Annotated in this window: 49 protein-coding genes, 6 tRNA genes, 3 rRNA genes and 1 pseudogene (2 of these 59 running past the window's edge); 34 read left to right on the top strand and 25 right to left on the bottom strand. The window is 59.9% G+C overall.

All coding sequences use genetic code 11. From position 1 onward, the window contains the following. The 3 genes from ACHPFG_RS10655 to ACHPFG_RS10645 all read left to right on the top strand — a co-directional run. Positions 1-1299, top strand: the 3' portion of a protein-coding gene (locus tag ACHPFG_RS10655; protein WP_431702330.1) for an O-antigen ligase family protein. Its footprint begins 129 nt before the window's first position; the window shows 1299 of its 1428 coding nt (coding positions 130-1428); its start codon lies beyond the left edge, outside the window; the stop codon is at positions 1297-1299. Beyond that, positions 1299-2708, top strand: a complete 1410-nt coding sequence (locus ACHPFG_RS10650) for a lipid II flippase MurJ (RefSeq protein ID WP_431702329.1) — start codon at positions 1299-1301, stop codon at positions 2706-2708. The genes ACHPFG_RS10655 and ACHPFG_RS10650 overlap by 1 nt, the downstream gene beginning before the upstream one ends. A 90-nt stretch (positions 2709-2798) precedes the next feature. Then, positions 2799-3812: an acyltransferase family protein gene (locus ACHPFG_RS10645; RefSeq protein ID WP_431702328.1), complete on the top strand. Its 1014-nt coding sequence runs from the start codon at positions 2799-2801 to the stop codon at positions 3810-3812. Positions 3813-3848: 36 nt separating this feature from the next. On the opposite strand, the gene ACHPFG_RS10640 is transcribed toward ACHPFG_RS10645, so the two are convergent. From ACHPFG_RS10640 to ACHPFG_RS10630, 3 genes are all read right to left on the bottom strand, one after another. Beyond that, the gene (locus ACHPFG_RS10640) at positions 3849-4424 is read right to left on the bottom strand and encodes a DUF4174 domain-containing protein (protein ID WP_065926894.1); all 576 of its coding nucleotides are present in this window, start codon (positions 4422-4424) and stop codon (positions 3849-3851) included. A 164-nt stretch (positions 4425-4588) separates the two neighbouring features. Further along, positions 4589-5221: a glutathione S-transferase N-terminal domain-containing protein gene (locus tag ACHPFG_RS10635; RefSeq protein WP_431702327.1), complete on the bottom strand. Its 633-nt coding sequence runs from the start codon at positions 5219-5221 to the stop codon at positions 4589-4591. A gap of 31 nt (positions 5222-5252) precedes the next feature. Continuing rightward, positions 5253-7610, bottom strand: coding sequence for a DNA polymerase II (locus ACHPFG_RS10630; protein ID WP_431702326.1), 2358 nt, complete (start codon positions 7608-7610; stop codon positions 5253-5255). 43 nt (positions 7611-7653) lie between these two features. On the opposite strand from ACHPFG_RS10630, the pseudogene ACHPFG_RS10625 reads away from it, so the two are divergent. Further along, positions 7654-7980, top strand: a pseudogene (locus ACHPFG_RS10625) (TonB-dependent siderophore receptor); the annotation flags it as partial. 43 nt (positions 7981-8023) lie between these two features. Here ACHPFG_RS10625 and ACHPFG_RS10620 read toward each other — a convergent pair. Then, on the bottom strand, positions 8024-8491 hold the full coding sequence (locus ACHPFG_RS10620; RefSeq protein WP_131700062.1) for an SRPBCC family protein: 468 nt from the start codon (positions 8489-8491) through the stop codon (positions 8024-8026). 99 nt (positions 8492-8590) lie between these two features. Here ACHPFG_RS10620 and ACHPFG_RS10615 point away from each other — a divergent pair, with 99 nt between their 5' ends. Further along, entirely contained in the window at positions 8591-8992 is a 402-nt protein-coding gene (locus ACHPFG_RS10615; protein WP_431702325.1) for a GFA family protein, read from the top strand. 1 nt (position 8993) lies between these two features. Here the strand turns inward: ACHPFG_RS10615 and mrdA are convergent, their stop codons facing one another. From mrdA to ACHPFG_RS10585, 6 genes are all read right to left on the bottom strand, one after another. Next, entirely contained in the window at positions 8994-10886 is a 1893-nt protein-coding gene (gene mrdA / locus ACHPFG_RS10610) for a penicillin-binding protein 2 (RefSeq protein ID WP_431702324.1), read from the bottom strand. Between the two features lie 270 nt (positions 10887-11156). Further along, positions 11157-11272 (bottom strand): 5S ribosomal RNA (gene rrf / locus ACHPFG_RS10605). 157 nt (positions 11273-11429) lie between these two features. Continuing rightward, a 23S ribosomal RNA gene (locus ACHPFG_RS10600) occupies positions 11430-14321 on the bottom strand. 249 nt (positions 14322-14570) lie between these two features. Continuing rightward, positions 14571-14646 (bottom strand) — tRNA-Ala (locus tag ACHPFG_RS10595). Between the two features lie 30 nt (positions 14647-14676). Next, positions 14677-14753 (bottom strand) — tRNA-Ile (locus ACHPFG_RS10590). A gap of 83 nt (positions 14754-14836) precedes the next feature. Then, positions 14837-16373 (bottom strand): 16S ribosomal RNA (locus tag ACHPFG_RS10585). The 16S, 23S and 5S rRNA genes sit together here with 2 tRNA genes alongside, the layout of an rRNA operon. Positions 16374-17069: 696 nt before the next feature. On the opposite strand from ACHPFG_RS10585, the gene rhtA reads away from it, so the two are divergent. After that, positions 17070-17957 (top strand): threonine/homoserine exporter RhtA, encoded by an 888-nt coding sequence (gene rhtA, locus ACHPFG_RS10580; RefSeq protein ID WP_145338808.1) that lies wholly within the window; start codon positions 17070-17072, stop codon positions 17955-17957. A gap of 164 nt (positions 17958-18121) precedes the next feature. Then, positions 18122-18403: a hypothetical protein gene (locus tag ACHPFG_RS10575; RefSeq protein WP_048730152.1), complete on the top strand. Its 282-nt coding sequence runs from the start codon at positions 18122-18124 to the stop codon at positions 18401-18403. Between the two features lie 101 nt (positions 18404-18504). Here the strand turns inward: ACHPFG_RS10575 and ACHPFG_RS10570 are convergent, their stop codons facing one another. The 3 genes from ACHPFG_RS10570 to ACHPFG_RS10560 all read right to left on the bottom strand — a co-directional run bounded on the left by ACHPFG_RS10570 (position 18505) and on the right by ACHPFG_RS10560 (position 22016). Next, positions 18505-20313: an aminopeptidase P family protein gene (locus tag ACHPFG_RS10570; protein ID WP_431702323.1), complete on the bottom strand. Its 1809-nt coding sequence runs from the start codon at positions 20311-20313 to the stop codon at positions 18505-18507. A gap of 39 nt (positions 20314-20352) precedes the next feature. Further along, positions 20353-21513, bottom strand: a complete 1161-nt coding sequence (locus tag ACHPFG_RS10565) for a cysteine desulfurase family protein (protein ID WP_431702322.1) — start codon at positions 21511-21513, stop codon at positions 20353-20355. A gap of 233 nt (positions 21514-21746) precedes the next feature. After that, a complete protein-coding gene (locus ACHPFG_RS10560) occupies positions 21747-22016 on the bottom strand; it encodes a hypothetical protein (protein ID WP_131699206.1) in 270 nt (89 codons plus the stop codon). Positions 22017-22413: 397 nt separating this feature from the next. Between ACHPFG_RS10560 and msuE the strand changes: the two genes are divergently transcribed. The 4 genes from msuE to ACHPFG_RS10540 are packed head-to-tail and all read left to right on the top strand — an operon-like array spanning position 22414 to position 26486. Further along, positions 22414-22977 carry an FMN reductase gene (gene msuE / locus ACHPFG_RS10555; RefSeq protein WP_145338805.1) on the top strand — a complete coding sequence of 188 codons (564 nt, stop codon included), beginning with the start codon at positions 22414-22416 and terminating at the stop codon, positions 22975-22977. Between the two features lie 9 nt (positions 22978-22986). After that, positions 22987-24126: an FMNH2-dependent alkanesulfonate monooxygenase gene (ssuD, locus tag ACHPFG_RS10550; protein WP_339542818.1), complete on the top strand. Its 1140-nt coding sequence runs from the start codon at positions 22987-22989 to the stop codon at positions 24124-24126. Between the two features lie 55 nt (positions 24127-24181). Next, a complete protein-coding gene (locus ACHPFG_RS10545) occupies positions 24182-25369 on the top strand; it encodes an acyl-CoA dehydrogenase family protein (protein WP_431702321.1) in 1188 nt (395 codons plus the stop codon). A gap of 13 nt (positions 25370-25382) precedes the next feature. Beyond that, on the top strand, positions 25383-26486 hold the full coding sequence (locus ACHPFG_RS10540) for a sigma-54 interaction domain-containing protein (RefSeq protein WP_431702320.1): 1104 nt from the start codon (positions 25383-25385) through the stop codon (positions 26484-26486). On the opposite strand, the gene ACHPFG_RS10535 is transcribed toward ACHPFG_RS10540, so the two are convergent. Further along, positions 26475-26840, bottom strand: coding sequence for an antibiotic biosynthesis monooxygenase (locus ACHPFG_RS10535; protein ID WP_431702319.1), 366 nt, complete (start codon positions 26838-26840; stop codon positions 26475-26477). The two genes, ACHPFG_RS10540 and ACHPFG_RS10535, sit on opposite strands and share 12 nt — an antisense overlap. A gap of 99 nt (positions 26841-26939) precedes the next feature. Here ACHPFG_RS10535 and soxR point away from each other — a divergent pair, with 99 nt between their 5' ends. From soxR to ACHPFG_RS10485, 10 genes are all read left to right on the top strand, one after another. Beyond that, positions 26940-27380 (top strand): redox-sensitive transcriptional activator SoxR, encoded by a 441-nt coding sequence (soxR, locus tag ACHPFG_RS10530; RefSeq protein WP_131699201.1) that lies wholly within the window; start codon positions 26940-26942, stop codon positions 27378-27380. A gap of 91 nt (positions 27381-27471) precedes the next feature. Next, entirely contained in the window at positions 27472-27930 is a 459-nt protein-coding gene (locus ACHPFG_RS10525) for a VOC family protein (protein ID WP_339542816.1), read from the top strand. A gap of 221 nt (positions 27931-28151) precedes the next feature. Continuing rightward, positions 28152-29354, top strand: coding sequence for a PepSY-associated TM helix domain-containing protein (locus tag ACHPFG_RS10520; RefSeq protein WP_167656916.1), 1203 nt, complete (start codon positions 28152-28154; stop codon positions 29352-29354). Next, positions 29351-29890, top strand: a complete 540-nt coding sequence (locus tag ACHPFG_RS10515; RefSeq protein ID WP_431702318.1) for a thiamine pyrophosphate-binding protein — start codon at positions 29351-29353, stop codon at positions 29888-29890. Before ACHPFG_RS10520 ends, ACHPFG_RS10515 begins: the two co-directional genes overlap by 4 nt. Then, a complete protein-coding gene (locus ACHPFG_RS10510) occupies positions 29887-30210 on the top strand; it encodes a hypothetical protein (protein WP_131699197.1) in 324 nt (107 codons plus the stop codon). The genes ACHPFG_RS10515 and ACHPFG_RS10510 overlap by 4 nt, the downstream gene beginning before the upstream one ends. Beyond that, positions 30207-30767 (top strand): DUF6162 family protein, encoded by a 561-nt coding sequence (locus ACHPFG_RS10505; protein ID WP_431702317.1) that lies wholly within the window; start codon positions 30207-30209, stop codon positions 30765-30767. The genes ACHPFG_RS10510 and ACHPFG_RS10505 overlap by 4 nt, the downstream gene beginning before the upstream one ends. Positions 30768-30786: 19 nt before the next feature. Next, positions 30787-31707: a metal ABC transporter substrate-binding protein gene (locus ACHPFG_RS10500; RefSeq protein ID WP_065924535.1), complete on the top strand. Its 921-nt coding sequence runs from the start codon at positions 30787-30789 to the stop codon at positions 31705-31707. Further along, complete coding sequence (locus tag ACHPFG_RS10495; protein WP_131699195.1) at positions 31704-32450, top strand: metal ABC transporter ATP-binding protein; 747 nt, start codon at positions 31704-31706, stop codon at positions 32448-32450. Before ACHPFG_RS10500 ends, ACHPFG_RS10495 begins: the two co-directional genes overlap by 4 nt. Continuing rightward, on the top strand, positions 32447-33346 hold the full coding sequence (locus ACHPFG_RS10490) for a metal ABC transporter permease (RefSeq protein WP_053128716.1): 900 nt from the start codon (positions 32447-32449) through the stop codon (positions 33344-33346). The genes ACHPFG_RS10495 and ACHPFG_RS10490 overlap by 4 nt, the downstream gene beginning before the upstream one ends. Next, positions 33346-34269 (top strand): metal ABC transporter substrate-binding protein, encoded by a 924-nt coding sequence (locus ACHPFG_RS10485; protein ID WP_431702316.1) that lies wholly within the window; start codon positions 33346-33348, stop codon positions 34267-34269. The genes ACHPFG_RS10490 and ACHPFG_RS10485 overlap by 1 nt, the downstream gene beginning before the upstream one ends. Before the next feature lie 16 nt (positions 34270-34285). Here the strand turns inward: ACHPFG_RS10485 and ACHPFG_RS10480 are convergent, their stop codons facing one another. Next, positions 34286-34999, bottom strand: coding sequence for a UTRA domain-containing protein (locus tag ACHPFG_RS10480; protein WP_259242441.1), 714 nt, complete (start codon positions 34997-34999; stop codon positions 34286-34288). 347 nt (positions 35000-35346) lie between these two features. Here ACHPFG_RS10480 and ACHPFG_RS10475 point away from each other — a divergent pair, with 347 nt between their 5' ends. From ACHPFG_RS10475 to ACHPFG_RS10450, 6 genes are all read left to right on the top strand, one after another. Beyond that, the gene (locus tag ACHPFG_RS10475) at positions 35347-36423 is read left to right on the top strand and encodes an ABC transporter substrate-binding protein (protein WP_431702315.1); all 1077 of its coding nucleotides are present in this window, start codon (positions 35347-35349) and stop codon (positions 36421-36423) included. Between the two features lie 189 nt (positions 36424-36612). Then, the gene (locus tag ACHPFG_RS10470; RefSeq protein ID WP_431702314.1) at positions 36613-37419 is read left to right on the top strand and encodes an alkaline phosphatase family protein; all 807 of its coding nucleotides are present in this window, start codon (positions 36613-36615) and stop codon (positions 37417-37419) included. A gap of 5 nt (positions 37420-37424) precedes the next feature. Next, complete coding sequence (locus ACHPFG_RS10465) at positions 37425-38261, top strand: ABC transporter permease (protein WP_431703460.1); 837 nt, start codon at positions 37425-37427, stop codon at positions 38259-38261. After that, positions 38248-39048, top strand: a complete 801-nt coding sequence (locus ACHPFG_RS10460) for an ABC transporter permease (protein WP_131699188.1) — start codon at positions 38248-38250, stop codon at positions 39046-39048. Before ACHPFG_RS10465 ends, ACHPFG_RS10460 begins: the two co-directional genes overlap by 14 nt. Continuing rightward, entirely contained in the window at positions 39045-40034 is a 990-nt protein-coding gene (locus tag ACHPFG_RS10455) for an ABC transporter ATP-binding protein (protein ID WP_431702313.1), read from the top strand. The genes ACHPFG_RS10460 and ACHPFG_RS10455 overlap by 4 nt, the downstream gene beginning before the upstream one ends. A gap of 30 nt (positions 40035-40064) precedes the next feature. After that, positions 40065-40718: an HAD family hydrolase gene (locus ACHPFG_RS10450; protein WP_431702312.1), complete on the top strand. Its 654-nt coding sequence runs from the start codon at positions 40065-40067 to the stop codon at positions 40716-40718. An 81-nt stretch (positions 40719-40799) separates the two neighbouring features. On the opposite strand, the gene ACHPFG_RS10445 is transcribed toward ACHPFG_RS10450, so the two are convergent. After that, a complete protein-coding gene (locus tag ACHPFG_RS10445; protein WP_431702311.1) occupies positions 40800-41762 on the bottom strand; it encodes a zinc-binding dehydrogenase in 963 nt (320 codons plus the stop codon). Positions 41763-41900: 138 nt separating this feature from the next. On the opposite strand from ACHPFG_RS10445, the gene ACHPFG_RS10440 reads away from it, so the two are divergent. Together ACHPFG_RS10440 and ACHPFG_RS10435 are read left to right on the top strand one after the other, a co-directional pair. Continuing rightward, positions 41901-43982, top strand: coding sequence for a carboxy terminal-processing peptidase (locus ACHPFG_RS10440; protein WP_431702310.1), 2082 nt, complete (start codon positions 41901-41903; stop codon positions 43980-43982). Positions 43983-44100: 118 nt separating this feature from the next. Beyond that, positions 44101-45870 (top strand): bifunctional diguanylate cyclase/phosphodiesterase, encoded by a 1770-nt coding sequence (locus ACHPFG_RS10435; RefSeq protein WP_431702309.1) that lies wholly within the window; start codon positions 44101-44103, stop codon positions 45868-45870. Here the strand turns inward: ACHPFG_RS10435 and ACHPFG_RS10430 are convergent. The 4 genes from ACHPFG_RS10430 to ACHPFG_RS10415 form a co-directional block, all read right to left on the bottom strand. Further along, positions 45867-46238, bottom strand: coding sequence for a hypothetical protein (locus ACHPFG_RS10430; RefSeq protein ID WP_005786715.1), 372 nt, complete (start codon positions 46236-46238; stop codon positions 45867-45869). The two genes, ACHPFG_RS10435 and ACHPFG_RS10430, sit on opposite strands and share 4 nt — an antisense overlap. Next, positions 46235-46573, bottom strand: a complete 339-nt coding sequence (locus ACHPFG_RS10425; RefSeq protein ID WP_431702308.1) for a helix-turn-helix domain-containing protein — start codon at positions 46571-46573, stop codon at positions 46235-46237. Before ACHPFG_RS10425 ends, ACHPFG_RS10430 begins: the two co-directional genes overlap by 4 nt. Positions 46574-46666: 93 nt before the next feature. After that, complete coding sequence (locus tag ACHPFG_RS10420) at positions 46667-47125, bottom strand: YkvA family protein (protein ID WP_431702307.1); 459 nt, start codon at positions 47123-47125, stop codon at positions 46667-46669. Between the two features lie 312 nt (positions 47126-47437). After that, a complete protein-coding gene (locus tag ACHPFG_RS10415) occupies positions 47438-48169 on the bottom strand; it encodes an FKBP-type peptidyl-prolyl cis-trans isomerase (RefSeq protein ID WP_431702306.1) in 732 nt (243 codons plus the stop codon). A gap of 258 nt (positions 48170-48427) precedes the next feature. On the opposite strand from ACHPFG_RS10415, the gene ACHPFG_RS10410 reads away from it, so the two are divergent. Next, positions 48428-50236 carry a di-heme-cytochrome C peroxidase gene (locus tag ACHPFG_RS10410; protein ID WP_431702305.1) on the top strand — a complete coding sequence of 603 codons (1809 nt, stop codon included), beginning with the start codon at positions 48428-48430 and terminating at the stop codon, positions 50234-50236. Next, positions 50233-51399, top strand: coding sequence for a catalase family protein (locus ACHPFG_RS10405; RefSeq protein WP_431702304.1), 1167 nt, complete (start codon positions 50233-50235; stop codon positions 51397-51399). Before ACHPFG_RS10410 ends, ACHPFG_RS10405 begins: the two co-directional genes overlap by 4 nt. A 338-nt stretch (positions 51400-51737) precedes the next feature. Here ACHPFG_RS10405 and ACHPFG_RS10400 read toward each other — a convergent pair. From ACHPFG_RS10400 to ACHPFG_RS10385, 4 genes are all read right to left on the bottom strand, one after another. Continuing rightward, positions 51738-51814 (bottom strand) — tRNA-Asp (locus ACHPFG_RS10400). A gap of 19 nt (positions 51815-51833) precedes the next feature. Further along, positions 51834-51909 (bottom strand) — tRNA-Val (locus ACHPFG_RS10395). Between the two features lie 175 nt (positions 51910-52084). Further along, positions 52085-52161, bottom strand: a tRNA-Asp gene (locus tag ACHPFG_RS10390). Positions 52162-52180: 19 nt separating this feature from the next. Beyond that, positions 52181-52256 (bottom strand) — tRNA-Val (locus ACHPFG_RS10385). A gap of 159 nt (positions 52257-52415) precedes the next feature. Between ACHPFG_RS10385 and rdgC the strand changes: the two genes are divergently transcribed. The 3 genes from rdgC (at position 52416) to sugE (ending at position 54813) form a co-directional block, all read left to right on the top strand. Then, positions 52416-53336 carry a recombination-associated protein RdgC gene (rdgC, locus tag ACHPFG_RS10380; protein WP_027607105.1) on the top strand — a complete coding sequence of 307 codons (921 nt, stop codon included), beginning with the start codon at positions 52416-52418 and terminating at the stop codon, positions 53334-53336. 90 nt (positions 53337-53426) lie between these two features. Beyond that, entirely contained in the window at positions 53427-54392 is a 966-nt protein-coding gene (locus ACHPFG_RS10375; protein ID WP_431702303.1) for a bile acid:sodium symporter family protein, read from the top strand. Positions 54393-54498: 106 nt separating this feature from the next. Beyond that, positions 54499-54813 carry a quaternary ammonium compound efflux SMR transporter SugE gene (gene sugE, locus ACHPFG_RS10370; protein ID WP_131699167.1) on the top strand — a complete coding sequence of 105 codons (315 nt, stop codon included), beginning with the start codon at positions 54499-54501 and terminating at the stop codon, positions 54811-54813. A gap of 103 nt (positions 54814-54916) precedes the next feature. Here sugE and ACHPFG_RS10365 read toward each other — a convergent pair whose 3' ends face one another. Further along, on the bottom strand, positions 54917-56183 hold the 3' portion of the coding sequence (locus tag ACHPFG_RS10365) for an MFS transporter (protein ID WP_431702302.1). Its footprint extends 608 nt past the window's final position; the window shows 1267 of its 1875 coding nt (coding positions 609-1875); the start codon falls outside the window, past its right edge; its stop codon occupies positions 54917-54919.

The following is a 56183-nucleotide window of genomic DNA, read 5'->3' as shown; positions in this document are numbered from 1 at the left end:
CCGTTGTGGGGCCTGTTGCTGTTCGCCATGATCGCCACATTCATGCCCTACTCGACCATCAACCTGGGGATCCGCAGTACGGTAAGCGAGGCGATCCTGGCTCTGACCTGGGGCGCGGTGCTGTGGCACCACTTCCTGGCACGCCTGCCCGATACGCCAAGCCTGACCCGCCGTCCCACCGACCAGATGCTGCTGTGGCTGATGCTGTTCAGCGTGTTCCCGTTTATCGTCGGCCAAGTCACCATCCACGCCGACAGCAGCGGCGTGGCCAACTGGCTGCGCTGGTTGCTGAGCCTGTCGGCGGTGTTCCTCTGCGCCAAATTGCTGGTGGACCACAAGCAGCGCGAGTCCTTGGTGATCGCCCTGTTGCTGGGCAGCCTGGCGATGCTGGTGCTGTCGATTGCGGTGTTCGTGCGCACGCGCTCCGGGGCCGGCATTGCGCCGATTCTGGCGTTGTTCAACTACGGCAACTTCGACATGTTGAAATTCGGCCTGGAGGCCATGTCTTCGCGCATGGGTTCGCCGTGGATGCACCCGAACGCCATCGGCGGGATCATGGCATTGCTGCTGCCCCTGGCCTTCTGCTTCGGCATAACCGAGCAAGGCTGGAAGCGCGCACTGGGCCTGGGCGTCGCCTGCCTGGGCGCGGCGGCGTTGCTGCTGGCCAGCAGCCGTGGCGCGATGGTCAGCCTGGCGTTGGTGCTGCTGTGGATGGCCACGCGCCGCGTGCCCTACACCGGGCGCCTGTTGATGATCGGCGCGGCGTTGACCGTGGCGCTGGTGATTGCCTACCCACCGTTGCAGGAACGCCTGGCGACGATTTTCTCGTCGGACAACGCCAGTACCGAAGTGCGGTTCGACGAGTACCGCATGTTCCCGCAGGCGGTGGTGTCTTATCCATTTGGCATCGGCTTCAAGGTTGACCCGCCGGTGCCCGGCACCGACCTGCTGGGTATCTCCAACCTATGGCTGAACTTCATCTACAAGACCGGCATCGTCGGCATGCTGTTCTTTGTGGCGGTGACTGTGCGCTGGTGGCGTGAAGCGCGTCCGGAAAAAGGCCCGATCCGCCTGACCAAGGACAATGCCCTGTGGCTGGGCACCACCGGCGGGATTCTGTCGGCGCTGGTCAGCGGCCTGTTCGACCACTACTTCAGCTTTGCGGTGGTGATGGTGGCGTTGTTCTGGCTGATGGTGGGCATCAATGTGCTGGAGGCACGGCGGTTGTTTCCGGCGCGGCTGCCGCAGGTGAAGTCCATGGCCTACCGCAAACCCCTGCTTGATGGGGCACGTTCCTGATGCTCGGCTCTGCCGCCTGGCTGACCCTGGCGACCCTGTTGGGCCTGTGCCTGGGGTTTGCCCGCGAATGGTTGCTGGTGGCGGCCTGGGGCGCCGGAGAGCGCAGTGACGCCTTCCTGATCGCGCTGTTTTTGCCGGAAGCGCTGCGCATGTCATTGGCTGGCGGTGTGCTGAGCGCCGCCGCGCTGCCGCTGTACCTGCAGCGCAAGGACGACGAGCGCCTGAACTGGCTGGCGGTGTTGTTCCCGGCGTTGCTGCTGATCGCGTTGGTCACCAGCCTGCTGCTGACGCTGTTGGCACCTTGGCTGGTGCAAGTGCTCGGCCCGGGGTTGGCCGACACCGCCACGGCATTGGCCAGCCGTAACCTGCAGATCGTCGCCTGGTGTGTGCCGGGCTTGATGCTGCATGCACTGTTCAGCATTCCCTTGCAGGCCAGCGAACGTTTTGTCCTCGCGGGGCTGGGCTCGTTGCTGTTCAACCTGCCGCCGGTGACGTACCTCGCCCTCGCGGGCACCGCCAGCCAACCGCACTCGATGGCCCTGGCCTGCCTGGCCGGGAGCCTGTTGATGCCGCTGGCACTGTTGCCCTCGGTGTGGCGCCAAGGCTGGCGGCCATGGCGCTGGCAACTGACCTTAGCGCCCTTGCGTGAGCTGGGCCAACGCATCGGCCCGCTGTTGTTGAGCAATGGCGCCAGCCAAGGGTTGGCGCTGATCGAGCGGCTGGTGGCGTCGCTGCTGGGCGAAGGCGCGGTGACCTGGGTCAACCTGGCGCGCAAGCTGATGAACCTGCCGCTGATTGCGCTGATGAGCCTCAATCAGGTGCTGCTGGGCATGATGAGCCGCCGCCAGGGCGATGAGCGCCTGGCCCTGCTCAAGCGCGGCGTGGAAACCGCCAGCGTGCTGACCTTGCCCGCGGGCGTCGGCCTGGTGGCTGCAGCCCCGAGCCTGGTGACATTGCTGCTGCCCAAGCAATCGACGGATTCGCCGTTGCCGCTGCTGCTGGCCTGGTTTGCCGTGCCGTTGGTGTTCGGCGCCTGGAACGCCTTGCTCGCACGCTATGCCTACGCCGCCGGCGATACGCGCCAGCCGCTGCGCTGCGAGTTGCTCGGCAGCCTGGTCAACGTGCTGCTGTTGGCCGCCCTGCCCTTTGTGTTCGGCCTGGCCGGTATCCCCTTGGCCGCACTGGCCGGCGTGATCTGCACCGCGCTGTTGCTGATGCAGCGTCAGGCCTTGCTCGGCGCACTGCCCTGGGCCCGGCACTGGCTGCTCAGTGCGCTGCTGATGGGGTTGGCGGCGCTGGCGTTGTTTCGTATTGAAGGCGTGTGGCTGCAGTTGGGGTTGAGCACTCTGGCGGGCGCCGTGGTGTTGCTCGGGATGGGGCTGTGGCTCAAGCCGTGGCGCAAGGCATGACGCTTATTGTAGGCGCTGGCTTGCCAGCTCCTACAGGGGCGGTGGAGTTTATGGATCGGGAGCACTCAGGTGAAAAATCGCTGGATTCAAATGGATATCGCCAAAGGCATCGGCATCCTGGTGATCGTGTATGCCCACAGTTGGTTTGTCGCCACGTCCCTGGACCTGATGTACCCGATCCTGGCGTCGTTCGTACTGCCGTTGTTCTTCTTTCTGTCAGGGGTGTTCTTCAAGCCGGAACAGCCGTTTGTGGAGATGGCGGTGCGTAAGGCGGATGGCCTGCTCAAGCCGTTTTTCTTCACCCTGCTGGTGTACGTAATTGTGCGCGATGTGCTGCGCGGCCAACCGTTGCTACCGGACATTGGCGGCGTGCTGTACGCCTCGGTGGACACCATCCCGTGGCAGGCGCTGTGGTTTTTGCCGCACTTCTGGGTGGCGATCCTGTTCAGTTGGGCGGTACTGCGACTGATCCAACGCCTGCCGCTGGCAGTGAATTGCGCGGTGATGCTGGTGCCGCTGCTGATCGGCATCTGGATGCTGCCATTCTTCTGGCAATTGCCGGTGACCCTCGGCGGGCAAACCTGGGTGCTGCCCGGCTTGCCGTTCAGCCTGGACATCACCCTGATCAGCAGCGCGTGTTTCGTCTACGGCTACCTGCTGCGGGAGTGGCTGCGTACCCATGCGGGGTCACTGCTGACGCTGTTGGTTTCGGTGGTGCTGTTTGCGGCAGTGTTCATCTACAGCCACGACACCATGGACCTGGCACAGCGTCGCTACGACCACTGGCTGCGGACCAGCCTGCTGGCGGTGATTGGGGTGTACCTGTGCTGGGCGTTGGCGCGGGTGCTGATGGCCTCGGCGTTGATCACCCTGGCCATGACCTACATCGGCCAGTCGACGCTGATCCTGCTGATCTTCCATGGTGAGATCCAGCACAAGACGTTTGATTTGATGGAGCGTCTTGGGCTGCATGCGTTTGTCGCGGCATGTGTTGGGTTTGTGGTGGCGGTGGTGGCGCCGTTGTTGATCGGGGAAGTGATCAAGCGGGTGGCGTTCCTGCGGTTTTTCTACTTTCCGTTTCCGGCGCGCAAGGCTGCCAAATAACGGTAGGAGCGAGGTTGCTCCTACCGTTATTTGGGTTCAGTCATCCAGTTGTTGTGCAGCGGGCTTGCCGGCATGTTTCGCAGGCTTGGCGCCCTTGGCCGGAGCCGGTGCAACGGGTTCCGGTTCCGGGGCGGCGGCGGTTTCTTTCTCGGCCATCGGCATCTGGTCGATGGCGCTGAAAAACTCCTTCAAATCGAGGGTATCCGGTGGCACGGTCTTCTCGACTTTCTTCTCGCCATCCTTGCCCACCAGGATCACTTTGGTGCCGCTGCCGGCACCCAGTTTGAGGGCGCGAATCAGCGCGTTGGTTTCAGGCGGCGTGAGCTTCTTGTTGTCCTTGGGGTCCTTGGCGAACTTCTCACCTTCGGCACCGATGCTGCCGAACTTCACGGTGTAGAACACCATGCTGCGCTCTTCAAAGGACTGCTTGGTGGCAGGCTCGTCCAGTTGTTTCTTGAGGGTCGCCAGTGTGTCGTTGCCGGAATCAAGCTCCACCACCACCAGTGGCCGGGCTTTGCCCAGGTCCTGCTTAAGCGGGTTGATATCATCAGCAGCCAACAGCGGCCCCGTAAAAGCCATCAAGGTAGCCAGGGTCAGCGACCGGATGAGCATGCGCACCTCCTTTGAATTCCATGCAGGGTTCTTGAGTTTCATGTCTGCGACAGTCAAATTCAAGGATGATTCCTACACCGCGTTCAGAAAGCGTAGGTCAGGACGCCCGCTACGCAAAGGGTTGGAGGAGACATCCGGCATTGTTTCCTTTGATTGCGGAAACATTACGAGACCTTCCAGTCCGGCCAATGCCGGGCAAACACAGGCGCCACGATCGGGTCGACATCCACTTGCGCGAGTGTCTGGGCAAAGCTCGGCGCCAGGGCGCCCAGCGCTTCCCGTGCCTGATCCCAACGCGACACCGCCGCCGCCATGATGCCCAGCGCATTCGGCTCGCCGTTGGGCGCAAACAACTGGCCGGCAAACTGTTCGGCAAACACCACCCAGGCCTGATGCAGATAGCGGCGGGTGCCGGTGGTCAATTGCGTCTGCACCGCTTCATCGGCGTTGCCCAGCCAGCGTTGCGGGTAGTCGATGATGCCGATGGCCGAATAACAATTGGCCGCGATGTACACCAGGCCCCGGATGATCTGGGCACGGTCGCCGTCCAGCAGATGCGCGCCGGGAAACGCCAGGCCGAGGTGGATCAGAATGGCCGCGCTTTCGGTCAGTACCTGGCCATCAGGGGTGACCAGGGTGGGCACCTGTTTGAGCGGGTTGATACGGGCCAGTTCGTCGCTGCCCTCGCCGTCGGCCCAAGAGGCAGCGTCCACCCGTCGCCACGGCACCGCGCACCGCTGCAGGGCGATTTCGATCATGCAGGAGCCGGATTCGTCGATGCCAAAGAGCGTATACATTGCCTTTCCTCCATTGGATGAATCAAGGATTTTAGAACAGGCCCATTTGCCCGCCGACCAGGGTGCTGAAATCGTCATTCACGAACGGCAGGATGGCATCCGCGACCGGTTGCAATTGCCGGGTGACGTAGTGGTCGTAATCAATCGGCGCCTGGCGTACTTCCAGCGGTTCGGGGCCGTTGACGCTGATCACGTAGCTGATCCAGCCGCCGCGCTGGTATTGGCGCGGGCGCCCCAGACGGTCGTTGTATTCATCAGCGAGGCGCGCCGCGCGTACATGGGGCGGCACGTTGCGCTCGTAGTCGTCCAATTGGCGGCGCAGGCGCTTGCGGTAGATCAGCAGTTCATCGAACTCGCCGCTCAAGGTGCGGCGCACGTAGTCGCGTATGTAGTCCTGATGGGGCTGGCGGTGGAAGATGCGCTGGTAGAGTTCCTGCTGGAACCGGCGGGCCAGGGGAGACCAATCGCTGCGTACGGTCTCCAGGCCTTTGTAGATCATCTCTTCGCTGCCGTCGGCACGAGTGACCAGGCCGGCGTAGCGTTTTTTGCTGCCCTCCTCCGCGCCGCGAATGGTCGGCATCAGGAAGCGGCTGAAGTGGGTTTCGTATTGCAGCTCCAGGGCGCTTTGCAGCCCGAACGTGCTGTGCAGGTGCTCACGCCACCACGCGTTGACGTGCTTGACCAGCGCCTGGCCGATACGGCTGGCGTCTTCCTGGGAGTGTGCGCTGCCGAGCCAGACGAAGGTGGAGTCGGTGTCGCCGTAGATCACCTCATAACCCTGGGCTTCAACCAGTTCGCGGGTCTGGCGCATGATCTGGTGGCCGCGCATCGTGATCGAGGAAGCCAGCCGTGTATCGAAGAAGCGGCAACCGCTGGAACCGAGCACGCCGTAGAAGGCGTTCATGATGATTTTCAGCGCCTGGGACAGTGGCGCGTTGTGCTCCCGCTTGGCCTCTTCACGGCCTTCGGAGACGCGCGCGACGATGGAGGGCAGGCAGTGCCGGGTGCGAGAAAAACGTGCGCCGCGAAAGCCTTCTACTGAGTCGCTGTCGTCGGGGTGCTTGAGGCCTTCGATCAGGCCCACCGGGTCGATCAGGAAGCTGCGGATGATCGACGGGTAGAGGCTTTTGTAATCGAGTACCAGCACCGACTCGTAGAGGCCGGGGCGCGAGTCCATAACAAACCCGCCGGGGCTGGCCTGGGGCGGTTTGTCGCCCAGGTTTGGCGCAACGAAGCCTTGGCGGTGCATCAGCGGCATGTACAGGTGGGTAAACGCCGCCACCGAGCCGCCGTTGCGGTCAGCCGGTAACCCGGTGACGCTGGCGCGTTCGAGCAAGAACTTGAGCAGTTCGGTCTTCTCGAAAATCCGCGTGACCAGCTCGCAATCCTTGAGGTTGTAGCGCGCCAGGGCAGGTTTGTCCTCGGCGAACATGCGGTTGATTTCGTCCATGCGTTGATACGGTGTGGAGATGTCCTTGCCCTCACCGAGCAGGGTTTGCGCGACGTTTTCCAGGCTGAAGGATTCGAAACTCCAGGTGGCCGAACGCAAGGCCTCGATACCGTCGATAATCAGGCGCCCCGCGGCCGCGGCGAAGTAATGGTTGCGGCTGCCGTGTTCGCGCCAGGCCATGGGCTCATCGCCGCGGCCGAGCATCAGCGGCACATTGAGGCGCTGGGCATGTTCATGCAGGACGCGCAGGTCGAACTGCACCACATTCCAGCCGATGATTGCATCGGGGTCATGGGTGGCGAGCCATTGGTTAAGGCATTCGAGCAGTTGGGCGCGGGTGTCGCAGTAGTCGAGCTTGAAATCCACCGCGTCAGTCTTGTTCGGCGGGCCGAGCATGTACACCTGGCGTTCGCCGCAGCCTTCGAGGGCGATGGAATAGAGGTCGCCCTGGGCGGTGGTCTCGATATCCAGGGACACCAGTTTGAGCGGCGGGCGGTAGTCGGGCGCGGGCTTCATCTGCGCATCGCACAGGGCACCACTGGCATCGGGTGTACCGCCGAACCAGACCGGGGCGGTGATGAAACGCTCCATCATGTAGCGTTCGGGCGGGCGCACATCGGCTTCGTAGACGTCGACACCGGCGGCGCGCAGGCGTTTTTCCACGTCCATCAACTGGCGGTGCTGGCGAGTGTAGAGGCCCAGAACCGGACGGTGATGGAAATCGCAGAGTTGTAGCGGGCGCAATTCGATATCGCGCTCGCCCTTGAGCAACCAATCCAGCGGCTTGCGATGGGCCTCGGGAATGAACATCACCGAGGTCTGCACGGGTAGGCGGATAAACCGTGGGCCGTGGTCTGTGGCCAACCAGAAACTGACCTCCGTGCCCGCCAGGGTATCGCGCCAATGCCGGGTCAGGACAAAACCCTGCTGTAAATCCACCGTACCGCACCTCAGGAATAGCTTTCAGGCGTTGATTCTACTCGGCATCCGCGCCATCGGTGTACGTTCCTTCCAGCTCAACGCCGGCGTGGACTGGGAGGTACCCGTCCTGCAAGGCGTGACCCTCAACGGGCACATGCTGCGCACCGGTGGCCAGTACGCGGATGCGGCCAACAACCTGAGCCTGCCGGCCTGGAACCGCTTCGATATAGGCGCGCGCGATACGTTCACGCTGGACCAGCGTGATGTGACACTCGGGGCCACGGTGGAAAACGTCGCCAACGAAAAATACTGGGAATCGGCTCAGGGCGGGGTCTTGAGCCAAGGCGATCCTCGCGCAGCCAAGTTGTCGGCGACGGTGGACTTCTAACGGCGGCGAAAGCGGGCACCAGTGATGATGCCCGCTAACCGGCTCACGCCCTACGTGCTTTGCTCAAATAGTTTTCGATATTGCCCATCTGCTCGTCCCAGCCACGGGAATTCATCTTGAAGGCCTTTTGCCGACGAGCCTCCGGTACCGCGTCGAAACCGGATTCCACCACCCGTAGCAAAATGCCCGGCGCCCGATCCTCAATGGTGAATTCCACCAGTGTCGGGGTTTCCTTGTCGTAGTCGACGCCCTCCTCCACTGCGAAGGGGTGCCACCAGAAAGAGAACAGCGTCTGCGGCAGGATGCGTTCGATTCTGGCTTTCCAGATCACATGTTCGTAACCTGGGTAGGTAATCGGCGCCTCTATGGTTTCCCCTGCCACAAAGGCTTTGCCCTTAAGGGCGATGCCAAACCAATTACCAAATTGCTCGGCATTGGTGAGCGCTTCCCAGACCTGTTTACGTGAAGCGTTCAGCAGAACTTTTCGCTCGATGCGATCTAATACGTGCATAAGTCACCTCCTCCGTTGAAAGTAGGCGACATCAAACAATGCGCAACCTCAGGTTGTAAGCAATCATGATGACCCCGTCCTTGAACCGGCAATACGTTTATGACTGACCCATTGAATGGAAGTTGCTTCTGCACAGGTGTTCGCTATCAAGTGGACCAGCTGGACATGCCGATCAGCCACTGCCACTGCTTGAGCTGCCGCAAAATACATGCGGCGCCGTTTGTCGCCACCGCTGGAGTAATGCGCGAACATTTTCGCTGGACGCGGGGGGAGGAACTGTTGGCGTCCTTTGAATCTTCGCCGGGCAAGCTCAGGCATTTCTGCTCGCGCTGTGGCTCACATCTGATAGCGGAACGTGGGCATCAGCCCCATGTGATCGTGCGGGTGGCGACGCTGGACGATGATCCGGGCGTCAGGCCCACCTCGCACATCTGGACGGCCCATGATGTGCCCTGGCTTGCCCATGAAGGCATAGAGCAATGGGACGAGTGGAAGGCATGACTTAGACGTGCGGGTCACCTGGCGCTTTTGCCGGCGTCGCATATTGCGGCTTCAGGTGACCTTCCTGGTCAAGTAACCAGGCATCCATGATTTGCCGCACCACCGGACCCGCGACGCGGCCACCGGCCTCACCGTTTTCGATCATCACCGAAATAACGATTTTCGGGTGTTCGGCCGGGGCGAAGCCTACGAACAACGCGTTGTCACGGTGGCGTTCCAGGGTCTTCTCGCGGTTATAACGCTCGCCTTGCTTGATCGCAACCACTTGCGCGGTACCGCTCTTGCCGGCAATGCGATATTGCGCCCCTTGTGCGGCGGCCCGGGCGATACCTCGTGGGTCGTGCATCACCAGTTGCATGCCGTGGTTGACCTGCTCCCAATCACGCGGATCCTTGAGGACGACGTTGGGCATCGGGTTCTCGTCCACCGGCGGCTCGCCATTGATAGTCTTGGCCAGGTGCGGTCGATTCCACACGCCCTTGTTGGCGATCAACGCCGTGGCCTGGGCCAATTGCAGCGGTGTGACTTGCATGTAACCCTGGCCAATGCCGAGGATCACGGTTTCTCCTGGGAACCAGGGTTGGCGCCGTGTGGCGCGCTTCCAAGCCTGGGATGGCATCAAGCCAGCTGACTCTTCGAACATGTCCAGGGAGACTTTCTGACCCAGGCCGAACTCGGCCAAGTAGTCGTGCAGGCGGTCAATGCCGAGCTTGTGCGCAAGGTCGTAAAAGTAAGTGTCATTGGAACGCATAATGGCAGCGTCCATGTCTACCCAGCCGTCGCCGCTGTGGTTCCAATTGCGGTATTTGTGGTCAAAGTCAGGGAGCTGGTAGTAACCAGGGTCGAACACACGTGTCTGTGCGGTGACGACTCCGCTGTCGAGGCCGGCGATAGCCACTTCCGGCTTGATGGTCGAACCCGGCGCGTAGAGCCCCCGCAATACGCGGTTGAACAGCGGCCGGTCGATGGAGTCGTGCAACGCAGCATATTCCTTGAAACTGATGCCGGTGACGAACAGGTTCGGGTCAAAACTCGGCTTGCTGACCATGGCCAGCACTTCTCCGGTTTGCGGATCAAGGGCAACCACCGAACCACGGCGATCGCCCAAGGCCTCTTCCGCAGCTTCCTGGAGCTTCACGTCGAGGCTCAGGACGATATTTTTGCCAGGGATAGGGTCGGTGTGCTTGAGCACACGCAGTACGCGGCCCTGGGCATTGGTCTCGACCTCTTCGTAGCCGACATGACCATGCAGTTCGGATTCGTAGAAACGCTCGATACCGGTTTTGCCGATGGACTGTGTGCCACGGTATTCCACCGAATCGAGGGCTTTGGATTCTTTCTCATTGATCCGTCCCACATAGCCGATGGAGTGGGCAAAGTGCGCACCCAGCGGGTAGTGACGGACGAATTGCGGTTCTACGTCTACCCCTGGCAGGCGGAACTCATTTACCGCCAGCAATGCAATTTGCTCTTCGGTCAACTCGTAAAACAACGTCACGGGAACGAACGGGTGGCGCGCCTGCTTCAGAGCCTTGTCGAACAGCGCACGGTCTTCGACAGGCAGGTGCAGCAAGTTGACGATAGCGTCGAGTTCACCCTTGAGGTCGGTGGTGCGCTCGCGAGTGATGGTCAGATTGTAGCTGGGTCGGTTATCAGCCAGCACCACGCCATTACGGTCATAGATAAGGCCGCGCGTCGGAGTGATGGGCAGCACATGGACGCGGTTGTTTTCAGAAATCGTGGAATGGTAGTCGAACTGTACGACTTGAAGGAAATACATACGCCCCACCAGGGCACACGTAATGCCTATCACCAACAACGCACAAGCGAGCAGGCGCTTGTTGACCAGGCGGTTCTCTTTTTCGTGATCTTTAATCGGTATCGGTCCAGGCATTTCTACAGCATCTCGTTGAAGAAGGTCGACGCCGCGTCCTGCGATGAAAGATCAGTCCTTGAGAAATGTGCTGCACCATACCAAAAATGCAGAAACACTTTGCATTGAATTCCCCAACGGCACTCTGAAGTGAGTTCCATCTCGACGGGTACGGTGATACGGCAGCCGCCCTTGAGGATATTCAACAGCTCACTCGGCTAGGCTCGCGCACTTTTCGACCGCCCAAAACAAAACCCCATCTGCTTTCGCAAATGGGGTTTCGGAATTTAATCTTGACGATGACCTACTCTCACATGGGGAAACCCCACACTACCATCGGCGATGCATCGTTTCACTGCTGAGTTCGGGATGGGATCAGGTGGTTCCAATGCTCTATTGTCGTCAAGAAATTCGGGTACTGAGTCGCGGCCAGCTGGCCTCGCTTCAGCAAATTGGGTATGTGACAGCTATCGGTGTTTTGTGAGCATCGAACTTTCGGTTCATTGCGTCTTCACACACCGCAATCTGATGCTCTTTCGAGTATTCAAATTGCTTGGGTGTTATATGGTCAAGCCTCACGGGCAATTAGTATTGGTTAGCTCAACGCCTCACAGCGCTTACACACCCAACCTATCAACGTCGTAGTCTTCGACGGCCCTTCAGGGGACTCAAGGTCCCAGTGAGATCTCATCTTGAGGCTAGTTTCCCGCTTAGATGCTTTCAGCGGTTATCTATTCCGAACATAGCTACCCGGCAATGCCACTGGCGTGACAACCGGAACACCAGAGGTTCGTCCACTCCGGTCCTCTCGTACTAGGAGCAGCCCCTCTCAAATCTCAAACGTCCACGGCAGATAGGGACCGAACTGTCTCACGACGTTCTAAACCCAGCTCGCGTACCACTTTAAATGGCGAACAGCCATACCCTTGGGACCGGCTTCAGCCCCAGGATGTGATGAGCCGACATCGAGGTGCCAAACACCGCCGTCGATATGAACTCTTGGGCGGTATCAGCCTGTTATCCCCGGAGTACCTTTTATCCGTTGAGCGATGGCCCTTCCATACAGAACCACCGGATCACTAAGACCTACTTTCGTACCTGCTCGACGTGTCTGTCTCGCAGTCAAGCGCGCTTTTGCCTTTATACTCTACGACCGATTTCCGACCGGTCTGAGCGCACCTTCGTACTCCTCCGTTACTCTTTAGGAGGAGACCGCCCCAGTCAAACTACCCACCATACACTGTCCTCGATCCGGATAACGGACCTGAGTTAGAACCTCAAAGTTGCCAGGGTGGTATTTCAAGGTTGGCTCCACGCAGACTGGCGTCCACGCTTCAAAGCCTCCCACCTATCCTACACAAGCAAATTCAAAGTCCAGTGCAAAGCTATAGTAAAGGTTCACGGGGTCTTTCCGTCTAGCCGCGGATACACTGCATCTTCACAGCGATTTCAATTTCACTGAGTCTCGGGTGGAGACAGCGCCGCCATCGTTACGCCATTCGTGCAGGTCGGAACTTACCCGACAAGGAATTTCGCTACCTTAGGACCGTTATAGTTACGGCCGCCGTTTACCGGGGCTTCGATCAAGAGCTTCGCGTTAGCTAACCCCATCAATTAACCTTCCGGCACCGGGCAGGCGTCACACCCTATACGTCCACTTTCGTGTTTGCAGAGTGCTGTGTTTTTAATAAACAGTCGCAGCGGCCTGGTATCTTCGACCGGCATGAGCTTACGGAGCAAGTCCTTCACCCTCACCGGCGCACCTTCTCCCGAAGTTACGGTGCCATTTTGCCTAGTTCCTTCACCCGAGTTCTCTCAAGCGCCTTGGTATTCTCTACCCAACCACCTGTGTCGGTTTGGGGTACGGTTCCTGGTTACCTGAAGCTTAGAAGCTTTTCTTGGAAGCATGGCATCAACCACTTCGTTAACTAAAAGTTAACTCGTCATCAGCTCTCGGCCTTAGAATCCCGGATTTACCTAAGATTCCAGCCTACCACCTTAAACTTGGACAACCAACGCCAAGCTGGCCTAGCCTTCTCCGTCCCTCCATCGCAATAACCAGAAGTACAGGAATATTAACCTGTTTTCCATCGACTACGCTTTTCAGCCTCGCCTTAGGGACCGACTAACCCTGCGTCGATTAACGTTGCGCAGGAAACCTTGGTCTTTCGGCGTGGGTGTTTTTCACACCCATTATCGTTACTCATGTCAGCATTCGCACTTCTGATACCTCCAGCAAGCTTCTCAACTCACCTTCACAGGCTTACAGAACGCTCCTCTACCGCATCACTTACGTGATACCCGTAGCTTCGGTGTATGGTTTGAGCCCCGTTACATCTTCCGCGCAGGCCGACTCGACTAGTGAGCTATTACGCTTTCTTTAAAGGGTGGCTGCTTCTAAGCCAACCTCCTAGCTGTCTAAGCCTTCCCACATCGTTTCCCACTTAACCATAACTTTGGGACCTTAGCTGACGGTCTGGGTTGTTTCCCTTTTCACGACGGACGTTAGCACCCGCCGTGTGTCTCCCATGCTCGGCACTTGTAGGTATTCGGAGTTTGCATCGGTTTGGTAAGTCGGGATGACCCCCTAGCCGAAACAGTGCTCTACCCCCTACAGTGATACATGAGGCGCTACCTAAATAGCTTTCGAGGAGAACCAGCTATCTCCGAGCTTGATTAGCCTTTCACTCCGATCCACAGGTCATCCGCTAACTTTTCAACGGTAGTCGGTTCGGTCCTCCAGTTAGTGTTACCCAACCTTCAACCTGCCCATGGATAGATCGCCCGGTTTCGGGTCTATTCCCAGCGACTAGACGCCCTATTAAGACTCGCTTTCGCTACGCCTCCCCTATTCGGTTAAGCTCGCCACTGAAAATAAGTCGCTGACCCATTATACAAAAGGTACGCAGTCACCCAACAAAGTGGGCTCCCACTGCTTGTACGCATACGGTTTCAGGATCTATTTCACTCCCCTCTCCGGGGTTCTTTTCGCCTTTCCCTCACGGTACTAGTTCACTATCGGTCAGTCAGTAGTATTTAGCCTTGGAGGATGGTCCCCCCATATTCAGACAAAGTTTCTCGTGCTCCGTCCTACTCGATTTCATGACTAAGAGATTTTCGCGTACAGGGCTATCACCCACTATGGCCGCACTTTCCAGAGCGTTCCGCTAATCTCAAAGCCACTTAAGGGCTAGTCCCCGTTCGCTCGCCACTACTAAGGGAATCTCGGTTGATTTCTTTTCCTCAGGGTACTTAGATGTTTCAGTTCCCCTGGTTCGCCTCTTGCACCTATGTATTCAGTACAAGATAACCATCTTATGATGGCTGGGTTCCCCCATTCAGACATCTCCGGATCAAAGTCTGTTTGCCGACTCCCCGAAGCTTTTCGCAGGCTACCACGTCTTTCATCGCCTCTGACTGCCAAGGCATCCACCGTATGCGCTTCTTCACTTGACCATATAACCCCAAGCAATCTGGTTATACTGTGAAGACGACATTCGCCGAAAATTCGATAATACTCAATTAAGAGCAACTCACAAATTTTACCTTAGCCTGATCCGTTACCAGTGAAAGTAACGTTCAGTCTATCTTTCTATCACATACCCAAATTTTTAAAGAACGATCTAATCAAAGACTAGAAATCAACATTCACCATCACACGGATGGAATGCTCATTTCTAAGCTTTCATAACGTAGAAGCAGTAGTGGTGGAGCCAAACGGGATCGAACCGTTGACCTCCTGCGTGCAAGGCAGGCGCTCTCCCAGCTGAGCTATGGCCCCGTATTTCTACAGGCGTTTCCCACACAAAATTGGTGGGTCTGGGCAGATTCGAACTGCCGACCTCACCCTTATCAGGGGTGCGCTCTAACCAACTGAGCTACAGACCCAATTTCGGGCTGCTTCTTTATCGTCTTCTTCAATGAATCAAGCAATTCGTGTGGGAACTTATGGAGCAGCTGATGTCGTCGATTAAGGAGGTGATCCAGCCGCAGGTTCCCCTACGGCTACCTTGTTACGACTTCACCCCAGTCATGAATCACACCGTGGTAACCGTCCTCCCGAAGGTTAGACTAGCTACTTCTGGTGCAACCCACTCCCATGGTGTGACGGGCGGTGTGTACAAGGCCCGGGAACGTATTCACCGCGACATTCTGATTCGCGATTACTAGCGATTCCGACTTCACGCAGTCGAGTTGCAGACTGCGATCCGGACTACGATCGGTTTTCTGGGATTAGCTCCACCTCGCGGCTTGGCAACCCTCTGTACCGACCATTGTAGCACGTGTGTAGCCCAGGCCGTAAGGGCCATGATGACTTGACGTCATCCCCACCTTCCTCCGGTTTGTCACCGGCAGTCTCCTTAGAGTGCCCACCATAACGTGCTGGTAACTAAGGACAAGGGTTGCGCTCGTTACGGGACTTAACCCAACATCTCACGACACGAGCTGACGACAGCCATGCAGCACCTGTCTCAATGTTCCCGAAGGCACCAATCTATCTCTAGAAAGTTCATTGGATGTCAAGGCCTGGTAAGGTTCTTCGCGTTGCTTCGAATTAAACCACATGCTCCACCGCTTGTGCGGGCCCCCGTCAATTCATTTGAGTTTTAACCTTGCGGCCGTACTCCCCAGGCGGTCAACTTAATGCGTTAGCTGCGCCACTAAGAGCTCAAGGCTCCCAACGGCTAGTTGACATCGTTTACGGCGTGGACTACCAGGGTATCTAATCCTGTTTGCTCCCCACGCTTTCGCACCTCAGTGTCAGTATCAGTCCAGGTGGTCGCCTTCGCCACTGGTGTTCCTTCCTATATCTACGCATTTCACCGCTACACAGGAAATTCCACCACCCTCTACCATACTCTAGTCAGTCAGTTTTGAATGCAGTTCCCAGGTTGAGCCCGGGGATTTCACATCCAACTTAACAAACCACCTACGCGCGCTTTACGCCCAGTAATTCCGATTAACGCTTGCACCCTCTGTATTACCGCGGCTGCTGGCACAGAGTTAGCCGGTGCTTATTCTGTCGGTAACGTCAAAACCATCACGTATTAGGTAATGGCCCTTCCTCCCAACTTAAAGTGCTTTACAATCCGAAGACCTTCTTCACACACGCGGCATGGCTGGATCAGGCTTTCGCCCATTGTCCAATATTCCCCACTGCTGCCTCCCGTAGGAGTCTGGACCGTGTCTCAGTTCCAGTGTGACTGATCATCCTCTCAGACCAGTTACGGATCGTCGCCTTGGTGAGCCATTACCCCACCAACTAGCTAATCCGACCTAGGCTCATCTGATAGCGCAAGGCCCGAAGGTCCCCTGCTTTCTCCCGTAGGACGTATGCGGTATTAGCGTCCGTTTCCGAACGTTATCCCCCACTACCAGGCAGATTCCTAGGCATTACTCACCCGTCCGCCGCTCTCAAGAGAAGCAAGCTTCTCTCTACCGCTCGACTTGCATGTGTTAGGCCTGCCGCCAGCGTTCAATCTGAGCCATGATCAAACTCTTCAGTTCAAACATCTTTGGGTTTTTAAGAAACCCTAAACTTGGCTCAGCAATCGTTGGTTATTCTTTGATTTCTCGCGGAGTAACTTGTGATGCTGATAATCTTGTTGACTATCAGTCTGACCCCACAAGCACCCACACGAATTGCTTGATTCAGTTGTTAAAGAGCGGTTGGTTAAGAGCTTTCGTCTCAACCGAGGCGCGCATTCTACAGCAGCCTCATTTGCTGTCAAGTGATTATTTTCAGAAGCTTTCGAAGATTTCTTCAACAACTTCAACCACTTGCGCTTGCGATCTCTCGTTAGCGGGAGGCGAATTCTACAGCGTTACACGCTGCTGTCAACACCTCTTTTTCTCCGCTTTCGACCGAGAAGATCGAATCGTTAATAGCGCCAAACAACACGACTCTATCAACTCCTTCTGAGCTTCGATGAACTGAAGCAACTCGCCGCTTAATCCTGCATAACTCTTTGTTTACCAAGGAGTTTTACGTTTCGACTGCGCCGGAAGTGGGGCGAATTATAGACTTCCAGAATCTGCCGTCAACACTTAATTTGGTTTTCCTATCAAAGCACCTACCAACCTTAAAATCCCTCTATATAGCAGGCTACCGCTGTAGATTTGAGCAATATATTGCTCAATACAGAACAGTTAAGCATCATAGTGGCCCCGGCTTCTCAAATATGACCTTGGACGAACACCCCAATGACCACCTCCCACCGCAGTTTGGCCTCGGCATTGTTTCCGGTCGGCCTACTGTTGATCGCTATGGCCTCCATCCAGTCCGGAGCATCACTGGCCAAAAGCATGTTCCCGATTGTGGGAGCACAAGGCACCACAACCCTGCGCCTGATCTTCGCCAGCGTAATCATGCTGCTGATATTGCGACCATGGCGCGCCAGGCTGACCGCAAAATCCCTGCGTACCGTGGTCGTCTACGGGATGGCCCTGGGTGGCATGAACTTCCTCTTCTATATGTCCTTGCGCAGCGTTCCCTTAGGAATTGCCGTAGCCCTTGAATTCACCGGACCGCTCGCCGTCGCAATCTACGCATCGCGCCGAGCGATAGACTTCCTGTGGATCGCCCTCGCGATCGTCGGCCTGCTCCTGTTAATTCCCTCGGGAGAAGCCAGCAGCGGAATCGACCTGGTCGGCGCGGCCTATGCATTGGGTGCGGGTGTGTGCTGGGCACTCTACATTCTGTTCGGACAGAAAGCGGGTAACGACAACGGCGTCCAAACCGCCGCCCTGGGCGTGATGATCGCTGCCCTGTTTGTTGCGCCCATCGGCATTGTCCATGCCGGTACCGCGCTACTGACCCCTGCATTGATCCCGGTCGCCATCGGTGTCGCGATTCTGTCCACTGCACTTCCCTACACCCTGGAGATGGTAGCGCTGACACGTCTCCCCGCCCGCACCTTCGGAACGCTTATGAGCATTGAGCCCGCTTTCGGCGCGCTCTCAGGACTTTTCTTCCTACAGGAACACCTCTCCCTACCGCAATGGCTGGCCATAAGTTGCATTATCCTGGCCTCGGTAGGCGCGACACTGACAATGCGCAATGACTCAAAGCCGCTGGTTCCGGCAGATTGAATCATCTTTGAAAGTTGCTCTGGTATTTGCTGCGTATTTAGGCCATGTTTAAACTGCAAACGAATGTCATTCATGGAGTTTTTCGACAAGGACAGCGCGAACGCTACACTCGAGAGCGAGTAGAGCCGACTTCGAGCATTACGAAGTGGCTATTAAGGATAGGAATGAAGCGAATTTTGATACTGTTAATGGTCCTGGCCATTGCTGGCTGTGCCGCGACGACCAAGACAGAAGTAAAACGCGGCAAAAAAGGGCTGCATATCAACTGTTCCGGCCTGTCTTCTTCCTGGGACCAGTGCTACACCAGTGCAACCAACTCTTGCGGCGCCAAGGGCTACCGGGTTATCGCCAAGTCCGGTGACAATTCCGAGGAGCCAGGGGACTACCCCTTCGGCATCAACCCTGCCGGCTATACCAGCCGCAGCATGATCGTCATCTGCAAGTGATCTCCTCCGAGCAGTCACCATCGACTGCTCATATAAATGCCTGATACAACCCCGTCGCGGCGCTGCAACTAAATTATTGCAGCTCCTGACTTTGCAACAGGTTAAATGGTCATCGTGCGCATCTGCAGCCACTCCAGCGCAGCACCGCTGAGCAGCGGGCTCAGTCGTTCACGCACCTGGGCGTGATACGCGTTGAACCACTCGCGCTCATCCGCAGTGAGCAGCGACGGTTCCAGGCAACGGGTGTCGATCGGGCACAAGGTCAGGGTTTCAAACGCGAGGAACTCACCAAACTCGGTCTTGCCCGCTTCGCAGTTCAATACCAGGTTCTCGATACGCACGCCCCAGCGTCCAGGGCGGTAGGTGCCCGGCTCGATGGAGGTGATCATCCCTGGCTGCATCGCGGTTTGCGGCGCAGGGGCCGCCTGATAGGCGATCACTTGTGGGCCTTCATGCACATTGAGGAAATAGCCTACGCCATGCCCGGTACCGTGGCCGTAGTCCACGCCTTCAGCCCAAATCGGCGCACGGGCAATGGAATCCAGCAGCGGTGACAAAATCCCCTTGGGGAAATGTGCACGGGACAATGCAATAACGCCCTTTAGTACACGGGTGCAGTCACGTTTCTGTTCGTTGCTCGGCGTGCCAATAGGCACCATCCGAGTGATGTCCGTGGTGCCACCCAGGTACTGGCCACCTGAGTCGATCAGCAGCAGTCCATCGCCTTCGATCACCGCATGTTCTTCCTCGGTGGCGTGGTAATGCGGCATGGCCCCGTTGGCATTAAATGCCGCGATGGTATTGAAGCTCAGCGACACATAATCGGGGCGACGGCTGCGAGCAGCAGTCAGGTGCTCATCGATGGTCAGCTCAGTGATGCGCTCACGACCCAGCGCACTCTCCAGCCAGGCGAAGAATTCGCAAAGGGCCGCGCCGTCCTGCTCCATGGCCCTGCGAATGTGTTCCGCGTCCGCCAGGCTTTTGCGGGACTTGGCCAGTGTGGTCGGGTTCAGGCCTTCGATCAGCTTGACGCCGGCATCCAGGTTTTCCAGCAAACCGGCAGTCACGCGGGCGGGGTCAACTTGCAAGCTGGCACCCGATGGCACTGCACGCAGGGCATCCGCCACTTCGCTGTAATCGCGCAACGTCACACCATCCTGCGCAAGCACCGCGCGCAAGTCTGAATCAACTTTACTCAGCGCCACAAACAACGTGGCCTGTTGTTGATTGATCAACGCAAACGAAACGAACACCGGATTAAACGAAACATCGCCGCCGCGCAGGTTGAACAGCCAGGCGATGTCATCCAGGGTGGCGATGAAGTGCCAGTCGGCGCCCTTCTCTTTCAAACTGGCGCGCAGTGCGGCAAGTTTATCGCCACGGCTGACGGTCGCCTGAGGTGGCAGATGCTCATAGATCGGCTGGTTCGGCAGGCTCGGACGGTCTTTCCAAACGGCATCGAGTATGTCGATATCGGTACGCAGGCGAGCGCCACGTTCTGCCAACTTGGCGCCCAACGTGCGCGCAGAAGCGACAGCCATCACCGCGCCGTCCACTGCCACCACGCCGCCTTCCGGCGTCTGCTCGGCCAGCCATTCCAGCGGCCCGGGTTGGCCCGGTTGCAGCTTGACCAATTCAATGCCGCTGCCCTTGAGCTCCTTGGTGGCCTGTTCCCAGTAACGGCTGTCGGCCCAGACACCGGCGAAATCCGCAGTGACAATCAGCGTGCCTACCGAACCATGGAAGCCCGACAACCATTGACGCCCCTGCCAGTAACCCGGCAAGTACTCGGACAAATGCGGGTCAGCCGACGGCACCAGCAGGGCATGGATGCCCTCGCGGCTCATCAGTTCGCGGGTGTGCGCCAGGCGCTGGGGAACCATTCCATGGGTCAAGGGCTGCGTACTCATTGTGTCTCCTGCTAACCACTAATAATTGTTATGAAAAAATCAGACGGCCCAGAACGCCGGGGCGCTGGCCAGTGCGGCCTTGATCAATTGCACAGCCTGGTCGATATCCTGCTCGGTGGTAAACCGGCCAAGGCTCAAACGTATGGTACGGCTGGCAGAACGCGCGTCATGGCCCAACGCAAGCAGCACGTGGGAAGGCGCATTGCTGGCTGAATTGCACGCAGAGGTCGCCGAAAAGGCGATGCCGGCACTCAATGCCGCAGCGTCAAACTCACCTTCGCTGAAGGTAAGGCTGAGGGTGTGAGGAATGCGCTGCGCAGGACTGCCGTTGAGGCGCACGCCACTGATGGTCTCCAACTGGTCCAGCAGGCGCTGACGCAAGGCCACAATCACGGCCTTCTCCTCAGCAAAAGACGCCGCCGCCAGGGCGAACGCCGCGCCCATGCCCGCAATCTGATGGGTGGCCAGGGTACCAGAGCGCAGGCCACCTTCGTGACCGCCACCATGAATCTGTGCCAACACTTTCTGTTGCGCCCGGGGGCCGACATACAACGCACCAATCCCCTTGGGGCCATACAGCTTGTGCGCGGAAAACGACATCAGGTCCACCGGCCACTGCGCCAAATCGATCGTCACCTTGCCCGCCCCTTGCGCCGCGTCGACATGCAATAACGCGCCATGCTCACGCACGCGCGCGCCGATGGCCGGGATGTCATTGAGGGTGCCCAGTTCGTTATTCACCAGCATCAGCGATACTAGAAAGGTGTCTTCACGCAATGCCTCGCTGACTGCCTCGGCGCTGATCAACCCGTCGGCGTCCGGCACCAGGTAAGTCACGGCCATACCGGCTTCCTGCAACTGCCGCGCGGTATCCAGCGTGGCCTTGTGTTCGATCTGGCTGGTGATGATATGCCCGCCCGCCACCCCCCGCGCCTGGGCAACGCCCTTGATCGCGAGGTTGTTGGATTCAGTGGCGCCTGAGGTCCAGACGATCTGTTCAGGCTGTGCGCCCACCAACTCGGCCACCTGGCGACGCGCCTGTTCAACCGTTTGCCGGGCCGCTTGGCCGAACGCATGAGAACTGGACGCGGGGTTACCGAAGTTGGCGTTGAAGCCCAGACACTCGACCATCACCTGGATGACGCGCTCGTCCACCGGGGTGGTAGCGGCGTAGTCGAAATACAGCGGACGTTTATTCATGACAGTTAAGACTCGCAAAGCAGGTCCCCGAGAGCAGCGTCTCAGGGGCATCGGCCGGAACAGAGGTCGTCAGGTTTACCGGATCGAATGCCATTAAAGAAGGACAACTTTAAGTAAATGTGCGTAGGAACGCTCCTGAAATTCAGCTTAACAGGCTGAAGTCACGCCATGGCAAACAAAAAGCCCGAGGTTCCTTAAGGGAATCCTCGGGCTTTTTTCCATTCGGCGCAGGCTCAACTGGGACGACCATGCAAGGTCACGCTGCGTTCGGCGTTCATTTCGCCCTGGCGATCAAAGCCAAAGGGTTTCTGTGGCTGGCCGGTCAGTGCGGCGCGCTGCTGCTGGTACTCATCAAACGACAACCCACGACGGCTCAGTGCTTCCAAGGCCAACTGCTTGGTTTCTTCCGCTGAGTAGGGCCGTAATTCGGGCGAAGGATGGGTCGCACAGCCGGCGAGGACGGAAGTGACAATTAATAAGGAAACAGCGAGAAATCGGTTCATGGCGGTAGCCCTGCAAAGAAGGTTTCGAGTCAATGAACACAGGCTACTCCCGCCGTTGCGCGGTGAAAAATCACCGGCCGTGATAGTCGCTATCGACCACCTAGGCACCCTCGATAGGAAACGACATATTTCCTTATGATCTATAAATATGGAAATACGTTCATTTACGGAATAACTGCAACCTTCTATAAATGGCTCACGCCGAACCCGCACTGTTCGCCACGCAACTGTTTGCCAGGCAACAGCCATTCAACAAATCACCAGTCAGACAACAGCAGCATTTTTCAGCAGTGAACCTGCAACCCACGCCGATCAAGGCCTGCAGCCGTTGGTACAGCTCTTGCTCAACACGTTGCCCCCCACCTGCTATGAACCACTGTTGATAAAGGAGCTGTTCATGACCCGTCCCCTGAATGTCGTCGCCCTCTCCGGCGGAACCTGGCGTCCGTCCCGTACCCTCGTGCTGACCCAAGCCGTACTGGCTGAGCTGGCGACCTTACTGCCGATCCAGACCACCCTGATCGAATTGGGCGACATTGCCCGGCCCCTGGGGGGTGCGCTGTCACGCGATGAATTGCCCGCCGAGGTCGAAGCCCAACTGGTGGCCATCGAACAGGCCGGCCTGCTGATCGTCGCTGCACCGGTCTATCGCGGTTCCTACCCTGGCCTGCTCAAGCACCTGTTTGACCTGATTGGCCTCAACGCCCTGATCAACACACCGGTACTGCTCGCCGCCACCGGCGGCAGTGAACGCCACGCGCTGGTCCTCGATCATCAACTGCGTCCGCTGTTCAGCTTCTTCCAGGCCCTCACCCTACCGATCGGCGTGTACGCCACAGAGGCCGACTTCACCGACTACCAAATAACCAGTGAGCCCTTGAAGGGCCGGATACGCCTTGCGGCAGAACGCGCAGCGCCCTTGTTTGCTGCGCACTCCCCCTCTCTGCTGAAAATCGCTTAAGGATTGGTCATGGATGTTTTCTGGTTTCTGCCGACACATGGCGACGGTCATTACCTGGGTACCACCCAAGGTGCACGGCCGGTCACCCTCAATTATCTGAAGCAAGTCGCGCAGGCGGCTGACAGCCTGGGTTACCACGGCGTGCTGATTCCTACCGGCCGCTCATGCGAAGACTCCTGGGTCATCGCCTCGGCGCTGGTGCCGCTGACCGAACGCCTGCGTTACCTGGTGGCGATTCGCCCGGGCATCATCTCGCCGACCGTTTCTGCCCGCATGGCGGCGACCCTGGATCGCCTGTCCAACGGCCGCTTGCTGATCAATGTGGTCACCGGCGGCGATCCCGATGAGAACCGCGGCGACGGCAGCTTCCTCGACCACAGCGAACGCTACGAAGTCTCCGACGAATTCCTACAGATCTGGCGCCGCGTGTTGCAGGGCGAGTCAGTAGATTTCGAAGGTAAACACCTGCGCGTGCAGAACGCCAAGGCCCTTTACCCACCGGTGCAGAAGCCTTATCCACCGCTGTATTTCGGCGGTTCCTCCGATGCCGCCCACGACCTCGCCGCCGAACAGGTGGATGTGTACCTGACCTGGGGCGAGCCGCCCGCCGCCGTCGCCGAAAAACTCGCGGATGTACGTGAGCGCGCAGCCCGCCACGGGCGTACGGTGAAGTTCGGCATTCGCCTGCACGTGATCGTGCGCGAGACCGAAGAGGACGCGTGGAAAGCTGCCGACAAGCTGATCGAGCACATCAGCGACGACACCATCGCCGCTGCGCAAAAATCCTTCTCGCGCTTTGATTCCGAAGGCCAACGCCGTATGGCCGCCCTGCACGACGGGCGCCGCGACAACCTGGAAATCGCCCCCAACCTGTGGGCCGGTGTCGGCCTTGTGCGCGGCGGTGCCGGTACCGCGCTGGTGGGCAACCCGCAGCAAGTGGCCGAACGCATCAAGGAATACGCCGACCTGGGCATCGAGAGCTTCATCTTCTCCGGCTACCCGCACCTGGAAGAAGCCTATCGCTTTGCCGAGCTGGTGTTCCCGCTGCTGCCGGAACCCTATGCCAGCCTGGCCGGACGCGGCATCACCAACCTCACTGGCCCGTTCGGCGAAATGATTGCCAACGATGTTCTGCCAGCCAAGGCCTGATCGGCGCAACGGCGGGAGCGGCGTTGGTCGTTCCCGCTTATAAAGAGGAAACCCCGTGACAGCCAAACCCCACAGCGTCCTGCCATCACCGTTGCAGACCGCCAGATTGCTGGCCGCCGAATTCGCCCTCACCGCCGTCGAACGCGACGAGCGCGGTGGCACTCCCAAGACCGAACGTGATGCCCTGCGCCAAAGCGGCCTGCTGGCCCTGAGCATTCCCACCCAATACGGTGGCCTCGGCGCCTGCTGGGGTGACACCCTGGCCATCGTGCGCGAGTTCGCCAAGGTCGACAGCTCCATTGCCCACGTCTTCGGCTTCCACCACCTGATGCTCGCCACCGTGCGCCTGTTTTCGCGGCCGGACCAGTGGCAACCGTGGTTCGAACAGACCGCGCGCAAAAACTGGTTCTGGGGCAACGCCCTCAACCCGTTGGACACACGCACGGTGGTCAAGGACTTTGGTGGCTGGCGTGAGTTCTCCGGCAAAAAGAGCTTCTGCTCCGGCGCCAGCGACTCGGAAATGCTGATTGCCTCGGCGGTGGATGAAAGCGCCGGCGGCAAGCTGCTGATCGCCGCCATCCCCAGCGGGCGCAGTGGCATCACCCTGCACAACGACTGGAACAATATCGGCCAACGCCAGACCGACAGCGGCAGCGCCAGCTTCGAACGGGTGCGCGTCGAGGAGTCGGAATTGCTGCTCGACCCGGGCCCGCTGAGCACGCCTTTTGCCTGCCTGCGCCCGCTGATCGCCCAGTTGACCTTCACCCATATGTTCCTCGGCATCGCCGAAGGTGCCTTCGAAGAAGCACGCAACTACACGCTCACCGAGACCCGTTCCTGGCACAAGTCCTCGGCCGAAGACGTGCGCCAGGACCCTTACGTGTTGCATCACTACGGCGAATTCTGGGTGGCGCTGGAAGGCGTGCGTCTGTTGGTGGAGCGTGCCGCCGAATTGCTCGACCAAGCCTGGGCCAAAGGCCCCAACCTCAGCGAACAGGAACGCGGCCAACTGGCGATTGCCATTGCGACCGCCAAGGTCGCCGCCACCCGCCAAGGCCTGGACCTGTGCAGCCGACTGTTTGAAGTCACCGGCGCACGCTCCACCCACGCTTCACTGCGTCTGGACCGCCATTGGCGCAACCTGCGCACGCAAACCCTGCACGACCCGGTCGACTACAAACTCCACGAACTGGGGGACTGGGCGTTGAACCAATCCCTGCCAATCCCGACGTTCTACTCATAAAAAAGAGGTGCCCATGCAGCTTCTAACCTTACCGCCCTCGCCCGCCCTCGCGACGTCGATCCGCGCCACGGCCCAGGTCTTCGAAGACCCAAAATCCAAGGCCCTGCTCGACCATATCCAGCAAGTGGCGCCCAGCGAAGCCAGCGTGCTGATCATCGGCGAGACCGGAACCGGTAAAGAGCTGGTGGCGCGCCACATCCACAACCTCAGCGCGCGGCGCAACCGGCCGTTCGTGGCGGTGAACTGCGGCGCGTTCTCCGAATCCCTGGTGGAAGCCGAGCTGTTCGGCCATGAAAAAGGCGCGTTTACCGGCGCCCTGAGTGCCAAGGCCGGCTGGTTCGAAGAGGCCGATGGTGGCACCTTGTTCCTCGATGAAATCGGCGATTTGCCGATGCCCATCCAGGTCAAGTTGCTGCGGGTGCTGCAGGAGCGTGAGGTGGTGCGCCTGGGTTCGCGTAAGAGCATTCCGATCGATGTGCGCGTACTGGCCGCCACCAACGTACAACTGGAAAAGGCCATCAACGCCGGACATTTTCGCGAAGACCTCTACTACCGCCTCGACGTCGTCAGCCTCGAGCTCAGCCCGCTGCGCGAGCGCCCCGGCGATATCCTGCCGCTGACCCGGCATTTTATCGAAGCCTACAGCCAACGCCTGGGCTACGGCCCGATCACCATCAGCCGCGAGGCCGAACACAAGCTAAAGAGCTACAGCTGGCCGGGCAATATCCGCGAGCTGGAAAACGTGATTCACCACACCCTGCTGATCTGCCGTAACGGCGTGATCGAACGCGACGACTTGCGCCTGTCGAACATGCGCATCGAGCGCCAGGACGACAACCAGCACGGCACCGACAACAGCGCCGAGGCCTTGCTGGAGCGCGCGTTTCAAAAGCTCTTCGAAGAACAGGCCGGCGCCCTGCACGAAAAGGTCGAAGATGCGCTATTGCGCGCCGCCTACCGCTTCAGCCATTACAACCAGGTGCACACCGCCAACCTGCTGGGGCTGAGCCGCAACGTCACGCGCACGCGCCTGATCAAGATCGGCGAGTTGGCGGTAAACAAGCGCCGCCCCGGGGAAAATGTGCAAGGCGAACGGATGCTGCATCTATCCATTTAGCCGACAGTGCAACGCGTTGTCATGGCTGCGCTCGAAACTGCGCAGCACCTGGAACGAACCGAAGGTCACGGCCGTGGCCTGGTGCGCGCGAATCAGCGTCCAGAAATCTTCCTCGCCATGCTCAAAGCACTGGAACGCCGCTTCACCGTCCTCGCGGGAACGCCACTGCAAGTAATTGAGCACCCGCCGCCCGTCTTCGCTGACCTGCACACTCGCATTGATAAAACCACCATGGCCCTGGGCCAGGCGCTCGCTTTGGGTGGACAAGGCGGCCACCAGCGCCCCTTGTTGCTGGGGTTCGATGTGAAATTCGATCAACTGAGTGAAGCTGCGATTCTTCTCAGATACCTGCATGAAAACTCCCCTTTCTCTGTAGGCAGAATCTTGCGATTCAATGTCACGCAGGGTAAAACCTCTAGTTAAGTCAAGGTCAAGCGCTTAATCGGAGTTTTCATGATTACCAAGGAACTCACCGTGGGCCAACTGGCAGCCCGCAGCGGCGTGGCCGTCACGGCCCTGCACTTCTATGAAAACAAGGGGCTGATCAAGAGTCATCGCACTGCCGGCAATCAACGGCGCTATCCCCGGGATGTACTGCGCCGGGTGGTGGTGATCAAGATCGCCCAGCGCCTGGGGATTCCGTTGGCGACGATTGGCGAGGCCTTGCAGACGCTGCCGAATGGACGCACGCCCAACGCTCAAGACTGGGAGCGCTTGTCCGCGCGGTGGCGGGAAGACCTGGATGAGCGCATCAATAAGCTGATGCTGCTGCGCGACAAGCTCAATGGGTGCATTGGGTGCGGGTGCCTGTCGATGGACGCGTGCCCGCTGCGTAACCAGGACGACCAGCTCGCTGAGCGCGGGCCGGGGGCTCAGTTGCTGGAACCCAGTTGAGCATCCCCTGGTCGGGACCGACAGAGCCCTTGATTGGCGTGGCCTATAGTGAAAAGGCCGGTTCACCACCACCCCAATCAAGGAGAACGATATGAGCGTTAAACCTATTCCGGAGGGTTATCACAGCGTCACGCCCTATATGGGCATCGACAAAGCCTCAGAGGCTATCGAGTTTTACAAAAAAGCCTTCGGCGCCACCCAGATCATGCGCCTGGACATGCCCGATGGCAGGGTTGGCCATGCCGAGCTGCGCATTGGTGATTCGGCGATCATGCTGGGCACGCCCTGCGATCAGATGTCCCTGGGCAATCCGACTGAAAGCACGAGTGTGGCCTTGCATCTGTATGTGAACGACGTGGACGCGCAGTTCAAACAAGCCGTCGCAGCCGGCGCCAGCGTGGTGTCCGAACCAGAGGACCGCTTCTATGGCGACCGCTCGGGCAGCGTGAAGGATCCCTACGGTCACCTCTGGTACCTCGCCACCCGCAAGGAAGACCTCAGCGAAGAACAGATCCGTCAACGCGCCATGGAGATGTTCCAGCAAGGCTGAGCATCGGGGCCGGTTCGCCGGCTCCTACCCACCTCATGATCACCCCCTGCACGCCTTAAACCCACTGAATGTGAACCTGAAACATTTTCTTTCATATCGGCCTTGGGGATTTCTCATTCTCATCCGTCTTAATTTAGATACAGCCCGTCGCGTCAGCAAAAGCTACGACTGGCCTTTTTCGGGCCTCTTTCGCCCCCCCTCTGATCAAGACCCTCATTCACATGTCCAAGAAGTCACGCTCAAAACTCTGGTTTCTCGTACATAGCTGGCTGGCCTTGCCCATCTGGTTCTTTGTACTGATCGTCTGCGTCACCGGCACCCTGGCGGTGGTCAGCCAGGAAATCGTGTGGCTGGCCAACCCGGACATCCGTGCGAGCAAGCCGTCGGATGATGCCGAGCCGCTGAGCTACGACCAGGTGATCAGCGCCATCAAGCGGGCCGAACCCCAGGTAATCGTGCAGTCTCTCAGTCGTCCGGACGAGTCGCACTTTGCCCTGAGTGTCGACCTCAGCTACCCCGACGGTCGGTCGGTAGAGGTCTACGTCAACCCGTACACCGGGGCGATCCAGGGCATCAGCCCATCGTTCGACTTCCGTCAGTTCACCCGCGCCCTGCATGGTTGGTGGCTGGTGCCGTTTACCAATGGCTTCAGTTGGGGCTGGTACCTGGTGTCGCTGCTCGGTTTGCCGTTACTGGCCTCACTGGTCACCGGGCTGGTGGTGTACAAGCGCTTCTGGAAAGGCTTTTTCAAGCCGACCCTGCGTATCCGCCACGGCGCGCGAATTTTCTGGGGCGACTTCCACCGTCTGAGCGGTATCTGGTCGATCTGGTTTATTGCGGTGATTTCCATCACCGGCACCTGGTTCCTGATCCAGGCAATCCTGGGTGATAACCAGATCTCCATCTCCAGCGAGCCCATCGTCCCGGTGATCGCCCGCGAAAAAGTCCCAACCTCAGCCCCAGGCGTGCCGGCACCGATGATTCCCGTGGATGAGGCGATCGCGATCGCCACCCAACGTATCCCGGGGCTGGAGGCGAGTTTCGTGAGCCTGCCGCTCAATGCCTACAGCCACCTGCAAATCGGCGGGCGAGGCTGGTACCCGCTGATGTTCCAGACCGCGCAGATCAACCCGTATGACGGTGAAATCGCCTCGTCGCACCTGCTGTCCGACCGCACCAAGCTGGAGTTCGTCACCGAATCCATGCGGCCCCTGCACACCGGCGACTTCGGTGGCCTCTGGATCAAGCTGATCTGGGCGTTCTTCGGCCTCGTGCTGAGCATGATGGTCCTGAGCGGCTTGCTGATCTGGACCAAGCGCACTGCCCTGGCCACCCTCAACGCTCTCAAGCGCGAAGCCAAGACGCAACGTGCGCCGGCGTCCATCCCGGCCATGCAGGCTGAAACCTCGGAGGCCAACTCATGAGCAAGTCCGCTAACGCTTCCCCGCCTTCACCGTTGCGGACCTTTTGGCTGAAATGGCGTTTCCACATCAATGTCCTGTTGTTGCTGGTACCGCTGGGCTTCATGCCCAAGTACTTCGCCGATGCCGCGCTGTTTCGCGGTGATACCGGCATCGGCGAGCGTGTGGCCGGCGATGTGCAGGTCGGACCCTGGAGCCTCAAACTGGCCGAATTCCGCAATGAAGGCCCGCGCCCCGACCCGGCCGGCCCGATGAAGTTCTTCAATGCCGCTCTGTGTGACACCTGCGCCGACCAGGTCAAGGCCACGTACCTGCGCATCGGCAAACCGCGCAGCCTGCGCGCCGCCGGGGTGATCTTCTTCGGCACCCCGTACCGCATGGGCGCCGGCCTGCCCGTGCCGGAACGCACCCCCATCGACGCTGAACTGTGGGTCACCATGGAAGGCTGGGACGGCACCATGCACCAGGGTTCCATCCCGCTGAGCCAGGCCTCGCCTGCCACCATTGCCTGGCTGAACAAGCAAGGAGTTAAACCATGACGTTCAAGCGCCTGTCCCGTGCCGCGCTGTTGCTGTGCGCCGGTTTCAGTACCACAGCCTTTGCCCACAACCCGATGTGCGAATGCAAGGAAATCCCCGGCGAGCAGATCCAGTGCAAAGGCGGTTTCTCCGATGGCAGCGGCGCCCCCGGCGTGACCCTGGATGTGATCGGCTACGACGAAACCATCCTGGTGCCCGGCAAGCTCGGCCAGGACTCCACCCTGACCTTCAAGAAGCCCGCGTCCGAGTTCTACGTGCTGTTTGATGCCGGCCCCGGTCACGTGGTGGAAATCGACCAAGCGGATATCCAGGCTCAATGAGTACCACACAGGTTGTACGCCCCGCCGGTGCCGGCCACGAGACCCTCTACGTCCTGCTGCTGTGCCTGATCATCCTCGCGGTGGCGGGAACCGTGGTGGCGCTGCACGGTGAAACCCAGGAAGTCGCGGCGGTGCCCAGTCATCAACTGGACGCCCGCCGTGACCTGAGCGCCGCCGAACAAGGTATCTACGCCGACCTGCGGGTCACGCTGGATGAAATCCACGTGCTGCAGCAAGAGCAAAGCGCCCTGCCCACCCCCGAGCAACTGGCCGCAGAAGGCTTTGCGCCGTTTGCCCACGACGCCAGTTCGGTCAGTCGTGGCGACCATCGCTGGCAGTTGCTGGCGAATTCGGCCTACCTGGGACTGAGCCAGGCGCCGACCACCAGTGGCTCGCTGCTCATGCGCGTGCAAGGTGACGAGCCGGACATCTGGCTCAACCGCAGCAAAGACCTGGCCGCCCCCGCCGACCTCACTGACCAGGCGCTGATCGCAGCCGGCTGGCAGCAGGTGATCGCGCAATTCGATGCCGGCGTCACCCGCCAGCACCGCCACTGAACGAGAAGACCGATTGCCCATGTCTATTTCATCTCCCCTGTTGCGCGTGTTTCTGGTTGGCCTGTTCAGCCTGATACTCGCTCCCCTCGCGAATGCCGAGGCGGCCAAACGCCTGCGTATCGGCATCACCCTGCACCCGTATTACAGCTACGTGGCCAATATCGTCGGCGACAAGGCCGAAGTGGTGCCGCTGATCCCGGCCGGCTTCAACCCCCACGCCTACGAGCCACGCGCCGAAGACATCAAGCGCATCGGCACCCTGGATGTGATCGTGCTCAACGGCGTCGGCCATGACGATTTCGCCGACCGCATGATCGCCACCAGCGAGCGCCCGGACATCCCGGTGATCGAAGCCAACGCCAATGTGCCGCTGCTGGCGGCCACCGGCAACGCCGCGCGCGGTGCCGGCAAGGTGGTCAACCCGCACACGTTCCTGTCGATCAGTGCGTCGATTGCCCAGGTCAACAACATCGCCCGGGAACTGGGCAAGCTCGACCCGGACAACGCCAAGACCTACACCCAGAACGCCCGCGCCTATGGCAAACGCCTGCGGCAGATGCGTGCCGATGCCCTGGCCAAGTTGACCGGCGCGCCCAACCCGGACCTGCGCGTCGCCACCGTGCACGCGGCCTACGATTACCTGCTGCGCGAGTTCGGCCTGGAAGTCACGGCCGTGGTCGAGCCGGCCCACGGTATCGAGCCGAGCCCCAGCCAGTTGAAGAAGACCATCGACGAACTGCGCGCCCTGGACGTCAAGGTGATCTTCTCGGAGATGGATTTCCCGTCCACTTACGTCGACACCATCCAGCGCGAATCCGGGGTCAAGCTGTACCCGCTGTCACATATTTCCTACGGCGAATACAGCGCTGAAAAATACGAAGTGGAAATGACCGGCAACCTCAACACCGTGGTGCGGGCGATTCAGGAGTCGGGGGCATGACCGCAGCGGAACAACTTAACGTCGCCTGCGTCGGCCCGACCCTCGACTTCGACAAGGTGTCCCTGACCCTGGGCCGCACCGTGATCCTCGACGGTGTGAGCTTCCAGGTGCAGCCGGGCAGTATTCATGCGCTGGTGGGCCCCAACGGCGGCGGTAAGAGCTCGCTGATCAAGACCCTGCTGGGACAAACGCCGCACCAGGGCCGGTTAAGCCTGCAGTGGCCGTCCACGCCCGGCACCATCGGTTATGTGCCCCAGGCGCTGGAGTTCGACCGTGGATTGCCGATGACCGTCGACGATTTCATGGCCGCCATGTGTCAGCGCCGTCCTGCGTTTCTCGGTTTGTCCAAACAGTACGCCGCCGCGATTGGCGAGGCGCTGGAACGGGTCGGCATGCAGGACAAACGCAAGCGGCGCATGGGCGCACTGTCTGGCGGCGAGCGCCAGCGTGTGTTGTTGGCCCAGGGGTTGATTCCCGCGCCGCAACTGCTGGTCCTCGATGAACCGATGTCGGCCCTTGATGAGGCCGGCATCCAGGTGTTCGAACGCTTGCTCAGTGACTGGCGCCTGGCCGGGATCACCGTGCTGTGGATCGAGCATGACCTGGAAGCCGTGGGGCGCCTGGCCGACCGCGTCACCGGACTGAACCGCCGCCTGCTGTTCGACGCCACGCCGAAAGAGGCGCTGACGCCGGACCGCCTGCTGACCCTGTTCTCGACCCATCCTCGGAGCACGGCGCAATGAGTTATGAAGCGTTTCGCCTGATGGTCCAGGGCTGGGCATCCTCCGGTTACCTGCCGGAAGCGCTGGCCTATGGTTTTGTCGTCAACGCCCTGCTCGCCGGCCTGCTGATCGGCCCGGTGCTGGGCGGCCTGGGCACGCTGGTGGTGGTCAAGCGCTTTGCGTTTTTCTCCGAAGCGGTCGGTCATGCCGCGCTGACCGGCGTGGCCGTGGGCATTCTGCTGGGCGAGCCCTACACCGGCCCCTATGGCAGCCTGTTCGGTTACTGCCTGTTGTTCGGCATCCTGCTCAACTACCTGCGCAACCGCACCGGCCTGGCGCCAGACACCTTGATCGGCGTGTTCCTGTCGGTGTCCCTGGCACTGGGCGCCAGCCTGCTGCTGATCCTGGCGGGCAAGATCAACGTGCACATCCTCGAAAACGTGCTGTTCGGTTCGGTGCTGACGGTCAACGGCAACGACCTGCTGGTACTGGCGATTGTCGGCGCCCTGGTGATGGCGCTGGCGCTGCCGCTGTACAACCGCATCATGCTCGCCAGCTTCAACCCGCAATTGGCGGCGGTGCGTGGCGTGGCGGTGAAGACCCTGGACTACCTGTTCGTGATCCTGGTGACGCTGATCACCGTGGCGGCAGTCAAGGTCATTGGCGCCATCCTGGTGGGCGCGCTGCTGGTGATTCCGGCCGCGGCGGCACGCTTGCTGAGCCAGTCGCTCAAAGGCTTCTTCTGGATCTCGGTGGTGATCGCCACCGTCAGCACCCTGTGCGGGATCCTGCTGCCGATCATCTTCGACCTGCCCATCCCCTCCGGTGCCGCGATCATCCTGATGGCCGGTATCGCCTTCGCCCTTGCCGCCATCGCGCGCGGCACCGTGCCCAGCCTTAAAGGGAACCTTGGATAATGCGCTCCGTTCTTCAGCCTCTGGCCCTGGCCATCGCTTGCTTGATCACCACGCCGCTGATGGCGGCCGACGTGGGCAAACCTGCTGCTCACGCGGCCAAACCGGTCAAAGTCCTGGCCTCCCTGCCGATCACCTACGGCTTGGCCGAGGTGTTGCTCAAGGGCTCCGACGTGCAGCTTGAGCGCGCGGCCCCCGCCAACCTGCCGGGCTCGCGACAGGTGTCGTACTTCACCGGCCGTGGCGCGCCGGCACTGAACACACTGGCCCAGGACGCCGACGCCGCCATCGGCCTGCGCTCGCTGTGGGCCGATGACCCGCTCTACCCCGTGGCCCGGCGCAGCAATATCCGCATTGTCGAAATCGATGCCGCACGCCCCGTGGATGGCGGCTTGCCGGGAATTGCCGTGCAACCTGGCGTCACCGATGGTTTGAACAGCCAGCCGTGGCAATCGAGCAACAACCTGGGACGCATGGCCGATGTCCTGGCCGCCGACCTGAGCCGCCTGGCCCCGGGCGCCAAGGCGAAGATCGACGCCAACCTGGCCGCCCTCAAGCAACGCCTGCTCAAGCTCAGCGCCGACAGCGAGGCGCGACTGGCCAAGGCGGACAACCTGAGTGTGGTCAGTTTGAGCGATCACTTTGCGTATCTGATCAGCAGTTTGAATCTGGAACTGCTCAGCACCGATGCCCGGCCCGACGCCGATTGGACGCCTGACGCATTACAGAAACTCAGTGCAGCGCTGAAGGAAAACGACGTGGCCGTGGTGCTGCATCATCGCCAGCCGAGTGACGCAGTGAAAGCCGCTATCACGGCAGGCGGCTCAACGCTGCTGGTGTTGAACGTAGACGGCGCGGACCCGGTATCGGAGCTGGAGGGCAATGTGGATCAGGTGATCAAGGCACTCACGGTGCACTCACTGTAGGAGCAAGCCCCCCCGATCACACCACATCGACGCCGACATGAATCGCATCATGCCGCCAGAACTCCAGGTCGCAGTCGATCAACCGCTGGTGCTGGTCATAATTGACCCGGGCGATCCGCAAGCCCGGGCTGCCCACCGACATGCGCAATGCCGCCGCAGCTTCCACCGGCAATGAGGTCGGCACGATCTCGAAGCGCACCCGCCCGTAGTGCAAGTCGTACTTGCGCGCATACAACTCGGTCATCGACTGATTCAGGTCGCACTCAAGAATCCCCGGGAAATACTGCGGGTTCAGGTAGTGCTCCACGTATAACACCAGCCGCCCGTCAATCCGCCGCCCCCGGCAGATCTGGATCACGCTGGACAATGCTGGCAACTGCAACCACGCACACACCGCGGCCGAGGCCGGTTGCAGCCGCGCACTGATGACTTCGGTGGACGCCACCCGCCCCTGGTCGTTGACCATGGCGTGAAAGTGACTGCGCTGCATCAGGTTGTAGGCCAGCCGAGGCGGCGAGACAAACCAGCCACGACGCTCCTCGCGATAAATCTGCCCTTGAGCCTCCAGTTGTAACAAGGCTTCCCGCACCGTAATTCGAGTGGTACCAAACAACTCGCTGAGCTTGCGCTCGGCGGGCAGCTTGCTTGCGGGCGGCAACAGGCCGTGGTCGATCTGCTCTTGCAGCGCCAGGCCAATGGATGTCACCGCCTTGATTGCCTCATCACGCATCAACGTTACCTATCTGGACTAGACCAGCACTGTTCAGGTGCACAAACCGCTGCATAAATGGGCTTGCACGACTGCCTGCCAGCCTAGGCACTCCTGATGACCGACAGATGACAGTCCCTGTCCCGTCCCTGCACCTCACCCTGCAATACATCGGCCAAGTCCAGTCGATACGGGCACTTGAGCATGGTCTACGCTAAGTCTGCGCCGAGCGACATCAAGGTTTTAAAAACGACATCGACATGAAACTGTCATCCATCGCGTCTAGATTGGCTCAGGTATTGCTCTGACCTAGACCAACAACACCGTAGAAAACACCGCCGCGTTGAAAACGCCCAAAGGAGCTTCGGATGAAACAGCTTTTCCTGGCATCACTGTTAGGCTCGACCATTGCCATGTGTACTGCCGCCATGGCCGCTGATACCGATTTAAAAACTCTGGAAGCCGCCGCGAAAGCGGAAGGTGCCGTCAACAGCGTCGGCATGCCCGATGACTGGGCCAACTGGAAAGGCACCTGGGAAGACCTGGCCAAGACCTACGGCCTCAAGCACATCGACACCGACATGAGCTCGGCCCAGGAAATCGCCAAGTTCAAAGCCGAAAAAGACAACGCCAGCGCTGACATCGGCGACGTAGGCGCCGCCTTCGGCCCGATCGCGGTGAAGCAGGAAGTCACACAGCCGTACAAACCGTCCAACTGGACTTCGGTGCCGGATTGGGCGAAAGACAAGGACGGTCACTGGGCCCTGGCCTACACCGGCACCATCGCGTTCATCGTCAACAAGAAGCTGCTGCACGGCTCCGAAGTCCCTACCAGCTGGGCTGACCTGCAAACCGGCAAATACAAAGTCTCGGTGGGTGACGTGAGCACTGCGGCCCAGGCCTCCAACGCCGTACTCGCCGCCGCCATCGCCAATAAAGGCGATGAAAAGAACATCGCCCCAGGCCTGCAATTCTTCACCAAGATCGCCCAGCAAGGTCGTCTCGGCCTGTCCAACCCGACCATCGCCACCATGGAAAAAGGCGAAGTCGAAGTAGGTATCGTCTGGGACTTCAACGGCCTGAGCTACAAAGCCAAGATGGCCAACCCGGATGACTACGTGGTGCTGATCCCATCGGACGGCTCGGTGAAATCCGGCTACACCACCATCATCAACAAATACGCCAAACACCCGAACGCCGCCAAGCTGACCCGTGAATACATCTTCAGCGACGCCGGCCAACTCAACCTGGCGCGTGGCAACGCACGTCCGATCCGTGCCGAAACCGACCTGAAACTGCCGGCCGACATCGCCAAGAACCTGATCCCGGGCGAGCAATACACCAAGGCCAACCCGCAGCCGATCAAGGATGCCGATGCCTGGGAAGCAACTTCCAAAAAGCTGCCTCAGCTGTGGAACGAGCAGGTCATCGTAGAGATGAAGTAAGGGTTTATCCCACATTGGAGCTCCAGTGGAGATCCAATGTGGGAGGGGGCTTGCCCCCGATGACGGTGGATCAGCTAACAAATCCGTTGAATGACACACCGCTATCGGGGGCAAGCCCCCTCCCACATTTTTGACCCCGTTCCTCCAGAGGAATTGAGCCAAGTCAATCATTGCGGAGCGTCGCCCCCCATGAAGCACCCCGTCATCCTTGTCGTGCTCGACGGCCTGAACTTCGAGGTTGCCCGGCACACCATGGGGCACTTGCAGGCCTATGTCGGCGCAGGACGCGCAGCCCTCTACACGCTGGAATGTGAACTGCCCGCCCTGTCCCGCCCGCTGTATGAATGCATCCTCACCGGTGTGCCACCGATCCACAGCGGTATCGTGCACAACCAGGTCTCGCGCCTGTCCAACCAGCGCAGCATTTTCCATTACGCCACCGACGCAGGTCTTACCACTGCCGCGGCGGCTTACCATTGGGTCAGCGAGTTGTATAACCGCACGCCCTTTCTCGCCGCACGGGATCGTCATACCGACGACAAGGCGCTGGCGATCCAGCACGGGCATTTCTACTGGAATGACCACTACCCGGATTCCCACCTGTTCGCCGACGCCGAAAGCCTGCGGCTCAATCACGCGCCGGACTTCCTGGTGGTGCACCCGATGAACATCGACGACGCCGGCCACAAGCACGGCCTCGACACACCGCAGTACCGCAACAGCGCACGCTCGGCCGACATCCTCCTGGCCGACTACCTGCAAGCCTGGCTCGATGCCGGTTACCAGGTGCTGGTGACCGCCGACCACGGCATGAACAACGACCGCTCCCACAACGGCCTGCTGCCGGAAGAACGGGAAGTGCCGCTGTTCGTCCTCGGCGATGCCTTCAGCCTGGACACCAACGCCGCACCGAAACAAACCGAGCTGTGCGGCACCGTCTGCGAACTGCTGGGCGTACCCCACGACAAACCTGTATGCCGGGAGCTGTTGAAGTGAATGCCATGACTCGCGGCAAATGGCTGGCCCTGCTGTGCCTGGTGCCTTTCGCGCTGTTTTTTATCGTGTTCGAGATCGCCCCGCTGGTATGGGTGCTGATCAATAGCCTGCAAACCGAAGAAACCGGGTGGGGCGTGGACAACTTCACGCGCATCTTCAGTTCGAAGTTCTACCTGCAGGCCATTCAGTTCAGCCTGGAGATCAGCTTCTACTCGAGCATCTTCGGCATCATCATCGCCACCCTCGGCAGTTATTCGTTGCGCCGAGTGGATTCGCCGCTGCGCAACTTCGTCACCGCCTTCGCCAACATGACCAGCAACTTTGCCGGCGTGCCCCTGGCCTTCGCGTTCATCATTTTGCTGGGGTTCAACGGCAGCATCACCATCATGCTCAAGCAAGCCGGGATCATTCAGGACTTCAACCTGTACTCCAAGACCGGCTTGATCATCCTCTACACCTACTTCCAGATCCCCCTGGGCGTGCTGCTGCTCTACCCCGCCTTCGACGCACTGCGCGAAGACTGGCGTGAGTCGGCCTCCCTGCTCGGCGCCAATGGCTGGCAGTTCTGGCGACATATCGGCTTGCCGGTGCTCACCCCGGCGCTACTGGGCACGTTCGTGATCCTGCTGGCCAATGCCCTGGGTGCCTACGCGACGGTCTACGCCTTGACCACCGGTAACTTCAACGTGCTGCCGATTCGTATCGCCGGCCTGGTGTCCGGGGATGTATCCCTCGATCCGAACATGGCCAGCGCCCTGGCCGTGGTGCTGGTGGCGCTGATGACCGTGGTCACCGTGGTCCATCAACTGCTGCTCAAGAGGAGCTACCATGTCTCGCGCTGAAGCCGGCCCGGCCTCCCTCTACCACCGCGTGGTGGTGTACCTGTTGTTCGCGATCCTGGTGCTGCCGCTGATCGGCACCTTCGTCTACTCCATTGCCAGCAGTTGGTCGGCGACCATTCTGCCGGCTGGCTTCACGGTGAAATGGTATGTGCAGCTGTGGAGCGACCCACGCTTCCTGATGGCCTTCGGGCAATCGTTGCTGGTGTGCGTGGGTGCGCTGATCCTGTCGGTGGTGTTGATCCTGCCGCTGCTGTTCGTGGTGCATTACCACTTTCCCAAACTCGACGCCTTGATGAACATCCTGATCCTGCTGCCGTTTGCGGTGCCGCCGGTGGTGTCGTCGGTGGGCCTCCTGCAGCTGTACGGTTCCGGGCCGTTGGCGATGGTGGGCACGCCGTGGATCCTGATCGGCTGCTACTTCACCGTGGCGCTGCCGTTCATGTACCGGGCGATCACCAACAACCTGCAAGCCATCAACCTGCGCGACCTGATGGACGCCTCGCAACTGCTTGGTGCCAGCACCTGGCAAGCGGCGATCTTCGTGGTGCTGCCCAACCTGCGCAAAGGCTTGATGGTGGCGCTGCTGCTGTCGTTCTCGTTCCTGTTCGGTGAGTTCGTGTTCGCCAATATCCTCGTGGGCACTCGCTACGAAACCCTGCAGGTGTACCTGAACAACATGCGCAACAGCAGCGGCCACTTCACCAGCGCCGTCGTGATTTCCTATTTCTTCTTTGTGCTGGTGCTGACCTGGGCCGCCAATATCTTGAACAAGGACAAAAGCCAATGAGCTTCGTCAGCGTCCAACACCTGCAAAAAAGCTACGCCGGCACCCCGGTGTTCAGTGACATCAACTGCGAAATTGCCAAGGGTGAATTCGTCACCCTGCTCGGCCCATCCGGTTGCGGCAAGTCCACCCTGCTGCGCTGCATCGCCGGCCTGACCTCGGTGGACAGTGGGAAAATCCTGTTGGACGGCCAGGACATCGTTCCGCTGAGCCCACAAAAACGCAACATCGGCATGGTGTTCCAGAGCTACGCGCTGTTCCCCAACATGACTGTGGAACAGAACGTCGCCTTCGGCCTGCGCATGCAAAAGGTCAACGCCGATGACAGCCACAAGCGCGTGCAGGAAGTGCTGCAACTGGTGGAACTCAAGGACCTGGCCGGCCGCTACCCGCACCAGATGTCCGGCGGCCAGTGCCAACGTGTGGCCCTGGCCCGCTCCCTGGTCACTCGCCCGCGCCTGTTGCTGCTGGATGAGCCGCTGTCGGCGCTGGACGCACGGATTCGCAAGCACCTGCGCGAACAGATCCGCCAGATCCAGCGCGAACTGGGGTTGACCACGATCTTCGTAACCCATGACCAGGAAGAAGCCCTGACCATGTCGGACCGGATCTTCCTGATGAACCAGGGCAAGATTGTGCAAAGCGGCGATGCCGAGACCCTCTACACCGCACCGGTGGATGTATTCGCCGCAGGTTTCATCGGCAACTACAACCTGCTGGACGCCGACAAGGCCAGCCAACTGCTGCAACGCCCGATCAGCGGGCGCATCGCGATTCGCCCGGAGGCCATCGAACTGAGCCGCAACGGCGAACTCGACGCGCTGGTGCGCAGCCACAGCCTGCTGGGCAACGTGATTCGCTACCGCATCGAAGCCCGTGGCGTGGAATTGGTGGTGGACGTGCTCAACCGCTCGGCGGACGATCTGCACCCGGACGGCCAGCGCCTGGCACTTTCCATCGACCCCAGTGCGCTGTGTGAAGTAGCCTGAGCAGCAGTGAATTTTGAGAGAGCGTAACGGATGGCATTGGTAATTTTTGATTTGGACGACACCCTGATCCATGGCGACTGCGCCACCCTCTGGAGCGAGCAGATGGGTCGCCTGGGCTGGGTCGACCCGGAGTCGTTCATGCGCAGGAACAACGAGCTGATGGACGCCTACAGCCGGGGCGAACTGGCCATGGAAGACTTCATGGACTTCAGCCTGGAGCCGATGATCGGCCGCACCCCGGAGGAAATCGACCACTTGGTGGAGCCCTGGGTCGAGGATGTGATTGAGCCGCTGATCTACAGCGACGCCACCAGGACCATCGCTCGCCACCGCGCCAACGGCGACCGGATCCTGGTGATCTCCGCCTCGGGGACTCACCTGGTGAAACCGATTGCGGCACGTATCGGCATTGATGAGGTGCTGGGGATTGAACTGGAAGTGAGTCATGGCGTGTACAGCGGCCGTACCGTGGGTGTACTCACCTACCGCGAAGGCAAGATCACGCGCTTGCTGGAATGGCTGGAGCAGGAAGGTGAGACGCTGGACAGCGCGTACTTCTATTCGGATTCGCGCAATGACTTGCCGTTGCTGTTGAAGGTGGATCACCCGCAGGTGGTGAACCCGGATCCGGTATTGCGCGAGCATGCCGAGAAGGCCGGCTGGCCAATCCACCACTGGGTCTGACACCGCCTATCCAGACTTGAAATCCAATCAAAAGTGGGTGGGGGTTGCCCCCTCCCACATCGACCCTATTCCAATCCGCGATCAGGTGAGGCTTTCGTCAATTACCAACACCAGCTTCCCGGCAATCTGATTGGTCGCCAACTCGGCAAACGCCGCCTCGGCATCCTTGATCGAGAACGTCTTGGCCAATTGCGGGCTCAGACGCCCTTCGGCAAACAACGGCCATACATGCTGGCTCAGGTCGCTGAACAGGTCGGCCTTGAACTGATCGTCACGGCTGCGCAGGGTAGAGCCCAACAACTGAATACGCTTGCCCAGCACCTGGGCCAGGTCCAACTGCGCCTCGCGGCCGCCCATCAAGCCAATCAATACCCAGCGACCGTCCAGCGCCAGCAGCTTGAGGTCCAGCGCGGCGTAGTCGCCGCCGACCGGATCGAGGATCACATCGAATGGCCCGAAATCCCGCAGCCCTTCGATACCGTCAGTACGTACTACGCCGCCCTGGGCGCCCAAGTCTTCACAGTAGGCCAGGCGCTGCGCCGAGCCGACGCTGACCCAGCACGGGCTGCCAAATGCCTTGCACAACTGGATTGCCGCCGAGCCCACGCCACTGGCACCGGCATGCAGCAACACCTTCTCACCGGGCTTGAGGCCCGCCAACTGGAACAGATTGAGCCACGCCGTGCTGTACACCTCAGGCAACGCCGCCGCTTCGACCAGCGACACACCTTCCGGTACCGGCAACACATGCCGTGCATCCACCACCACTTCTTCGGCCATGCCGCCACCGGCCAGCAGCGCACAGACGCGATCGCCCACTTGCCAGGACGCGCCTGCGCCCACTTCACTGATTACCCCGGAGCACTCAAGGCCGAGCACAGGGCTGGCGCCAGGCGGTGGCGGATAGAGCCCGGCACGCTGCAATAAATCGGCACGATTAAGGCCAGCAGCTGCCACGCGAATGCGCACCTGGCCTACATCACATGTGGGACTTGGTTCGTCCAACCACTCCACATGACCTTCAACGCCTTGCAATGCTTTCACAGTGCCTCCATAGTGAGTCTGGACTGAGCCCGTAGCAGTAGCGTCGGGCTTTTTGCATTATGCGACCGGCCCCTATGGAACCGGCAACTTCAAAGACGGCCTAATATGCGTTATCAATTGCCCCCGCGTCGAATCAGCATGAAGCATCTGTTCCCCAGCACCGCCCTCGCTCTTTTCATTGGTATCGGCTTCGCGTCGATGTCGACCAATACGTTCGCAGCCAACAGCTGGGACAACCTTCAGCCGGACCGCGATGAGGTGATTGCCAGCCTTAACGTCGTCGAGTTGCTCAAGCGTCATCACTACAGCAAGCCGCCGTTGGACGACGCGCGCTCAGTGATCATCTACGACAGCTACCTCAAGCTGCTGGATCCGTCGCGCAGCTACTTCCTGGCCAGCGATATCGCTGAGTTCGACAAGTGGAAGACCCAGTTCGACGACTTCCTCAAAAGCGGCGACCTGCAGCCCGGCTTCACCATCTACAAGCGCTACCTGGACCGCGTCAAAGCGCGTCTGGATTTCGCCTTGGCTGAGCTGGACAAGGGCGTCGACAAACTCGATTTCACCCAGAAGGAAACCCTTCTGGTGGATCGCAAGGACGCGCCTTGGCTGACCAGCAACGCCGCCCTCGACGACCTGTGGCGCAAACGCGTCAAGGACGAAGTGCTGCGCCTGAAGATCGCCGGCAAAGAGCCCAAGGCCATCCAGGAACTGTTGACCAAGCGCTACAAGAATCAGCTGGCGCGTCTGGACCAGACCCGTGCCGAAGATATCTTCCAGGCCTACATCAACACCTTCGCGATGTCCTACGATCCGCACACCAATTATCTGTCGCCAGATAACGCAGAAAATTTCGATATCAACATGAGTCTGTCGCTGGAAGGCATCGGTGCCGTCCTGCAAAGCGACAACGACCAAGTGAAGATCGTGCGTCTGGTCCCGGCCGGTCCGGCAGACAAGACCAAGCAGGTTGCGCCTGCCGACAAGATCATCGGCGTGGCCCAGGCCGACAAAGAGATGGTCGATGTGGTCGGCTGGCGCCTGGACGAAGTGGTCAAGCTGATCCGTGGGCCGAAAGGCAGCGTGGTGCGCCTGGAAGTGATTCCGCACACCAATGCCCCGAACGACCAGACCAGCAAGATCGTGTCCATCACCCGTGAAGCGGTGAAGCTCGAAGACCAGGCGGTGCAAAAGAAAGTCCTCAACCTCAAGCAGGATGGTAAGGACTACAAGCTGGGCGTGATTGAAATCCCGGCCTTCTACCTGGACTTCAAGGCCTTCCGTGCCGGCGACCCGGACTACAAGTCCACCACCCGCGACGTGAAGAAAATCCTTACCGAGTTGCAGAAGGAAAAAGTCGACGGCGTGGTCATCGACCTGCGCAACAACGGCGGCGGTTCCCTGCAGGAAGCCACCGAGCTGACCAGCCTGTTTATCGACAAGGGTCCGACCGTGTTGGTACGCAATGCTGACGGCCGTGTCGACGTGCTCGAAGACGAGAACCCGGGCGCCTTCTACAAAGGCCCGATGGCGTTGCTGGTCAACCGCCTGTCAGCCTCGGCTTCGGAGATTTTCGCCGGCGCCATGCAGGACTATCACCGCGCGTTGATCATCGGCGGCCAGACCTTCGGCAAAGGCACCGTGCAGACCATCCAGCCGCTGAACCATGGCGAGCTCAAGCTGACGCTGGCCAAGTTCTACCGGGTTTCCGGGCAGAGCACCCAGCATCAGGGCGTCCTGCCGGACATCGATTTCCCGTCGATCATCGACACCAAGGAAATCGGCGAAAGCGCTCTGCCGGAAGCCATGCCGTGGGACACCATCCGCCCTGCGATCAAGCCGGCTTCGGATCCGTTCAAGCCGTTCCTGGCGCAATTGAAGGCTGATCACGATACCCGCTCCGCCAAGGATGCCGAGTTTGTGTTCATCCGCGACAAGCTGGCCCTGGCCAAGAAGCTGATGGAAGAAAAAACCGTCAGCCTCAATGAAGTGGACCGTCGTGCACAGCACTCCGACATCGAAAACAAGCAACTCGTATTGGAAAACATCCGCCGCAAGGCCAAGGGTGAAGAACCACTCAAGGAGCTGAAGAAAGAAGACGAAGATGCGCTGCCGACCGAGGCGGATAAAACCAAGCCGGAAGACGATGCTTACCTGGCCGAGAGCGGCCGGATCCTGCTGGACTACCTGAAAATCACCAAACAGGTGGCCAAGCAGTAAATGATGGCGAATTAATGTGATCGCTCCTGGGAGTGTCATCATATAGACATCATTCTGTCGTGAAATGAAGGACCGCTGGCGTAACGCCTGCGGTCCTTTTTTTTCGATCGAGATCGCCATGACTATGACCGAACAGCTGAGTGCATTGGGCTCTATCCTGGCTCAAGGCAGTTTGCACAGCCTGTTCCAACCGATCATCTGCCTGTCAGAACGGCGCATCCTTGGCTACGAAGCCCTCAGCCGCGGCCCGTCGAACAGCCCGTTGCACTCCCCCATCGCCCTGTTCTCGGTGGCGCGCCACGCCGGGCGCCTCAGCGAACTGGAAATGACCTGCCGCGAAAGCGCATGCCGACGCTTCAGCGAGCAAAAGCTGCCGGGCAAGCTGTTCCTGAATGTCTCGCCGGAATCCTTGATGGACACGGCTCACCAGCCGGGGCGCACCCTGCAATTGCTACGCGACTTCGGGATTCCACCCAGCCAAGTGGTGATCGAGCTCACCGAGCAAACACCCACCGACGATTTCGACCTGCTGCAAACCGCCCTGCACCATTACCGTGATATGGGCTTCGCCATCGCGCTTGATGACCTGGGCGCCGGCTATTCCAGCCTGCGACTGTGGTCGGAACTGCGCCCGGATTACGTGAAGATCGACCGGCACTTTATCGACGGTATCCATCAGGATGCGCTCAAGCGTGAGTTTGTCGGCTCTATCCTGCAAATCGCCAGGGCCTCACGGGCCCAGGTGATTGCCGAGGGCATCGAACTGCCGGAAGAGCTGGCGGTATTGACCGAAATGGGCGTCGACCTGGTCCAGGGTTACCTGCTCTGCCGTCCACAGGAGCAGCCGCCACAGGAAGCGCGCCAGATGCTGCCCAAGCCCGACCAGGCCAATGTGGCCCTCAGCGAAGAAGCCGGCGACCTCAGCGCCCTGATCAACGAGCAACCGGCGGTCGATCAGGACACCGCGACCGCTCAGGTGTTGGAGGCGTTCCGCCGCCAGGCCAACCTTAACTCCCTGGCGGTTCTGGATGGACGCGGCCACCCGGTGGGTATCGTGCACCGGCATTCGCTGTCGGATGCGCTGCTCAAGCCGTTTGCCACCGACCTGTTTGCGCGCAAGCCCATCAGCCGGCTGATGAGTACGGATTTTCTGGCGGTGGAGTTGAGCCAGTCGCTGCAACAGGTCAGCCGCCTGCTGACCAGCCGCGCACGGCAACGCATCGAAGAAGATTTCATCATCACCCTCAATGGCGACTACCTGGGCCTGGGCCGGGTGATCGATGTACTCAAACTGATCACCGAACTGAAAATCCAGCAGGCGCGCTATGCCAACCCCCTGACCCTGCTGCCTGGCAACGTGCCGATCCAGCAGTGCCTGACGCGACTGTTACAGCAACAGCGGGAATCGGTGATCTGCTACGTGGATATCGACAGTTTCAAGCCGTTCAACGACATCTACGGCTACGGACGTGGGGATGAGGTGTTGCTGTGCCTGGCGCAGTGCCTTAACGACCGGGTCGACCCCAGCCGCGACTTTGTCGGGCATATCGGTGGCGATGACTTTTTGCTGGTATTGGGGCCACAGGATTGGCGCAAGCGGCTCAACCAACTGCTGGACGATTTCCACACCCAGTGCCGGCGCTTCTACCGCGCCGAACACCTTGACGCCGGCTGCTTCGTGGCACTGAACCGCCAGGGCGTACGCCAGGAGTTTGCGTTGCTGTCACTGTCGATTGGGGTGGTGCATTTGTATCCACAGGCCTGTGGACAACTCGATGCCAGCCAACTGGCGGAATTGGCCTCGCAGGCCAAGCACCATGCCAAGGATATGACCGGCTACAGCATCCACGTGATCGACAGTATGGACGTGCTGCCCCAGGCACTTTAAGCCTCGGCAGACTCCGGATACTCGTATTCGAACACCCGCACCACTTCCGAGGCATGCCAGGAGGCGGCGGCCACACCATCGGACGGTCCGCTGAAACGCCCCAGGCGCTCAACGCACTCAAAGAACCCGGTACGCGGCAGGCGGCTGGCGCCCTGGCTGATCACCAGGGAGCTGCGCAACGGTTGCTCGGCCTTGGCATCCAGGGCCGCCAGGTGCTCCAAGGCAGCAGCCAGGGTTTGCATCGCCGGGGTCGGAAATTGCAGGCGCTCCAACAGTGCTCGGTAGGTCAGCAGATGGCGCTGGCGGCGCGCCTGGTCCAGTTCGTTAAGTAACCCATCCCAATGTTGACGACTGATACGTAGGCTCAAGACTCATCCCTCCAACCTGCAACGCCTAATTCCCAGGCCAGGCTGCGGCGGATTGCGGCATCCGGCTGACGTTCACCACTTTCGATCAATCCTAGATACGAGGGGCTGATGCCCACGGTGCGGGCCAGGGCCTCAATCGCCAGCCCCTTGGCTTCACGCAAGCCGCGCAGGTCTGCGAGCGGGCGCAAATCCTGGTCAGGCGCGGCTTGGACAGTAGGAGAAGGTGCCGGTGAAGGCTGTTGCTGACCGGCAGCTTTTAGCAGCGCCTGGTACTGATCCCATGGCAACACCGCGTACTCGGGTTCGCCATCGCGTGAAATTATCTGAATATCCATGACCGCCCCGTAGGATAACTGCACTTACTGAGTAAGCTCTTTCCTTAGGAGTGTAATCCTAACAGCCACAAAGGTCGCAGGGGGATAGCCACGTCATCCGTTTTTTTGCGGGTTTTCCTTGGCCAGCAAGGCAGGCGTGGCAGGCAGGCGCTCGACCACCGCGAGTTTTTCCGGACGCTGCGCGTCACGCCAGGTGCGGAAAGCGCTCAGCTCACCGTTCAGGGTCTTCATGACCCACGCCAGTACAGCGATGTCGTCGAGCATGCCGAACATCGGGATAAAGTCCGGGATTGCGTCAATCGGGCTAAGAAAGTACATCAGCCCCGCCACCACAGAGATCAGCGCCTTGGGACTGATGGACCGATACTCGCCCCGCCAGTAAGCCAGGCACAGGGATTGAAGCAACTTGAGATCATCCTTGAGGGCGCCCAGACGGTTGCCTTGGCTCGAGCCCTTAGCGGCGACGGCGAACAGCAAGGTCGGCAACCGCCCACGACCCAGCAAGCGTGCAGCCATAGGCAGGAAACGGGTGAAATTGAAGGGTGGTTTCATCTGTCACTCCAGTTCCATCAAACAGAAAGGTTATCCACACAAATTGTGGATAACCTTGTGAACAGAGCCTGTTTTACCGGCTGAAAGCCACGGTCTACAAGGCTTTCAGTCAGATCGGGCGTTTTTTGCGCACATCAAAAAAACCCAAGAATTCATTGACTTGGCGCAGATGTGCCGGTACCCGTACTCGAGTCTTATATCAGACTGTTACAGCGTTCGAGCGTTCGATCGGATGTACACAGGTGCTGATTTTGAAAGCCCCGGAAACAACAACGCCCCGTCGAGACGGGGCGTTGTGTGTTCAGGCGCCGATTACTTCTTGGCGGCCGGTGCAGCAGGGGCTTCAGCCTTGGCTGGGTCCTTGATGCCCAGCAGTTCCAGATCGAATACCAGCACGGAGTTGGCTGGAATCGCCGGGCTCGGGCTCTGGGCGCCGTAAGCCAGGTCGGACGGGATGTACAACTCGACCTTCTCGCCTACGTGCATCAGTTGCAGGCCTTCGACCCAACCAGGAATCACGCCGCTGACCGGCAGGTCAATCGGGCTGCCGCGATCCACGGAGCTGTCAAAGGTGGTGCCGTTGGTGAGCTTGCCGGTGTAGTGAACAGTCACCACGTCAGTCGGCTTAGGCTGTGGGCCGTCGGCTTTCTTGGTGATCTTGTACTGCAGGCCGGAAGCGGTGGTGACTACACCGTCTTTCTTGGCGTTGTCTTCGAGGAATTTCTTGCCGGCGGTTGCCGACTCTTCGCTCATTTTGGTCATGCGTTCTTCAGCACGCTTCTGCAGTGCGGCAAACGCTTCAACCAGTTCGTCGTCTTTGAGCTTCTGCTCTTTCTTGCCGACGGCATCTTCGATGCCCTGGGCTACCGCTTTGGAGTCCAGGTCATCCATGCCTTCCTGAGCAAGGCTTTTGCCCATGTTCAGGCCGATGCCGTAGGAAGCTTTCTGCGCCGGGGTTTTCAGCTCTACGCTGGTCTGCGAATCACAACCCGCAAGTACCAGGCTAACCAGGGCCACCGCCGCCGCCAACCGATGCTGTTTCATGCTATTTCCTTGTTCATGCGCCAAAAGGGCATTCGAATAAAGTCGCGAGCTTATCAGGCGGCCACGACCAATGGCTACCGGCATGTGAGCAGGAAACTTCTGATAAGTTCACGTGTTTAAAAGCATTTTCATTCATGATGGGCCGCCGCGAAGGATCGTGGGACCACCTGTTACCAGGCTCATGGCCACTTGCCCCACCTGTGGCGTAGTGGCATAACAACGCGACCACTCGACAAGGCCGAGACAAGGATAGCCATCTTGCGCATTTTTTCCCGTGTTTTACTGCCGATACTCACCGTGCTGGGCCTGATCCTGGCCGTGGTGCTGTACTACACCGTCAACCCCAAGCTGCCCGACTACGTGCCGGTGGAGCAGGTGCGCTACCAGGACCAATGGAGTGCCGCCGACCGCCAGACCTATTACTTCACGCCCCAGGGCACCCAAGTAAAAGGCCTGCACTACAACTGGTTCACCGCCCTGGAGCTGCCATTCTCCCAGCGACGTTTTGCCACGCCGGAGTACCTGGCGCGCTTTGGTTTCCTGGTCGACCCCAAACAGGTACCCACCGCACAAAACCCCGGCAACCTGCCCGTGGGGTTCGCACGACATAAAAACGCCGACAGCAACGTCGAGTACCTGGATATCACCTGCGCCGCCTGCCATACCGGCGAGTTGCACTTCAAGGCCCAGGCCCTGCGCATCGACGGCGGCTCGGCCCAGCACGTACTGCCTTCCAGCGTACCGACCCTGCGTGGTGGCAGCTTCGGCCAGGCGCTGGTCGCCAGCCTTGCCGCTACCTATTACAACCCGTGGAAATTCGAGCGGTTTGCCCGCCAGGTGCTGGGGGATCGCTACGACGCCGAGCACAGCCAGCTGCGCGAGGACTTCAAGCAGTCGCTGAACAAATTCCTCAAGGTCGCCTGGAACGATACCCACCGCGGCCTCTACCCCACCGAAGAAGGCCCGGGCCGCACCGACGCCTTTGGCCGAATCGCCAATGCCAGCTTTGGCGATGCCATTTCGCCGGACAACTACCGCGTCGCCAATGCACCGGTGGACTACCCGCAGCTGTGGGACATCTGGACCTTCGACTGGGTGCAATGGAACGGCTCGGCCCAGCAACCCATGGCGCGTAATATCGGTGAAGCCCTCGGTGTAGGCGCGACGCTGACCTTTTTCGACGCCGCCGGCCAACCGCTTCAGGGCGATGCGCGCTACCCGTCGAGCGTCAGGGTGCGTGACCTCAACCTGATCGAAGAAACCCTGCAACGCCTCAAACCACCGAGCTGGCCCGAGGACTTGTTCGGCACCATCGACAAGCCCCTCGCCGCCCAGGGCCGCACGCTGTTCGCCGAAAACTGCGCCGGCTGCCATGTGCCGGCCGTCACCGAGGAAAATGGCCGCCCTGTGCAGCAGCTGAAAATGCTGCCGGTGGCGTACATCGGCACCGACCCCGGCACCGCCAGCAACATTGCCGACCAGCGTTATGACCTCAGCGCCCTGCAGTGGGACCCGGCGGAGCTGGCCAAGCTCAATGTCGAGTTGCACCCCACTCCCTCCGAGCCGCTGGACCTGAAAAAAATGTCCGTGGCCAAGGGCCTGGCCTACGTCACCGCCTTCGTCGAAGACCATGCCTACCGCGCCGCCGGCGTCACCCCGGCCGAGCGCCCGCGCCTGGACGGCTACGGCCTGCCCATTGGCGTGCGCGAGTTGCGTGCCTACAAGGCCCGCCCGCTGGCCGGTGTGTGGGCTACCCCGCCGTTCCTGCACAACGGCTCGGTGCCGACGATCTACCAGTTGCTGTCGCCACAGGACGAGCGCAGCACCACCTTCTATAAAGGCACCTTCAACTACGACCCGCGTCACCTCGGCTTTGAGACCGCGGCGTTCAAAAATGCCTTCCTGTTCGATACCAAACTCACCGGCAACCACAACAGCGGCCACGAATTCCGTGCTGGCCAACGTGGCAATGGCGTCATCGGCCGTGGCTTGCTGCCGCAGGAACGCTGGGCGCTGCTGGAATACCTCAAAGTGCTGGGCGGCCCGCTGGAGCAACAACTGCCATGATGATCCGATCTCGATACGACCAACCTTCTCTGCTTGCCCGCCTGTGGCTGCGCATCGGCGCGTTTCTCGGCAAGACCCTGCTGTGGCTGGTGGGCCTGGGCCTGCTTGGCTGGCTGGCGAGCACGGCGTGGTTTGCCTGGCAGCACAGCGGGCCGGTGTCGCCGGACGAGCAGATCCCTGCGGGTGAAGCGGCCATGACCCAGGGCATTATCCAGACGGCAGTGCGCATCGTTGACCAGCATCGCGAAGGCACGCGCTACCTGCGTGATGCCCATGCCAAGGCCCATGGTTGTGTGAAAGCCGAGGTCAGTGTGCTGCCCGATCTCGACCCGGCGTTGCGCCAGGGTGTGTTCGCCGAACCGGGTAAAACCTGGCAGGCGATGATGCGGCTGTCCAACGGCAACGCCTACCCACAGTTCGATAGCATCCGCGATGCCCGGGGCATGGCGCTCAAGCTGTTGGACGTGCCGGGCAAACAACTGCTGGCCGACCAGCAGACACGCACGGAACAGGACTTCGTGATGTTCAGCCACCCGAATTTCTTTGTCAGCGATGTGGCAGAGTACGCGCAGAACATCGGCGCCCAGGCGGATGGCAAGAAAGTCCTGGCGTTCTTCCCCAAGGCCGACCCGCGCAGTTGGCAGGTACGTCACCTGTTTATCGCCCTGGCAACCCTGGCACCCGCACCGGCGAGCCCGACGCAGACCACCTATTTTTCGGTATCGCCCTACAAGTTCGGCGCGGCCAATGCCAAGTTCCGCGTGGCGCCAGACCCGCAGAGCTGCCCGGAATACGCCTTGCCCAAACAGAACCAGGACCTGCCGAACTTCTTGCGCAGCGCCTTGAGCCAGCAGTTGTCCACCGACCGCGTGCCGGCGTGTTTCGTGTTGCAGATCCAGCGGCAGAACCCGCAGAAATTCATGCCGATCGAAGACACCAGCATCGAATGGAAGGAAAGCGATGCGCCCTACGAGAGCGTGGCCAAGGTGCGTATCCCGGCTCAAGACTTCGATACGCCGGAACAAAACCTGGCGTGCGACAACCAGTCGTTCAACCCGTGGTTTGGCGTAGCCGAGCATCGCCCCATCGGCGGTATCAATCGCTTGCGCAAGGCGGTGTACGAGGCCGTCAGCGATTACCGCCACAGCCGCAACTCCCCGTAAAGACTGCGTAACAATGGACCCGGCGTCGTAAGGATTGCGTCGGGTCTATTGAGACGCTTACGCCGTAACTCTACCGTGGACGCCTACTCCATCACGTAGGAAGCCCATCGTGGAAAGCTCAACCCTAGGCATGATCGTCCTGACCATAATCGCCGTGTTCGGCACTGCCTCTTTTTACTTCGAACACTTGGCCACGCGCCAGCCGCGTAAGGAAAAGGTCAGGTAGCGTCAGGGCGACGGCAAGGCGTACAAAGATCAAATCGCAGGCAAAAAAAAGCCCGCTCAATGAGCGGGCTTTCTGTGGTGACCTGGCGTTCAGTGTTCCAGGTTACCGAATATGGCGCAGCGGACGGGACTCGAACCCGCGACCCCCGGCGTGACAGGCCGGTATTCTAACCGACTGAACTACCGCTGCGCGTAACACTTGAAGCGAATGGTGGGTGATGACGGGATCGAACCGCCGACCCTCTGCTTGTAAGGCAGATGCTCTCCCAGCTGAGCTAATCACCCTTCGTTTCGGTGTGGGCGCATCATACACCAAAAAATCGTAATGTCTTGATTTAAATGCAATTTATTCAAAAAAATTCGCCGTACGATTTTTTGCCATATTCCGGACAGCAAAAAGCCCGCGATTAAGCGGGCTTTCTGTGGTGACCTGGCGTTCAGCGCTCCAGGTTACCGAATATGGCGCAGCGGACGGGACTCGAACCCGCGACCCCCGGCGTGACAGGCCGGTATTCTAACCGACTGAACTACCGCTGCGCGTAACACTTGAAGCGAATGGTGGGTGATGACGGGATCGAACCGCCGACCCTCTGCTTGTAAGGCAGATGCTCTCCCAGCTGAGCTAATCACCCTTCGTCTCGGTGTGGCGCGCATTCTACGGAGCGACCTTGGGTCTGGCAAGCACTTTCTTAAATCTTTTTTTTGAGGCCTTCCAATGGCTTAGGCAGGGTTGGCCTGAGGCGCTATCAAGAGAATAATGCCCCCCTTTGTATAAAGGAGAGACTCACCCCATGTGGTTCAAGAACCTGCTTATCTATCGCCTGACCCAAGATCTGCCTGTTGATGCCGAGGCGTTGGAAGCGGCCATGGCCACCAAACTGGCGCGCCCTTGTGCAAGCCAGGAGTTGACCACTTACGGTTTCGTCGCGCCTTTCGGTAAAGGCGAGGACGCTCCCCTGGTTCACGTCAGCGGTGACTTCCTGCTGATCGCCGCCCGCAAGGAAGAACGCATCCTGCCGGGTAGCGTGGTGCGTGACGCACTGAAAGAGAAAGTCGAAGAGATCGAAGCCGAGCAAATGCGCAAGGTCTATAAAAAGGAACGCGATCAGATCAAGGATGAAATCATCCAGGCCTTCCTGCCCCGCGCCTTTATTCGCCGCTCGTCGACCTTTGCCGCCATCGCGCCGAAACAGGGCCTGATCCTGGTGAACTCGGCCAGCCCGAAACGCGCCGAAGACCTGCTCTCCACCCTGCGTGAAGTGATCGGCACCCTGCCGGTTCGCCCACTCACCGTGAAAACCGCGCCAACCGCCATCATGACCGACTGGGTCACCACCCAGAAACCGGCCGATGACTTCTTCGTCCTCGACGAATGCGAACTGCGCGACACCCACGAAGACGGCGGCATTGTGCGTTGCAAGCGCCAGGATCTGACCGGCGAAGAAATCCAGTTGCACCTGACCACCGGCAAAGTCGTGACCCAATTGTCCCTGGCCTGGCAGGACAAGCTGTCCTTCATGCTCGACGACAAGATGACCGTCAAGCGCCTGAAGTTCGAAGACCTGCTGCAAGACCAGGCAGAACAGGACGGCGGTGAAGAGGCCCTGGGCCAACTGGACGCCAGCTTTACCCTGATGATGCTGACCTTCGGAGACTTCCTGCCAGCGTTGATCGAAGCCCTCGGCGGCGAAGAAACCCCACAGGGCATTTAAGCCATGTGAAGATCAAAATGTGGGAGGGCTTGCCCTCTCCCACTTTTGACTGCATTTGCACTTCCAGAATCTAACAACAAGGACGCCCCCATGCGCGCACTCGCCGCCTTGAGCCGCTTCGTCGGCAATACCTTCGCCTACTGGGTGTTGATCTTCGCCGTCGTGGCTTTCCTCGAACCCAGCTGGTTCATCGGCCTGAAAAGCGCCATCGTCCCGCTGCTGGGCCTGGTGATGTTCGGCATGGGGCTGACCCTCAAACTTGAAGACTTCGCCGAAGTCGCTCGCCACCCGTGGCGTGTAGCCCTGGGTGTAGTCGCGCATTTTGTGATCATGCCGGGGGTGGCCTGGCTGCTGTGCCAGGCCTTTCACCTGCCGCCGGAAATTGCCGTCGGCGTGATCCTGGTCGGTTGCTGCCCAAGCGGCACCTCCTCCAACGTGATGACCTGGCTGGCCCGTGGCGACCTGGCGCTGTCGGTGGCCATCGCCGCCGTCACCACCCTCCTCGCCCCGCTGCTCACCCCGGCACTGATCTGGCTGCTGGCATCGGCCTGGTTGCCGGTGTCGTTCATGGAGTTGTTCTGGTCGATACTGCAAGTGGTGCTGCTGCCGATCGTGCTCGGCGTGGTCGCGCAACGCCTGCTCGGCGAGCGGGTCCGCCACGCGGTGGACGTGCTGCCCCTGGTGTCGGTGATCAGCATCGTGATCATCGTCGCCGCAGTAGTGGCGGCCAGCCAGGCGAAAATCGCCGAATCGGGCCTGTTGATCATGGCCGTGGTGATGCTGCACAACAGCTTTGGCTACTTGCTGGGCTACTTCACCGGCCGTGTGTTCAAACTGCCATTGGCCCAACGCAAGTCGTTGGCGCTGGAAGTGGGCATGCAGAACTCAGGGCTGGGTGCCGCATTGGCCAGCGCGCACTTTTCACCGTTGGCGGCAGTGCCCAGTGCGTTGTTCAGTGTCTGGCACAATATTTCCGGGGCATTGCTGTCGACGTATTTCCGTCGCATGAGCGAGAAGGAAGACCGCCGCGTATTGGAGAACACGCCGCAAACTTGATCGCATGATCAATTTTCGGCACTCTACCGAGCTTCGCGGGGACGACCTCGCGACGCTGTCGAGGCGCACAATCCGGGGACGACCCCGCCTGAAAAGCGAGGTCATCATGTCCTGGATCATTCTGTTTTTTGCCGGCTTGTTCGAAGTCGGCTGGGCCGTCGGCTTGAAGTACACCGACGGTTTCAGCAAGCCACTGCCCACTGTCCTGACGATTGCCGCCATGGCCATCAGCCTCGGCCTGCTGGGGCTGGCCATGAAAGAACTGCCCCTGGGCACCGCCTATGCCATCTGGACCGGCGTGGGTGCCGTGGGCACCGTGATCGCCGGGATTGTCCTGTTCGGGGAGTCCATGGCGTTGTTTCGGTTGGCCAGTGTGGCGTTGATCATTTGCGGGCTTGTGGGGCTTAAGATCAGCGCTTAGGCCGCTACCGCCATCGGGGGACAAGCCCCCTCCCACATTTGACCGAGCTGTCTAGTATGGTAGGAAGCTTGCCCCCGATGAGGCCAGTACATCCAGCACAGAACTACCTGACACTCCCCCGCAAAACACCAACCACCGCCTGCAACTGCGCAGGCGTAGCCGCGTCCACAGCAACAGGCTCGCCCGCCACCAACACCACCCGCGACCAGATTCGATGAAGGAAGCCCTTGTTCGGATCGCGGCTGAAGAAACTCCCCCACAACCCCTGCAACGCCATCGGAATCACCGGCACCGGCGTCTCTTCCAGAATGCGCGTCACGCCACCGCGGAACTCGTTCATCTCGCCATCACTGGTCAGCTTGCCTTCCGGGAAGATGCACACCAACTCCCCGTCCTTCAGGTATTGGGCAATGCGCGTGAAGGCCTTTTCGTAGATCTGAATATCTTCGTTGCGCCCGGCAATCGGAATCGCCCCGGCGGTGCGGAAGATAAAGTTAAGCACCGGCAAGCGGTAGATCTTGTAGTACATGACAAAGCGAATCGGCCGACGCACCGCGCCACCAATCAACAGCGCATCGACGAACGACACGTGGTTGCACACCAGCAAGGCTGCGCCTTCGTCCGGAATCAGGTCGAGGTTGCGATGCTCCACGCGGTACATGGAGTGGCTCAGCAGCCAGATCATGAAGCGCATGGTGAACTCGGGGACGATCCGGAAGATGTAGGTGTTGACCGCAATATTGAGCAGCGACACCACCAGGAACAGCTCGGGGATCGACAACTTGGCCACGCTCAGCAGCAGGATCGACACAATCGCCGACACCACCATGAACAGCGCATTGAGAATGTTGTTGGCGGCGATCACCCGCGCCCGCTCGTTCTCGGCGGTACGCGACTGGATCAGCGCGTACAGCGGCACGATATAGAAACCGCCGAACACACCCAGGCCAAGGATATCGAACAACACCCACCAGGCTTGGCCATAGCTGAGCACCGCGAGCCAATCATTCGCTTGAACGTTCTGTGGAAAGCCGCCGGAATGCCACCACAGCAGCAGGCCGAACACCGTCAGGCCGAACGAGCCAAACGGCACCAGGCCGATTTCCACCTTACGCCCGGAGAGTTTTTCGCAGAGCATCGAGCCCAGGGCGATGCCCACCGAGAACACCGTGAGGATCAGCGTGACCACGGTTTCATCGCCGTACAACCACTCCTTGGCGTAGGCCGGGATCTGCGTCAGGTAGATCGCGCCGACAAACCAGAACCATGAGTTGCCGACAATCGAGCGCGACACCGCCGGCGTCTGCCCCAGGCCCATGCGCAGCGTGGCCCACGACTGGGTGAAGATATTCCAATCCAGGCGCAGTTGC

Source organism: Pseudomonas sp. BR20, assembly GCF_050780135.1.
Lineage (GTDB): Bacteria > Pseudomonadota > Gammaproteobacteria > Pseudomonadales > Pseudomonadaceae > Aquipseudomonas.
Note: the sequence above shows the minus strand (reverse complement) of the source record. Positions and strands in the feature narration are given on the sequence as shown.

Bases quoted from the DNA above. Each gene is read 5' to 3' on its own strand.
- ACHPFG_RS10650 (WP_431702329.1), top strand. From the start codon at position 1,299: ATGCTCGGCTCTGCCGCCTGGCTGACCCTGGCGACCCTGTTGGGCCTG.
- ACHPFG_RS10645 (WP_431702328.1), top strand. From the start codon at position 2,799: ATGGATATCGCCAAAGGCATCGGCATCCTGGTGATCGTGTATGCCCAC.
- ACHPFG_RS10640 (WP_065926894.1), bottom strand. From the start codon at position 4,424: ATGCTCATCCGGTCGCTGACCCTGGCTACCTTGATGGCTTTTACGGGG.
- ACHPFG_RS10635 (WP_431702327.1), bottom strand. From the start codon at position 5,221: ATGTATACGCTCTTTGGCATCGACGAATCCGGCTCCTGCATGATCGAA.
- ACHPFG_RS10620 (WP_131700062.1), bottom strand. From the start codon at position 8,491: ATGCACGTATTAGATCGCATCGAGCGAAAAGTTCTGCTGAACGCTTCA.
- ACHPFG_RS10615 (WP_431702325.1), top strand. From the start codon at position 8,591: ATGACTGACCCATTGAATGGAAGTTGCTTCTGCACAGGTGTTCGCTAT.
- mrdA (WP_431702324.1), bottom strand. From the start codon at position 10,886: ATGCCTGGACCGATACCGATTAAAGATCACGAAAAAGAGAACCGCCTG.
- rhtA (WP_145338808.1), top strand. From the start codon at position 17,070: ATGACCACCTCCCACCGCAGTTTGGCCTCGGCATTGTTTCCGGTCGGC.
- ACHPFG_RS10575 (WP_048730152.1), top strand. From the start codon at position 18,122: ATGAAGCGAATTTTGATACTGTTAATGGTCCTGGCCATTGCTGGCTGT.
- ACHPFG_RS10570 (WP_431702323.1), bottom strand. From the start codon at position 20,313: ATGAGTACGCAGCCCTTGACCCATGGAATGGTTCCCCAGCGCCTGGCG.
- ACHPFG_RS10565 (WP_431702322.1), bottom strand. From the start codon at position 21,513: ATGAATAAACGTCCGCTGTATTTCGACTACGCCGCTACCACCCCGGTG.
- ACHPFG_RS10560 (WP_131699206.1), bottom strand. From the start codon at position 22,016: ATGAACCGATTTCTCGCTGTTTCCTTATTAATTGTCACTTCCGTCCTC.
- msuE (WP_145338805.1), top strand. From the start codon at position 22,414: ATGACCCGTCCCCTGAATGTCGTCGCCCTCTCCGGCGGAACCTGGCGT.
- ssuD (WP_339542818.1), top strand. From the start codon at position 22,987: ATGGATGTTTTCTGGTTTCTGCCGACACATGGCGACGGTCATTACCTG.
- ACHPFG_RS10540 (WP_431702320.1), top strand. From the start codon at position 25,383: ATGCAGCTTCTAACCTTACCGCCCTCGCCCGCCCTCGCGACGTCGATC.
- ACHPFG_RS10535 (WP_431702319.1), bottom strand. From the start codon at position 26,840: ATGCAGGTATCTGAGAAGAATCGCAGCTTCACTCAGTTGATCGAATTT.
- soxR (WP_131699201.1), top strand. From the start codon at position 26,940: ATGATTACCAAGGAACTCACCGTGGGCCAACTGGCAGCCCGCAGCGGC.
- ACHPFG_RS10525 (WP_339542816.1), top strand. From the start codon at position 27,472: ATGAGCGTTAAACCTATTCCGGAGGGTTATCACAGCGTCACGCCCTAT.
- ACHPFG_RS10520 (WP_167656916.1), top strand. From the start codon at position 28,152: ATGTCCAAGAAGTCACGCTCAAAACTCTGGTTTCTCGTACATAGCTGG.
- ACHPFG_RS10515 (WP_431702318.1), top strand. From the start codon at position 29,351: ATGAGCAAGTCCGCTAACGCTTCCCCGCCTTCACCGTTGCGGACCTTT.
- ACHPFG_RS10510 (WP_131699197.1), top strand. From the start codon at position 29,887: ATGACGTTCAAGCGCCTGTCCCGTGCCGCGCTGTTGCTGTGCGCCGGT.
- ACHPFG_RS10505 (WP_431702317.1), top strand. From the start codon at position 30,207: ATGAGTACCACACAGGTTGTACGCCCCGCCGGTGCCGGCCACGAGACC.
- ACHPFG_RS10500 (WP_065924535.1), top strand. From the start codon at position 30,787: ATGTCTATTTCATCTCCCCTGTTGCGCGTGTTTCTGGTTGGCCTGTTC.
- ACHPFG_RS10495 (WP_131699195.1), top strand. From the start codon at position 31,704: ATGACCGCAGCGGAACAACTTAACGTCGCCTGCGTCGGCCCGACCCTC.
- ACHPFG_RS10490 (WP_053128716.1), top strand. From the start codon at position 32,447: ATGAGTTATGAAGCGTTTCGCCTGATGGTCCAGGGCTGGGCATCCTCC.
- ACHPFG_RS10485 (WP_431702316.1), top strand. From the start codon at position 33,346: ATGCGCTCCGTTCTTCAGCCTCTGGCCCTGGCCATCGCTTGCTTGATC.
- ACHPFG_RS10480 (WP_259242441.1), bottom strand. From the start codon at position 34,999: ATGCGTGATGAGGCAATCAAGGCGGTGACATCCATTGGCCTGGCGCTG.
- ACHPFG_RS10475 (WP_431702315.1), top strand. From the start codon at position 35,347: ATGAAACAGCTTTTCCTGGCATCACTGTTAGGCTCGACCATTGCCATG.
- ACHPFG_RS10470 (WP_431702314.1), top strand. From the start codon at position 36,613: ATGAAGCACCCCGTCATCCTTGTCGTGCTCGACGGCCTGAACTTCGAG.
- ACHPFG_RS10465 (WP_431703460.1), top strand. From the start codon at position 37,425: ATGACTCGCGGCAAATGGCTGGCCCTGCTGTGCCTGGTGCCTTTCGCG.
- ACHPFG_RS10460 (WP_131699188.1), top strand. From the start codon at position 38,248: ATGTCTCGCGCTGAAGCCGGCCCGGCCTCCCTCTACCACCGCGTGGTG.
- ACHPFG_RS10455 (WP_431702313.1), top strand. From the start codon at position 39,045: ATGAGCTTCGTCAGCGTCCAACACCTGCAAAAAAGCTACGCCGGCACC.
- ACHPFG_RS10450 (WP_431702312.1), top strand. From the start codon at position 40,065: ATGGCATTGGTAATTTTTGATTTGGACGACACCCTGATCCATGGCGAC.
- ACHPFG_RS10440 (WP_431702310.1), top strand. From the start codon at position 41,901: ATGAAGCATCTGTTCCCCAGCACCGCCCTCGCTCTTTTCATTGGTATC.
- ACHPFG_RS10435 (WP_431702309.1), top strand. From the start codon at position 44,101: ATGACTATGACCGAACAGCTGAGTGCATTGGGCTCTATCCTGGCTCAA.
- ACHPFG_RS10425 (WP_431702308.1), bottom strand. From the start codon at position 46,573: ATGGATATTCAGATAATTTCACGCGATGGCGAACCCGAGTACGCGGTG.
- ACHPFG_RS10420 (WP_431702307.1), bottom strand. From the start codon at position 47,125: ATGAAACCACCCTTCAATTTCACCCGTTTCCTGCCTATGGCTGCACGC.
- ACHPFG_RS10415 (WP_431702306.1), bottom strand. From the start codon at position 48,169: ATGAAACAGCATCGGTTGGCGGCGGCGGTGGCCCTGGTTAGCCTGGTA.
- ACHPFG_RS10405 (WP_431702304.1), top strand. From the start codon at position 50,233: ATGATGATCCGATCTCGATACGACCAACCTTCTCTGCTTGCCCGCCTG.
- rdgC (WP_027607105.1), top strand. From the start codon at position 52,416: ATGTGGTTCAAGAACCTGCTTATCTATCGCCTGACCCAAGATCTGCCT.
- ACHPFG_RS10375 (WP_431702303.1), top strand. From the start codon at position 53,427: ATGCGCGCACTCGCCGCCTTGAGCCGCTTCGTCGGCAATACCTTCGCC.
- sugE (WP_131699167.1), top strand. From the start codon at position 54,499: ATGTCCTGGATCATTCTGTTTTTTGCCGGCTTGTTCGAAGTCGGCTGG.